The sequence below is a fragment of the Alistipes sp. 56_sp_Nov_56_25 genome (genome assembly GCF_001915285.1).
Classification (GTDB): domain Bacteria; phylum Bacteroidota; class Bacteroidia; order Bacteroidales; family Rikenellaceae; genus Alistipes; species Alistipes shahii.
The window spans coordinates 1-57,671 of record NZ_MNQF01000004.1 but is presented as its reverse complement, the minus strand read 5'-3'; the positions used below and the strand labels follow the sequence as shown (position 1 = coordinate 57,671).

Genomic DNA, 57,671 nt, shown 5'->3' with positions numbered 1-57,671 from the left:
ACCGCGTCAACTAATTCCGCAAACAACTTTTTACCCACACAAACGATAAATGAATAACAACACAATCAGCGTCGTTTTCGCCGACCCGTCGCACGCACATTACGCACCGCGTATTTGCGATCTGATCTACGAGTCGGCCCTGCAGCGGGGTACGGGCATCGCCAAGCGGTCGCCCGAATACATCGCCGCAAAAATGACCGGTGGCAAGGCCGTCGTGGCGCTGGACGGTGAAAAACTGGTCGGGTTCAGCTATATCGAGTGCTGGGGTCACGGCGACTTCGTCGCCACCTCGGGACTTATCGTCGATCCGGAGTACCGCCATATGGGACTCGCGGAACAGATCAAACGACGAACCTTCGAGCTGGCCCGACGACGATTCCCGTATGCCAAGTTATTCAGTATCACCACGTCGCTGCCGGTTATGAAGCTCAACTCGCGAATGGGCTACGTCCCCGTGACCTTCTCGGAACTGACCGAAGACGAGGAGTTCTGGCGCGGCTGCGAAGGCTGCTGCAACTACGACATCCTGCAACGCAACAACCGCCGCATGTGCCTCTGCACGGGCATGCTCTACGACCCGGCCAAGGAACCGCCCGCGAAACAGTCGCGGCTGGCCCCCTACCGGATGTTTTTCCGGAACAAAGTAAAAAAACTGTTCCACCTGAAATAACGGAAAATATCATTCGAGACAACCCGGTCGCGTCGCGACAAGTCCCCTCCGAGGAGGGGATTCAGGGGAAGGTCAGAATTGCAAACGACGCCGAAGGCGGCGACAACGACCGGAGGATTTGCACTCCGGCAGCATGAATAAAAAAACAAAAAAACAGAATATCATGGAAACCAAGAAGAAAGTGGTTCTGGCGTTCAGCGGCGGTCTGGACACCTCGTTTTGTGTAAAATACCTCTCCGAGGAGAAGGGTTACGACGTTTACACGGCAATCGCCAACACGGGCGGGTTCTCGAAACCCGAACTCGAAAAGATCGAGAAGCGCGCCATGGAGCTGGGCGCCACGGCACACGCGACGCTCGACATCGAGCAGGAGTACTACGAGAAAAGCATCCGCTACATGGTCTTCGGCAACATCCTGCGCAACGGGACCTACCCCATTTCGGTAAGTTCGGAGCGCATTTTCCAGGCCATCGCCATCATCGAATACGCCAAACAGATCGGCGCCGACGCCGTGGCCCACGGTTCGACCGGCGCGGGCAACGACCAGGTGCGCTTCGACCTGACGTTCCAGATCCTCGCCCCCGAGATCGAGATCATCACCCCAACGCGCGACATGACCCTGACGCGCGAATACGAGATCGACTACCTCCGCAAGCACGGCATCACGGCCGACTACAAGAAGATGGAGTACTCGATCAACAAGGGGCTGTGGGGAACCTCGATCGGCGGCAAGGAGACCCTCCACTCGGAGCAGACACTCCCCGAGGAGGCCTATCCGAGCCAGATCACGGCCGAGGGCGAGGAGCGGCTCAAACTCACCTTCGAGCAGGGCGAGCTGGCGGCGGTCAACGGCACGCCCTACACGGACAAGGTCGAGGCCATCCGCGCCGTGGAGGCCATCGGGGCGAAATATGGCATCGGCCGCGACATGCACATCGGCGACACGATCATCGGCATCAAGGGCCGCGTGGGCTTCGAGGCCGCCGCGCCGATGCTGATCATCGCCGCGCACAAGATGCTCGAAAAACACACGCTGACCAAATGGCAGACCTACTGGAAAGACCAGGTGGCGACGTGGTACGGCATGTTCCTCCACGAAGCGCAGTACCTCGAACCGGTGATGCGCGACATCGAGGCGATGCTCCTCTCCTCGCAGCGCAACGTGACGGGAACCGTGGAGCTGATCCTGCGGCCGCGCAACTATACGCTCGTGGGCGTCGACTCGACGTTCGACCTGATGAAGACCGACTTCGGCGAGTACGGCGAGGTCAACAAGGCGTGGACGGCCGACGACGTGAAGGGATTCACGAAGATCCTCGGCAACCAGATCAAGATTTTCTACAACGTCCAGAAACGCAACAAGAAATGATCCGGGTCGGCATCATCGGAGGCGCCGGGTACACCGCCGGCGAACTGATCCGCCTGCTGGTGAACCATCCGCAGGCGGAGATCGCCTTCGTCCACAGCACTTCGAACGCGGGCAACCGCCTCGCGCAGGTGCACGGAGGACTGGAGGGCGACACCGGCATGCGGTTCTGCGACGCGTACGACCTCGGGGCGATCGACGTGCTGTTCCTCTGCTCGGCCCACGGGCAGAGCCGGGTCTGGATGGAAGAGAACACGATCCCCGCAGGCGTGAAGATCATCGACCTGGCGCAGGATTTCCGCGACGAGTCGTGCGGATTCGTCTACGGGCTTCCGGAGCTGAACCGCGAACGCATCCGCCGGGCGGAGCGCGTGGCCAACCCGGGCTGTTTCGCCACGGCGATCCAGCTGGCGCTGCTGCCGCTGGCCGCCGCGGGGCTGTTGCAGGACGAGGCGCACGTGACGGCGGTGACGGGTTCGACGGGCGCAGGCGTAAAACCCTCGGCCACGACCCATTTCAGCTGGCGGTCGGACAACATTTCGGTTTACAAGGCCTTCACGCACCAGCATCTCCTGGAGATCGGGCGCAACCTGCGGCTGCTGGAGCCGTCGTTCGACCGCGAAGTGAACTTCGTGCCGATGCGCGGCGACTTCACGCGGGGCATCCTGGCGAGTGTCTACACGGCGTGTCCGCTCGACGGCGAAGCGGCATCGAAGCTCTACGCCGACTTCTACGCCCCCTCGGCATTCACCCGCGTCACGGAACGCGACGTGAACCTCAAGCAGGTGGTCAACACCAACAAGGCGTTGCTCCACACAGCCAAATACGGCGGGAAACTGCACGTCGTCTCGGTCATCGACAACCTGCTGAAAGGGGCGTCGGGACAGGCCGTGCAGAACATGAACCTGATGTTCGGGCTGGACGAAAAGGAGGGTTTGCGGCTGAAAGCCTCGGCATTTTAATCCGGACCGGTGTTATTCACGGCGTACCACCGTGGTTTACACTACCTTTTGGTGGCAACCGACGCACGCAGCACGAGCAGAGACCGCTTGCGGGCTATGCCGTGCCAGAAGGAGGAAAACGAGCGCAGCGAAGTTAAAAGCACCAAAACCGCTTCCAGAGGCGATGGCCGGATGCGCGTTTCCGATTCGGTTGCTGCGCCTCTTCTCACGCCGCCTCTGGCGGCGAATGAATCCGGCCCGATGCCGAGCCGTCAAACGAAGTCCCGGCTAAAAGCGCAGGCGTAAGACGCCTGTTTTATGAATGTTCGCGCAGCCCCCTAAAACCCGCCTTTTAGGCGGGCGCCCGGAGCCAGCGTTAGCCGGGACGGCATAGGCAGAGGCATCCGTCGGAGAGCTTTTGGTACTTTTTGCGGCCAAAAAGTACAAAGAATTTCGCGGTCAAAGACTGCGATTAAGACAATAAATGTAAATTTGTACATATGGAACTTTTCAACGTATATTCGTTATATCCGATCGAACCGGTGAGGGGCAAGGGCTGCTACGTCTACGACGCGGCGGGAACCGAGTACCTCGACCTTTACGGCGGCCATGCCGTGATCTCGATCGGGCATGCGCAGCCCGACTATGTGCGGGCCGTGCAGGAGCAGGTCACACGTCTCGGATTCTACTCCAACTCGGTCGAGAATTCGCTTCAGGTGAAGTTGGCGGAGAGACTGGGCCGCATCTCGGGTTACGACGACTACCGCCTTTTCCTCTGCAACTCGGGGGCCGAGGCCAACGAGAACGCCCTGAAACTGGCGTCGTTCCACACGGGCCGGTCGAAGGCGCTCGCCATCTCGAAGGCCTTCCACGGCCGCACGTCGGGAGCCGTCGCCGTGACGGACAATCCGGCGATCTCGTCGCCCTTCAACCGCACGCCGAACGTGGAGTTCACCCCCCTGAACGACATCGGGGCGATGCGCGCGAAGCTCGCCACGCGGGAGTTCGCGGCGGTGATCGTCGAGGGCATTCAGGGCGTTGCGGGCATCCACTGCCCGACGGACGAGTTCCTGCGCGCCGTGCGCGCCGCGGCGACCGAGACCGGGACGCAGCTGGTGCTCGACGAAATCCAGTCGGGATACGGCCGCACGGGCCGCTTCTTCGCCCACCAGGCCGCCGGCATCCGCCCCGACCTGATCACCACGGCCAAAGGCATGGCCAACGGATTCCCGATCGGCGGCGTGCTCATAGCGCCCCACTTCGAGGCGCGTCCGGGGCTGTTGGGAACCACCTTCGGCGGCAGTCACCTGGCCTGTGCGGCGGCCATCGCCGTGCTGGAGGTGATCGAGCGCGACGCTCTGGTGGAAAACGCCGCCGAGATCGGCGACTACCTTCTGGCCGAACTGCACAAGATCGGCGGACTGAAAGAGGTGCGCGGACGCGGCCTGATGATCGGCATAGAGATCGACGGATCGGGTCCGGAGCTGCGCAAGAAACTGCTTTTCGACAAGCACATCTTCACGGGCGGGGCGGGAGCTTCGACCGTCAGGCTGCTGCCGGCGCTGTGCTTGACAAAAGAGATGGCGGACCGCTTCCTCACGGCGTTCGACAAGGTGAAAGGTGAAAGGTGAAAAGTGAAAGGTGAAAAAGGCCGACTTTTGCTCCGGACCCCATAAAACAGGCGTTTTACGCCGGCAGGCCGCAGCTCCGCCCTGCGAAGGCCTGCTATTGCGCGTTGCTTCATAGCATTCCCCCGCGAGCTGCCGCCTGCCTAAAAGGCGGGGTTTAGAGGACGATCCAGAGACAGCCTTCCGAGATGGAAGCCAGATAATTTAACAAAAAACAAAAAAACGAATCCATGGATAAATTCACCTGCGTAGAAGACATCGGCGACCTTCGTCAGGCTGTCGCCGAAGCATTGGAGATCAAGCGCGACCGCTTCCAGTTCACGGGACTGGGGCGCAACAAGACCCTTTTGATGCTCTTCTTCAATTCAAGCCTCCGCACGCGGCTTTCGACCCAGAAGGCCGCCATGAACCTCGGCATGAACGTCATGGTCCTCGACGTCAACCAGGGGGCGTGGAAACTCGAAACCCAGCGGGGTGTGGTGATGGATGGCGACAAGGCCGAACACCTGCTCGAAGCCATTCCGGTCATGGGATCGTACTGCGACGTGATCGGCGTAAGATCGTTCGCACGGTTTCAGGACAAAGCCGAGGATTACGAGGAACGCGTGCTGGAGCAGTTCATCCGCCACTCGGGCCGTCCGGTCTTCTCGATGGAGGCCGCGACGCGCCACCCGTTGCAGAGTTTCGCCGACCTGATCACCATCGAGGAGCACAAGGCCGTGGAGCGTCCGAAGGTCGTGATGACCTGGGCGCCGCACCCCAACGCCCTGCCGCAGGCCGTGCCCAACTCGTTCGCCGAGTGGATGAACGCCGCGGACTACGATTTCGTCATCACCCACCCCGAAGGGTACGAACTGGACCCGAAGTTCGTGGGCGCGGCGCGCGTCGAATACGACCAGCGCAAGGCCCTCGAAGGCGCCGACTTCGTCTACGCCAAGAACTGGGCCGCCTATACGGACCCCAATTACGGCAAAGTGCTGTCGCGCGACCGCGCATGGACGGTCGATGCGGAGAAGATGGCGCTCACGAACAACGCCCGCTTCATGCACTGCCTGCCCGTAAGGCGCAACATGATCGTCACGGACGAGGTGATCGAATCGCCCCGTTCGCTGGTGATCCCCGAGGCCGCGAACCGCGAGATCGCGGCCCAGGTGGTACTCAAACGACTGCTGGAGGGTCTGAACTGATGGAACGGATCACAGTCGTAAAAATAGGCGGCAACGTCATCGACAACCCCGCGGCGATGAAACGCTTTCTGAAGGAGTTCGCCGCGCTGGAAGGCCCCAAAATACTCGTGCACGGAGGCGGGAAACTGGCCACGCGGCTGGCCGAGCGGCTGGAGCTGAAGGTGCAGATGGTCGACGGACGCCGCATCACCGACAAGGGAACGCTCGACGTGGTGACGATGGTTTACGCCGGGCTGATCAACAAGCAGGCGGTGGCCGGATTGCAGGCCGCAGGATGCAACGCCCTCGGGCTGTCGGGCGCCGACGGAAACGCCGTCACGGCCCGGCGCCGCAGCCCCCAGCCGGTCGACTACGGGTTCGTGGGCGACATCGAACGGGTGGACTCCGCGCTGCTGCGCAGGCTGCTCGAAGACGGCATGGCGCCCGTCTTCTCGGCCATCATGCACGACGGAAAAGGGACCCTGCTGAACTGCAACGCCGACAGCGTGGCTTCGGCCGTAGCGCTGGGCGCGGCGGAAATTGCCCCGACAGACCTGGTTTTCTGCTTCGAGAAAGCCGGGGTTCTGCGCAACCCGGACGACGACACGTCGCTGATCCACGAGATCACGGCCGCAACCTATCCGCCGCTCAAGGCCGACGGCGTCGTGAGCAAAGGGATGATCCCCAAGATCGAAAATGCCCTGAAAGCCGTCGAAAAAGGGGTGCGGAGCGTGACGATCCGAAGCTCCGAAAACCTGTCGAACGGAATCGGAACGGTGATCCGGAATTCATAATTCACAATTAGAATAGTTCGATGTCGTAATTGCCTGATCCATGCCCCGGATGCTGTCAACCGCCGTACTCGCCGCCTTCGGCGTCGTATTCAAATCTGACCCCACCCCGGCCCTCCCTCAAGGAGGGGGATGGCGTCGTTCCGAACCGCAGTCGATTGCAACACGAATGTAGCTAATTCTATTAAAATTAAAATTTGGACGCACACATCACAGAGGCCGTAGAACTCTTAAAACAGCTCATCGCGACGCCCTCCCGCTCGCGCGACGAGGCGCGCACGGCAGACCTGCTCCACGCATTCCTCGCCCAACGCGGAGCGGCGCCCGAACGGCTTGCGAACAATGTCTGGGCACGGGCCGAGGGGTTCGACCCCGCACGACCGACGCTGCTCCTGAATTCGCACCACGACACGGTACGCCCGGCGGCATCGTACACGCGGGACCCCTATGCGCCCACCGTCGAGGACGGAAAGCTTTACGGACTGGGAAGCAACGACGCAGGGGCTTCGGTGGTATGTCTGTTGGAGACTTTTCTCACGTTCCGCACACGTCCGCTGCCCTTCAACCTCGTGCTGGGAATCTCGGCCGAGGAGGAGTGCATGGGCGAAAACGGCATCCGCGCCCTGCTGCCCGCCCTGGGGAAAGTGGACATGGCGCTGGTGGGCGAACCGACGGGGATGCAGGCCGCAACAGGCGAACGGGGACTGGTCGTCCTGGACTGCACGGCGCACGGCCGGAGCGGCCACGCGGCGCGCGGCGAAGGGGTCAACGCCCTCTACATCGCGCTGGACGACATCGCGCGGCTGCGCTCTTTCCGCTTCGAACGGGAATCGGAACTGTTAGGACCCATCGGCATTGCGGTGACGCAGATCGAGGCGGGCACGCAGCACAACGTCGTGCCCGACACGTGCCGTTTCGTCGTGGACGTCCGCACGACGGACGCCTACTCGAACGAGGAGACGGTCGGGATTCTGCAGGCGGCCCTCCGCTCCGACGCCGTGCCGCGGTCGACGCGCATCCGCGCCGCGGCGGTCGGCGGGGAACATCCGCTGGTGAAGGCCGCAGTCGCCGCGGGACGCGAAACCTATGTTTCGCCGACCACTTCGGACCGCACGCTGATGCCCTTCCCGGCACTCAAGATGGGTCCCGGACAATCGTCGCGGTCGCACACGGCCGACGAATTCGTCCTCCTCGAGGAGATCGCGGAGGGAATCGCCGTTTATGAAAAGTACATCGGAAAATTAGCACAGGAATATGGCTGGAAAACTTTGGGATAAAGGCTACGAGCCGGACAAAATGATCGAGGAATACACCGTGGGCGACGACCGCGAACTGGACATGCGCCTGGCGCGCTACGACGTCGAAGGGTCGCTGGCGCATATCGCCATGCTCGAGACCATCGGACTGCTGACGGCGGAAGAACTCGAAAAACTCACCGCAGGGCTGAAAGAGATCGCCGCGGAGATCGAAGCCGGGCGTTTCGAGATCGAACCCGGCACGGAGGACGTTCATTCGCAGGTCGAGCTGATGCTCACCCGCCGGCTGGGCGATGCGGGCAAGAAAATACACTCGGGGCGTTCGCGCAACGATCAGGTCCTCGTGGACCTCAAACTGTTCCTGCGCGACGAACTGCGGCAGGTGGCCGACGCCGTGAAGAGGGTCTTCGGCCGGTTGCAGGAGCAGAGCGAAAAGTATAAGGAGGTGCTGATGCCGGGTTACACCCACCTTCAGATCGCCATGCCCTCGTCGTTCGGGCTGTGGTTCGGGGCCTATGCCGAGACGCTCGCGGACGACATGCGTCTGGTGGCCGCGGCGTGGCACATCGCCAACCAGAATCCGCTGGGATCGGCCGCCGGATACGGCTCGTCGTTCCCGCTCGACCGCACGATGACCACCCGTCTGATGGGCTTCGAGGAGCTGCACTACAACGTCGTGGCGGCGCAGATGAGCCGCGGCAAGAGCGAACGCGCCGCAGCGGCCGCCATCGCCGCCGTGGCCGCGACGATCGGCCGGCTGGCGATGGACGTATGTCTGTTTATGAGCCAGAATTTCGGGTTCGTGTCGCTGCCCGACGAGCTGACCACCGGGTCGAGCATCATGCCCCACAAGAAGAATCCCGACGTCTTCGAGATCATGCGCGGACGCTGCAACCGCCTGCAATCGGTTCCCAACGAGATCGCGCTGCTGACGACCAACCTCCCCGTGGGTTACCACCGCGACCTGCAACTGTTGAAGGACATCCTCTTCCCGGCGACGACGGAGATCAAACGCACGCTCGCGATGTGCGACTTCATGCTTGCGCACATCCGCGTCAACGAGCACATCCTCGACGACAAAAAATACGACTATCTGTTCACGGTGGAGGACGTCAACCGGATGGTGCTGGCGGGCACGCCCTTCCGCGAGGCCTACAAGCAGGTGGGCATGGCCGTCCAAAGGGGCGAATACACGCCCACACGCGAGGTGCGCCACACCCACGAAGGCAGCATCGGCAACCTCTGCACGGCCCAGATCCGCCGCAAGATGGAGCGCGTGATGCAGGAGTTCGAGTAGGCGCGGCGCGGGCGGACAACAGACGCGGCGGCGAGATGCAGGCGCGGTGCGGACAACAGGCGCGGTGCGGACAACAGGCGCGGACGGACAACAGGCGCGGCGGCGAAAAGCAGGCGCGGACAGGCAACAGACGCGGCGGCGAGATGCAGGCGCGGTGCGGGCAACAGGTGCGGTGCGGGCAACAGACGCGGATGTTTGGCCGTTCGGAATAATTGACTAACTTTGTCTGTAACCAACCCAAACCGACAAAGCAATGAATCTGAAACGCATGCTGTTGCTGCTGGCGTTGTCCGCAGCAATTTCGGCCGTAGCCGGACCGCAGAAAGTCAAGACCTCCGTTGAAAAAGTGACCCTGTTCATCGACGGGGCGCAGGTGACGCGCACCCGGCAGGTGGACCTCCCGGCCGGAAATTCGACGGTCGTATTCACCGGCCTGTCGCCCTATCTGGATGACAAGAGCATGCAGGTCAGCGCCAAAGGTCCATTCACGGTGACGGCCGTCAACCGGCTTTTCAACCACACCGACAGTCTCGAACGCTCGACCCGCCAAAAGACGCTCGAACAGACGCTCGAAGAGACGCAGCGGCAGCTGGACCGGCTGAAGGCCTCGCGCGAGGTCGTGGATGCGGAGAGCGAACTGCTGAAAACGAACTGCTCGGTCGCCAACCGGAACGTAGCCACCCCGCTGGCCGCCATCAGGGAGTTGAACGAGTACTATGCCGCACGGCTGGAAGCGCTGAAAAGCAAGGCGCTCTCCCTCGACGCGGAAGAGGAGAAAATCAACGAGCGCAGACGGCAGATTCTGGCCGAACTGGTGAATCTGGGCGGCAGACAGTCGGACCCGATGAGCGAAGTGGAGGTGCGGATCGAAGCCCCCGCGACCTGCAAGGCGTCGTTCACGCTGACCTACTACGTCCGCAACGCCGGCTGGTTCCCCTCGTACGACATCCGTTCGGGCGGGTTGTCGGAGCCGGTGGAGATCTCCTACAAGGCCAATATTTTCCAGAACACCGGAGAGGAGTGGAAGAACGTCGCCTTGACGCTCTCCTCGTCGAACCCCAATACCGGGAGCATCGCCCCGAAATTGCAGACCTGGCGGCTCGACTACGGTCTCGTCCCGCCCCGCTACAACCTCAACATGACGAGCAACACCGTGTCGGGAACAGTCCTCGACCATCAGCGCAAACCCCTGCCCGGAGCGACCGTCCTGATTCCCGGCACGACCATCGGCGCCGTCACCGACACCCGGGGCAGCTACTCGATCACCATTCCCAACGGTGCTTCCAGCCTGCAATTCAGCTACGTCGGCTACATACCCCGAACGGAGAGAATCACGGGCAACACGATGAACGTCGTGATGCAGGAGGATGCGACGAAGTTGGACGACGTGGTCGTCATGGGATACGGCGTCTCGAATCAACTGGCAGGCGCCGCACCGGGTGTCCGGATTCGCGGCACAGCGGCTTCGGACAGAAAGGTGGCGGAAGTCGATTTTGCAGACTTCGACGCCGAGAGCGCCGTGATGGAGGTGGAGCAGACGCAGAGCCAGCTGGGCTACGAGTTCGAAATCAGACAGCCCTACACCATCCCTTCAGACGGCAAGAGCGTCGCAGCCGAAATCGGGAGGTTCGACCTGCCGGCCGCCTATATCTACCAGAGCACGCCGAAGATCGACAAGGACGCCTTCCTCGTGGCGGAGGCCACCGGCTGGGAGAGACTCAACCTGTTGCAGGGCGAGGCGAACGTCTATTTCGAAAACACGTTCGTCGGCAAGAGCATCCTCGATCCCGGTCAGACGAGCGACACACTCCGCTTCTCGATGGGCCGCGACCGGAGCATCCGCATCGAACGCACCAAGGAGAACGACTATTCGTCGCGCCGCGCCATCGGTTCGAACCAGACACAGACCGTGGCGTGGAAGTTCTCCGTGCGCAACACACGCCCGGAACCCGTCGTGCTGACGCTCGCCGACCAGCTGCCCGTATCGCGCAACAGCGCCATCGCTGTATCGGCCGAGGAGTTGAGCGGAGGCCAGCTGGACAAGGAGAGCGGCATCGTCACCTGGAGACTGGAGCTGAAACCCGGCGAGCAGCGCGAACTGCGCCTGCGCTACGCCGTGAAATATCCCAAAGGACGCAGCCTGACAATCGAGTGACCCGAAGAGGGGAGGGAAACGAAAAAGGGAGGACTGCATCGTCCTCCCTTTTTTCGAAGCCGTAACTTCCGCCTATTTGATGCGCTCGTAGTACTCACGGGTGCGGGTGTCGACACGGATCTTGTCGCCCGTGTTGATGAACAGCGGCACACGGATCGTGGCGCCGTCCTTCGCCGTCGCGGAATTCACCGTCGCGGGTTTCAGCGAGTTGGTCGACGCCGTGTCGCCCTTGATGCCCGGCTCGGTGTAGATCACCTCCATATCGACGATCGGAGGAAGTTCGGCCGAAAGAACGGCCTCCTTCTCGGTGTGGAACATCACCTCGACGATCTGACCGTCGGTGATCAGGTCGTAGTTGTTGATCAGGTTCCGGTCGATGTTGATCTCCTCGAAAGTCTCGGTGTGCATGAAATGCGCTCCCAGATCATCCTCGTAGGTGAACTGATAAGGACGGCGCTCGACGCGCACCTGCTCGATCTTCTGGCTTACCGACGAGAAGGTGTTTTCCAGCACGCGGCCGTTTTCCAGATTCTTGAGTTTCGAACGGACGAAGGCAGGGCCTTTGCCCGGTTTGCAGTGCTGGAAATCGACCACAAGGAACGTCTTGCCGTCCATTTCGATACACATGCCGATCTTGATGTCAGCTGCTGTAATTGTCATAGGAATATGGTTTATAATTGTTGTTTTTTCGCGCCGCGAAGTTACGAAAAAAATCCGGAAATTCCTATTCCCGGGGCCACGGCCCGCTGCAAACGCCCGCAGAACGGCCTCAAAGCTCTATCGCCTTGCATTTGAGGCCCATCTGCCGGATCTTTTCCAGCGTACGGGGAAGTGCGTAACGCATGTTGCGGAAGGCCTTTTCGCTGTCGTGGAACACCACGATGGCGCCCGGCGCGAGGTGTTTCGTGACGTTCTTCAGGCAGGTGCGGGGCGACAGGCGGCGGTTGTAGTCGCGCGAGATGATGTCCCACATCACCAGTTTGTAACGCTGGCCCAGGAAACGCGCCTGCGCCGGGGTGATGCGCGCATAGGGCGGACGAAACAGTTCACTGTGGATCAGATCGTTGGCAAAATCGACATCCTCCGTATAGCGTTCGAGGCTCATGCCCCATCCCTTCTGGTGCGAATAGGTGTGGTTGCCCACCTTGTGCCCGGCGTCGAGAATGCGCTTGTAGAGGTCGGGATACATCTCGACGTTCTTGCCCAGCACGAAGAAGGTCGCTTTGGCATCGTACTTGTCCAGCGTCGAAAGAATCCACTCCGTGACGCCCGGCGTGGGACCGTCGTCGAAGGTCAGGAACACGCCGTCCTCGTCGTCGATCTCCCAGATCAGGTCCGGCATCAGGCGCCGGACTATTTTTGGCGGTTTCAAACGCATAACGCGGCAAAAATAGTGAAATTCCGCGCCATTTGGAAAAATATACGTATATTTGTGATAAAGACAACTCGAATCGACCGACTATGAAAACGCTTTTCCGGATAACGATCGCAGCGCTGATCGTCGCGACGGCAGCAGGCTGCGACGCCTTCAAGACCCTGAACAATTCGAAAAAAAGTGCACAGGGAAAACCCTACGAACTGATCGTGGTATGTCCCCAGGCGGAGTGGACGGGCGAGGTCGGAGATTCGCTGCGCGCGATTTTCACCGCCCCGGTGCCCTATCTGAACCAGATCGAGCCGATCTTCGACGTGTTGCGCGTCACCGAACGCGGCTTCACGGGCATGGTCGCCGATCATCGCAACATCCTCAAGATTCTGGTCGATCCGGAGCTGAAGGAGACCACGACCGCCGTGCAGTACGACGTGACGTCCGATCCGCAGATCGTGATGACGCTGCAAGGCCCCAGCGACGGAGCGCTGGTGAAATACCTCTCGGAAAACCGGGAGAACCTCGTCTATGCGCTCGAAAAGGCCGAACGCGACCGCGCCGTGAAGGCCAACGAGACCTATGGCAACCCCGGCATCGAGTCGGCCATTCTCAAAACGTTCGGCGTGGAGATGAAGGTTCCGAAGGGCTACACGCTGGCCGCACAGAAACCCGACTTCATCTGGGCGCGCAACGAATACCCGACCGCCAGTCAGGGATTCTTCATCTACTCCTACCCCTACGAAGGCAAGCAGTCGCTCACGGAAGAGGCGCTGGTAGCCGCACGCAACAAGTACGCGGCGCAGATTCCCGGCCCGTCGGAGGGTTCGTACATGATCACTTCGGACGCTTTCGCCCCCGACTACCGCCTGTTCCGCATGGAGGGACGCCTGTGGTGCGAACTCCGCGGATTCTGGGACGTGCACGGCGACTTCATGGGAGGCCCGTTCGTCAGCTATACGACCGTGGACACGGCCACCAACCGCGTCTTCACGCTCGACTGCTACGTCTACGCCCCCGATCTGAACAAACCCCGCAAGCGCAACTACATGCGGGGACTCGAACACCTGCTCTACTCGGTGCGTTTCCCCAGGCAGTAACCCCCGCTTCCGGCGCGCAACGCCCAACCGCGCGATGAGAAGAAACCGACGGATATGCAGCAGATACTGACATATGCCTTTCTTGTAATCTACACGGTCACGATCCTCGGCATCGTCCTGGTCATCATCACCGACAACCGGAACCCGCTGAAGACCCTGCCGTGGATCATCGTGCTGGTGTTCGCCCCGGTCGTGGGGCTGGTCTTCTACTTTTTCTTCGGACAGAACCTCTCCAAGCAGCGCATCATCTCGCGCCGCACGCGCAAACGCATCACCATGCAGCTCGAAGAGGCTCTCGACGACGGACGGCCCGACATCCCGGACGAGCACCTCCCGCTGGCCCGGCTGCTCGCCGCGACGATCCACTCCGTGCCGCTCTACGGCAGCCGCATCACGCCCTACACCGACGGCAAGTCGAAGATGGAGGCGCTGCTTGCGGAGATCGCCCGGGCGAAGCACCACATCCACATCCAGTATTACATCTTCTGCGACGACACGACGGGCTGCCGCCTGCGCGACGCGCTGGTCGCGAAAGCCCGGCAAGGGGTCGAGGTGCGCATCCTCTACGACGACGTGGGGTGCAGCGGCGTGAAAAAGTCCTTTTTCGAGGGGATGCGCCGCGAGGGAATCGAGGCGTTCGCGTTCCTGCACGTCAAGTTCCCGCTTTTCACCAGCAAGGTCAACTACCGCAACCACCGCAAAATAGCCGTCATCGACGGCTGCGTCGGCTTCATCGGCGGCATGAACATCGCCGACCGCTACGTCCGCGGCACGGAGTGGGGATCGTGGCGCGACACCCACTTCCGGATCGAGGGCAGCGGCGCGGCGGGGTTGCAGGCGTCGTTCCTGAGCGACTGGTCGGCGACCACGAAGCGGCACATCGCAGGCGCGGAGTACTACCCCGCGGCGGAACGCCATACGGACGACATCCTGCAGATCGTGCCGAGCGGACCGTTCGGCAAGTGGCGGGCACTGTTGCAGGCCGACAGTTACGCCGTCTCGAACGCCCGGAAGCGAATCTGGATACAGACCCCCTACTACCTCCCGTCCGACGTGCTGAACTCGGCCCTGCAAGTGGCGGCGCTGGCCGGCATCGACGTAAGGCTGATGCTCCCGGCGCGCTCCGACTCGAAGGTCGTGGACCTGGCGTCGCACTCCTATCTCGACGACATGATGAAGGCCGGGGTGAAGATTCTCTTCTACAAACCCGGCTTCCTACACTCCAAACTGCTGATCATCGACGACTCCCTGACCGTCATCGGCTCGGCGAACATGGATTTCCGCAGCTTCGAACACAATTTCGAGGTCAACGCCTTTGTCTACGACAGAGAGTTCACGGCCCGCATGGCTGGGGTATTCGAAGACGACGCCTCGCGCTGTCATGCCCTGACGCCCGGAGAATGGTTCAACCGCCCGCGGCCGCGCCGCTGGGCGGAGTCGCTGATGCGGGTGTTCTCGCCGCTGCTGTAATCCCGCCTAAAAGGCGGAGGGGGGGGTGATTTTAGACCGGCAAGTTTTGTGCATCGTAAGACGCGGGGCGGACGGGTAGTACCGACGTACGTCCCGTTCGCCCCGCGTGAGGGATGTGCGGAAATTGCCGCATAAAATCGAACCCTAAATGTCGACGATGCCGTTGCGGATGGCATAGACCACCAGCGACGCGGTGTTCTTGCAGCCGGTTTTTTCGAGGATGTTGGCGCGGTGCTTGTCGACCGTGCGCTTCGAGATGAAAAGTTCGTCGGCGATCTCCTGATTCGACAGCCCCCGGCAGACGGCCACCAGGATTTCACGTTCGCGCGACGACAGCTGTTCGTCCGCGGCGTCTTCCCGCGTGCGCATGCGTCCCGTGAGCGACGAAAGCAGCTGCGGCGAAAAATAGCTGCCGCCCGCCGCCACCGTCTCGACAGCCTCGATCACGTCGCCGATGTCGGAATCCTTCAGCAAAAAGCCCCGCGCTCCGGCTTCGACCATGCGCGAATAGTAACTCTCCTCGCCGAACATCGAGAGCGTGATGATTTTGAGATCGGGACGCTGCGCCAGCGCCCGCTCGGTCGTCTGCGCCCCGTCCAGCCCCGGCATGGCGAAATCCATGAACACGACATCGGCGGCGACGCCGCCGAGCATCGCCAGAAACTCCTCGCCGCTGGCCGCCTCGCCGACCACGCGGCACGCCGCACAGCGTTCGAGCAGCCCCCGCAGGCCGTTGCGGAAAAGCGAATGGTCGTCGACCAGGATGATCTTGTACGGTTCCATTATCGGCGACGGCGTTTGCGGTTGTGGTTGCGGTTCAGCGGCGCAGGCTCCTCCTGCGTATTGACGCGGATGGCGGCGCGCATGCCCTTGCCCTTGGCCGAGGCGATGTCGAACGTGCCGCCCAGCGAGTTGATGCGCGACGCGATGTTCGAAAGCCCCATGCCGCAGTCCATCATCGCCTGCGGATTGAACCCGCGGCCGTTGTCGGTATAGTCGAGCGTCAGCTCCGAGCCGTTCTGCGACAGCGAAAGGTTGATCGCCGAGCAGGCGGCGTGCTTGAGCGAGTTGTTGATCAGTTCGCAGATCACGCGGTAGAGAATCACCTCGATGTCGGTGTCGTAACGTTCCGAACGGAGGTTCGTCGTGAAACGGATCTTCACGTCGTGCATCGCAGCGCTCTTGTCGATGAAGTTCTGCACGCCCCGCGCCAGCCCGAAGTCGTTGAGCACGTGGGGCGAAAGGTTATTCGAAATCTCGCGCAGCGAGCGGATCGCCTCGTCGATCACATAGGTCGTATTGTCGATGATCTCGCGCTGCTCGGCGTCGTGCTCCTCACGCGCGAGGGCCGTAAGCGACATTTTGGCCGAAGAGAGCAGCGGCCCGAGACCGTCGTGCAGCTCCTTCGAGAAACGCGACCGGGCCTTCTCCTCGGTGCGGAGCACGGCCGTGAGGATACGCTTGTTGAGCAGCGACCGCTGACGGTTCAGACGGTTGATGTATTTGAACAGCTTGTGGGCGTACATCACGCCGATCGACAGGCAGACCGAAATCACGATCCCCAGATAACCGAACCACCAGCGGGGAATGACCTCGAAGCCCGATACGAGAAGCAGCTGGATGAGGCGTTCGACCGACAGCAGCGAAAAGCCCACGATGAAAAGAATCCACACCGAATTGTATTTGGTGGTGCGCACCAACCGCAGGGCATAGCCCGTGGCGACGCATTGGATGACGATGGCTATGACTAACAGGATCTTGATCAGCATAGGCGGACATTTTTTGACAAAAATAATTAAAAATTAAGAATTAAGCATTAAAAATGCCGCCTTCGGACTGCTCTCCGCCGATTTTCCGGTCCGGCGCCCCTCTCCGGTCACTTCAAGACCTTCGTCAGATTCTTCAGCTGGCGGTAATCCGTCAGATCGACCTGCACGGGAACCACCGCCACGTACTTGTTGGCCAGCGCCCATTCGTCGGTGTCGGTGGCTTCAGGCTCGCCGTTGACGAATTCGCCCGTGAGCCAGAAATACTCCCGGCCCCGGGGGTCTTCGTGGCGGTAGAACTCTTCGCGCCAGAAACCGCGGTTCTGGCGGCAGAGTTTCATTCCCTTGAGTTCCCCGACGCTGCCGACCGGAACGTTCACGTTCAGGCACAGCGGCAGTTCGACCTCCGCGGCGAAGATGTCGCCGACGATCCGCCGGCCGTAGACCACCGCAGCGGCGAAATCGGCGTCGGCCCCGTGGTCGTCGAGCGACAGCCCGACAGCCGGACAGCCGTAGAAGCTGCCTTCGATGGCGGCGCCCATCGTCCCGGAGTAGAGGACGTTGACGGCCGAGTTGGAGCCGTGGTTCACGCCCGAGATCACCATGTCCACGCGCTCGTCGCGCAGCAGGTAGTCGAAGGCCATTTTGACGCAGTCAACCGGCGTTCCCGAAAACGCGTAAACCGCGACGCCCTCCTCCTCGCGGATGCGGCGCAGGTAAAGCGGATTGTACATCGTGATGGCCTGGCTCATGCCGCTCTGCGTCGTCTCGGGAGCCACGACCACCACGCGGCCGAAGGCCCGGGCGACCTCTATGGCGGCCTCCATGCCTTTCGAATCGTATCCGTCGTCGTTGGTTACGAGTATCAGTCTTTCATTCATCTTTCAAATCGTTTTCCCGCAAAGATACGAATAATATCGCGCTTTTTTCATGCAATAGTTGCACCGTTCGGAAAATTCTTCCTATATTTGCAGTCCCTTTCGGGCGTATATCAACCTCTTCCATTGGGCGCTACGGCAGATGCGGACGGGTACGGCGGGCGGAAAGCGAATGCTTCAGACGCAGCCAAACCAATTCGCGGGATTACAGGCAAAGGACCTGTATGGTAGCCCCGGCGCAGCGGGAATGTCGAATGCGAAACACAAAAATTGTTGCAACAATGAACAAAGACGCAATCATCAAGCTCGTCAACGAGCAGATGTGGCCCAAGACGGACGCCGACGTGCCGTCGTTCAAGGCCGGTGACACGATCACCGTCTCCTACAAGATCGTCGAGGGAAACAAGGAGCGCGTGCAGAGCTTCCGCGGTGTGGTTATCCAGATCAAAGGCTCGGGCAAGACCAAGATGTTCACGATCCGCAAGATTTCGAACGGCGTGGGCGTGGAGCGTATCTTCCCCCTCTACTCGCCTCACATCGACAAGATCGAGGTCAACAAGATCGGTGTCGTACGCCGCGCACGCATCTACTACCTGCGCGACCTGACCGGCAAGAAGGCCCGCATCAAGGAGAAGCGCATGACCCGCACGGAGAAGAAATAATCCCGCGGTCGGAAAGAGAAAACAGGATGTCTGAAAAGGCATCCTGTTTTTTTGCATCCGAAAGAAGCGCGGAACCGACCGGAGACGTCAGAGAACGATGCCGCCGGTCTTTTCAGCGCATCGTATTCAGCCTGGAGCCGGGCCAAAGCCGCCTCGTTGCAGCGTTCGACCAGACCGTGCAGGGCTGCGACCTCCTCCGGAGCGAGTCCCAGGCTGGCGACGATTTCGGGCGTCAGCCGGGATGGTTCTGTAAGGGGCAGAACGAAAACTCCAAAAGGGATAAAAGAGATGAAACGATTGTAAAGTAGATAGTTAGGATAGAACGGCCAAATTTTAGCTGCGTAATTTACCGTAATTTCAGTGCAGGAATTTCAAGGCGAAACGCCCCAATTCAATGCGTAACCGCAATATTCAGTGGTAATTCACCACAAAGACGAGCCCGCACGACCATTTAAACGTGGTTTGTGCGGGCTTTATAGTATAATGACCGATCTGTCCCCTATTTGAGCGAGTTCAGACGCAGCGACGCCTTGATAAAAGCAAGCGCCCGGATGCGGTTGATGTGTATCTCCATCGGTTTGTGGTGCTCGTTATAGCTGACCAGCACGATGTGATCAGGTATATCGGATTTTTGCAGGTATTTCACCGAAACGTACTCGTCTCCGTCAATGTCGAACGAAATCAGATACATTTCACCCCATATAATGCTGTGCATGATGTCATGTACCTGCTTGTAAAACACGATGTCTCCGCTTTTCAGCAGCGGGTACATCGAATCCCCTACGATACGCAGTCCTCCGTCGCATTTGGGGATCAGTGTCGTCTCCATGACCCGACGATCGACTGGCTGTATTGGTCTGCAAACAGCGGAACAAGACCAGCGACGGCCTCCATGTCATATATAGGTATCTGCTGGCGGTCAATCAAACGATCGGTTCGCAACTTGAAAACCTTATCTACGGTAACATCGGTGACATTCTTCTCGAAAGTTTTTTCACCTTTCGGGTATTCGGGATTTGACCGGGATTTTTGGAGTTTTGGTAAGCAAAATTTCTCCTTCTCCAGTCAACAGCCAAATAGGATTTACATCGTTATAATATGAGAGAAATCTCAATAGATTTTCTTCGGAGATACCATTAGGTATCTGCTGACGATCAATCAGGCGATCGGTTCGCAGTTTGAAAACCTTATCTACAGCAACATCGGCGACATTCTTCTCGAAACTCTCTTCGCCTGTCGGGTATTCAGTAAAAGGTGACGTTTTTTGGAGTTTTGGTAAGCAAAATTTCTCCCCGACCTGTTAGCAACCAATCTGCATTCAACGAATGCTATCTACGCCTTTCGGGTATTCTGTATTTGATAAGGAATTTTGGTAAGTAAAATTTCTCCTTAAAGCATGGCGTTTTTGGGAGTTTTCGTTTGCCATGCTCTTTGCTATGTTTTGAAAACATGGCGTTTTTCGGAGTTTTGGTATTGTTTTTTGGTGATTCGATAGTCTGTATTTGTAGGCGCTTTTTGGAGTTTTCGTTTGCCTACATTTAGGCCTACAATTTTGCCTACGTTTAAATTGTAGGCGTTTTTTGGAGTTTTGGTATTGATTTTTTGCTGGCTGATATTCTGTATTTGACCACGTTTTTCGGAATTTTCGTTTGTGGTCAAAATAGTGGCCCTTTTCATTGACCACGTTTTCCGGAGTTTTGGAATAGAAAATAATACCGCCCGCCGAAATGATCGACGGGCGGCAACTGTTCGGGTTTCGCAGTCTTCAGGGAACAGGTCAGGACACCTTTCTAACCCGGTGCTGCGCGGGTGTTCTGCGTGCCCTGCGGGGGTTCTTCATCCTCTCGGCCTTTCGCGCTTCCATATCCGCCCTGCGTTCGGCTTTTAACCGCTTGATATAAGCGCTATAATCAGGGTCCCGGCGCAACCAGGACAGATATGTGATATATCCGACATGAAACATATCATAAATATAATTGTTCCATACCCACCGATGATTCCGATCCTGCCGCCCCGGTTCATAGTGCGCTTTTGTCACCTCTACGGCCTGTTTTATCTTTTCGAGGTAGTTCTTATTGTTGTATGCCATAATACACGAAATTTAGCGGGTTTAAAGGCCCTTTAAACGGATGCGCTGACAATCGCGCCGATGCCCTTGCCGCGGATCGGTAATGCTACGAACCGTTTGTCGAAACCTACGATCGTCACACGCTCTTTGGGGTCGTTCTCCGTGGCGTACATGTGAATATCTCCGTCGGCTTTCATCACCTCCTTTGCGTAGAACGCGAACGAGGCGAACCTGTCTCCCTCGGCCGCTGCCGCTCCGAATGCGACCTTTTTCAGCACGCCGTCCATCATGCGGTACGTCGGCATGCGCGAGAAAGCGTAACAGCCGAACCCGGCGAATTTCAGCGGCTCGCCGTCTTTGATGCTCGTCAGATCCTTGAAGAGTTTGAGGTCTTCGAGCAGCAGGTCGGAAACGTGCTTCGGATGCAACACGAGATAACGTTCATCGAGCGGTACGTCCACATCGTCGAAACGCTCTTTCAGCGCGAGGATGTCCGCAAACCGCAACCGCTTGCGGCCCGTGATGCTTTCGCCCGTCGTGATAATTACGGGAGTGTTTTCGGTATCTTCCGCCGGGGCATAAGCGTGCGCGGCTTTCGTCGCCACACTTGCCCGGAGCGTCGAACGGTGCTGGCCGATAACGCTTTCGAGTTTGTCGTAGCTGTACTCCAGCGCTTCGGGGCGGCGGACGATGGTGTTTTCGGTCTCGAACTTGTCGAGCCGGATTTCGTTGTCCTCGTCATCACGCCCGATCACCGAGATAGGATAGGTCGTATTATTGACCAAAACCTTCGGGTCGATACCCGCCGACGCGATGTGCAGGCGGTTGTGATCCACGAACTGCGAATAGTCCGTCGCCTTTTGCAGGAAACTGTCGTCGGGGTAGAAACCCTCTTTTACCTGGTCTATCCAGACCTCTCTGTTTAATGCCATAAATATTGTATTTGTAATTGATTGTTCGTTACTTGTTTTTACGTTCGCGGGCAAGCAACCGCTCGTATTGGTCGGGATGTTGTGCCAGATACTCGGGGTTATGTTTGCGGTAATAGGCCAGGTTATGATACGGTTCCTGTTCTTCCCCGTATTCTTTCTCCCGCAGGCGGGCGTATAACTCCGGATCATCGCTCAATGCCTGCGGATCGTATTTGCGGTATTCTTTCAGTCCCCAGTTGGCCCGGTTGGTCATGTCGTTGCGGTTCGGGCCGAAGAAAGCCGCAAACGACACCTTTTCGGGCATGACTTCGAGGACCTCCTTCAGAGCCTTGACACCCAACTGTTTGCCGATATGCTCGAATACACACGGTCAGGCATACCGAATTTACCGAGGTTGACGGCTTGTTTCAACTCTTTGTCTATATCCACCGCCGCGGCCTGCTCCTTGTCCTGCATGAACTTGCGGAATGCCGATTTGTCGGTCCGTGCCATGTGTTTCAGGAGCATGAGCTGCGACGATTCGACATACCCCAGCCGCAGGGCCTTTTCCGTGTCGGGTTCCGCCGGGCCTGCATTACCGGATAGGGCTGTTACGGTTTCTATGATCTCCCCATCCGTCGCTGTTGCAGGCAGTTTCAGCACCTCGATCAGTTGCGTACGCAGGTCTTTGTCCCCGTCTGCCGATTCTTTAAGGCTCAATACGATAAGCCCCCTTTTGTCGAACAGTTTGACGGCGTTCCGATTGGACGGGATATCGACGATCGACACCTCGGTCAGTTCGCAGTCCGTTACGGTGTCTACGCCGTCGATCCTCTCGTAATTGAGAACAGACAGGCCGATAGACGCCGAGCGCAGAAAGCCGCCGTCTACACGCTCTTTAACCTCTTTTCCGAGCGGGTTATTTTCGTCGAATACGGCGTCGGCAATCAATTGCGAACCCTCGGTCCGGATGTTGTCCCAGCGGCCTATAACGCCTTTTTCCCGTGCGTGCATGTAGAGCATCACGGGATTCTTTTTAAAACGTTCCGTGCGGATGCCCTTTGTCTGAATAACAAAGCCGTCCGCATTGACGCTTTCGTCGGAGATGATAAATGTGTATGTCATGTAAAAGTATTTGGATAGCACAAATATCCTTCATATATGCGCCATGGCAAAAAATTGTTTATAACCTATATACAAATTATTTTCAACCCTTGGCAATCCGATTTTTTGATAAACTTTGTATTTTATTCCGTCTCTTTTACTATATTTGCATATCCTAAATCTTATAAGTCATGCCTTTTGCAAAAACAAATCACAGAATTATAGCCACTTATGGTGTGGGTAGTGGAAACGCCCCAGCGCTTTCTTATAAGAGCGTAGGACACCTTAGAGTGGCTTTTTTTCATTTCCTAAATCTTATAAGCTATGTTTACCTATCAACGAGATGCCGCACAAGTTGCGCAGTTTGCTAATCAGTACAATTTCGACGAACTGGTCGCATGTCTAACCGACTACCTCGATCCGAAAGCGGCCGCTAAACATTTAAAACTGATTTATTTCACACTTACAGAGTATATTTTGAGCGACACTGAAAATATGGGCCGTTCGGATGTCGCGGAAGCTATGGTTACTCTGCGGTGGTTGCACGAAGCGATAGAAACAATGACAAATGGCGATGACCGTGCTATTAAAATTGTTCCTTACCATATTCCCGTTGTAAAATGGTGTGACTAACCCCAATTTATTGCAAGTATAACGAACTTGCAATGACATTCCAAACAAAGACCCTTTAAACCGAGTTTAAAGGGTCTTTTATTTTTGCCACTTTTTTGTCGATATTTCAAGGCTGAACTTTGAAATTTCCTGTTTTTGGACTGGAATTTTCGAAATGCCCGATATAGTTCCGCCCCACCGTGATGAACGGAGCGGAAAGCGTTCCGGCGCTTTTGACCGCAAAGATGCCGGCTGGCGCTCGAACGAGTGCGGCGCGGACGGGCAGTACCGGAGTACGTCCCATTCGCGCCGCACGAGAGCAAGAGCAAAAACGCCCTCTAAAATCGGGAATTAATCCTCTACGGGAATATCCTTGTTGACATTCTTCGAACCTACGAGCGCATAGAAGAGCATGTAGGCCAGACCGGCGATGATCACCCAGTAGCTCGACAGGTAGTTGGAGATGTCGGCCACATAGCCCTGGATCAGCGGAAGGATACCGCCGCCGCAAACCATCACCATGAAGATACCCGAGCCCATGGAGGTGTATTTGCCGAGTCCCTCGACGGCGAGGTTGAAGATGCCGCCCCACATCACCGACGTGCAGAGACCGCACAGCGTGAGGAACATGACGCCGATGGGAACCTCGATCATGGCGAAGCCCGTACCCGTGAACACCGGCATGCGGCCCATCGTGTCGATCGGAGCGAAGATGCCCAGCAGCACGAAGACCAGCGCCACGACGGAAACCGCCGTCAGCTGCGCCTTACTCGAGACCTTGCCGCCGATGACGCCGCCGATCAGACGGCCGCACATCATCAGGAACCAGTAAGTGCCCACGAGCGAACCGGCCGCAGCAGCAGCCATTCCGATACCGGGGGTCGCCGCGTCGGGCGTGGAGGTCAGGAACAGGTTCATAAAGTTGGGAATGCCCACCTCGACACCTACATAGATAAAGATAGCCACCGTACCCAGCACGAAGTGACGGAACGACATGGCGCTGTGCTTGTCCTTCTTCTCGCTCTTGGCGTCCTGGATCGCGAAGGGTTCGGGAATGCGGACCGCCGCCAGCACGAAGAACACCACGGCGAAGATGCCCATGGCGATCCACAGCGCGGGAGCCGCGTCGCTGATCGTCGCATTGGCCGCGTTACCCATCAGGTAACCCACGAGGATCGGAACGATGGTCGCCGAAATCGAGTTGAGCGAGCCGCCGAACTGGATCAGCTGGTTACCCTTCTTGCCGCCGCCGCCCAGCGTGTTGAGCATCGGGTTCACGACCGTGTTCAGCATACACATCGAGAAGCCCGAAACGAAAGCGCCGATCAGATAGACCGGGAAGCTGCCCGCAATGCCCGAAAGGTACTGGATGCCCACGCCGACGAAACCGACGGCCACGGCGGCAAGCGCCGTCTTCTTATAGCCGATGCGCTTGAGCATCATGCCCGCCGGAATGCCCATCACGGCATAGGCGATGAAGTTGGCGAAGTTGCCCAGCTGGGACATCCAGTTCGCCACGGCGAACTGATTCTTCACGATGACGCCCAGCGGATTCGAAAGTCCCGTCACGAAGGAGATCATTGCAAAGAGCAAGAACATCATGACGATGGGCAAGGTGTAATTTTTCTTTTGTTCCATAAAATCTATCAATGTTTAGGTTAATAAGTTTCGGGGGGGGGTCATCGGTCCCGTTCGGCGATGTAGGCGCAGAGGTTGACCAGCGCCGAACGGTATTCGGAATCGGGATAGTCGGAGAGCATCTCCACGGCGCGGGCGATGTAGCCCTGCATCACCTCGGCGGCGAAAGAGAGGCCGCCCTCGTTCTCGACCGTGGAGCGCAGGTACTCGACCTCCTCGTCGCTCTCGTGACAGCGGGAGAGCCGTTCGAGCAGCTCCCTGCGGCGGGAATCCGAAGCGCGGTCGAGCACAGACAGCAGCGGCAGGGTGATTTTCCCTTCGCGCAGGTCGTTGTTGGCGGGTTTGCCCGTGTGGGCCGTCGGGGTATAGTCGAGAATGTCGTCCTGAATCTGGAAGGCCATGCCCACGGCTTCGCCGAAACGCCGCATCGTGGCCACCCGGTCGCGCGTGGCGCCCACGGCCAGCGCCCCGGCCGACGCGCTGACGCCCAGAAGGCTCGCGGTTTTCTTATAGATGATGTCAAGATAGGCCTGGCGGGTCATCGTGCTGTTGGCGGCGCACTCGTCCTGCAGGACCTCGCCCTCGCACAGCGCGGCCATCGACCCGCAGACGTGCGTAACGAGGTCGAACTGCCCGCTCTGCAAGCCTATGTTCATGTTTTTGGCAAGGATGTAATCACCCAGGATCACGGCTTTGTGCGACTGCCAGCGGGCGTTGGCCGAAGGCTTGCCGCGGCGCATGTCGGCCTCGTCGATCACGTCGTCGTGGATCAGCGACGCGACGTGGATCATTTCGACCAGCATGGCGGCCAGACAGGCCCTGCGGCCCGCGGCAGCCCCTTTTACCGGGGCGTTCATCGCCGCCGAAAGCATGACGAGCATGGGACGGATGCCTTTGCCGCGCGCCGAAAGGGCGTAACGCAGCATATCGGAGAGCAGCTCCCCCTCGGCCGTGAACTGGCGGTCTACGAATTCGTCGAGGGCCTCCAGTTCCGCAGTCACGGGTTTGCGGATGTCATCGAGTGTAATCATATCCGCAAAGATAATGTTTTTTTGAAATAAGTAGCGCGATTTTGAAAGTTAATCGTCGTTAGAACGCGTTTTGGCGAAGGGTAGGTCTTTCACCTTGTTTCACTTTGTGCCGAATTTTTAACCCTAATTTTAACCCTTGTTGTTTTTGAAGAGCTTTTTTGGAATGTCTTTGCCGGTCTGATTTCTTCCGGTGAATTTCTTGTTAAAATGGTTTGTTGCCGAATCTCGGTTGGATGACGATTGGAGGACGTTGTAAAATTTTTCGAGAATTTTTACCGAAAGAACTCTTTGTCAATCAGCATTTTGAACCTAAATTAGTCCTTGCGGGAAAAATTTCCTCGATTTTTTTCGGGGCCTACTTAATACTCACCAGTATTGTAGGGAAAGATTGTAAACTAATATCGAATTATATGAAAAAAACGATTAGACCTATTCTGCGTGATGACCTTTCGAGGAAAGGTTTGGAAAAACGTATCGACCTGCGTGTATATCTCGACGGCCGCCAAACGAAATTTGCGACTCCCTATTCGATTGCCCCGGCTTGCTGGGATAAGAAATCCGGACGTGTTGTCGGAAACTGCCCCGAAAAAAGCGTAATTAACAGCTATCTGAACGGGAAGGAAACCGAATACGAACGCTATCTGTTCCAGTGCGAGATGTTGGGTGAAACCGTGGACCTGGAGCGAATCCGGGAAATCCTTACTGGAAAGTCGAGGACGGCTCCGAGTGAAAAGACGAACGCCACCCTCGATGAAATCTTCGATGCTTATGTAGATAAACTGCGGACGGATAACCGCTGCGAGCGAACGATTATAGGTATATTGGACCTTAAAAAGGATATGGCGAAATTTTCGAAACGGAGTAAGAAACGGACGATCGACCAGCTCGATATTCTCTTTATTCAGGAGTATAAAAAGTATTTGCGGACGGTCCGCCGGAATGCGGATAATACGATTAATACGAAATTGAACCGCCTGCGTTCGGTGGTGAAATGGGCCGGACGGCTGGGCTATCCGATCGACGATCCGTTCGGGAAGGGATTGAAATTCCTAAACCGCTCGAAACCCCGGACAGTTTTTCTGACGAAGGATGAATACGACGCGTTCCTGCAAAAGGCCCTGCCGGATAAAGGCGATCCGGCGATGAAACTGACACGAGAACTGTTTATTTTCAGTTGTGAAACGGGCTTGCGGTTCAGCGACGTATTGGACCTGAAGTGGACGCACTTGAAAAATATTAAAGGCGTGACCTATATCTCTAAGGTTCAATGCAAGACGAAAGAACTGGTTGAAATTCCGGTGACGTTGAAATGGGCGAAGGTCCTGCTTGCCAAGTACCGGAACGTGTCTACGGGCGAGCATGTTTTTCCGCGTCTATCGAATGGTTGTATAAACCGGAAACTGAAAATGTTGGCTGAGAAAGCCGGAATCGGGAAACGCCTCTCGTTCCACGTCGGTCGGCATACCTTCGCTTCCCACTTGGCGAACGCGGGCACCCCGCTCTATATGGTAGCGAAACTTTTGGGGGATAAAAGCCTCGATATGGTACACCGGGTCTATACGAATACCGAACGAACGGAGCTGATCGAAGCGATGAAAAAACTGGGTGCCTGATAAAAAACGAGAGCTTCCGCCGAGTTTTGGCGGAAGCCGTTTTTATCTTTGTGAAAAACCTTTGAACGATGAATGCCTTGACGAATAACACCGCGACCTTGTTTCGCCGTTATCTGTGGCTCTTGGACGTGATTTACTCCGCGGGCCGTATCACCCTGGATGAAATCCGCGTCCGTTGGCAGCGGAACGAGATGTCGGGCGGCGAGGAACTGCCCCGAAAGACCTTTGAGAACCACCGGAAAGCCGTTGAAGAGTTGTTCGACGTGAATATCGCCTGCGACCGCCGTACGAACGAATACTACGTCGAATGCGGCGACGACCTGGTGCGCGACGATCTGCGACGCTGGCTGTTGGAAACCTTCGCCGTGAACGACCTCTTGGTAAATAGTAAACGCCTGCGCCGACGGATCGCGTTGGAGCCGATCCCTTCGGGCTACGCCTATCTGACTACCGTCCTCCGGGCGATGGAGGAGAACCGATGCTTGGAGATCGTCTACCGCCATACCTACGATGAAAAACGCGAGAAGCGTTACGAAGTCGAGCCTTACGGATTGAAGGCGTTCCGGAGGCGCTGGTACTTGATCGCCAATAGCGTGGAAATGGGTGGAATTTACGCGTTCGCCCTTGACCGGGTACGTGGTATGACCCCGACGGCGAAAGCGGCTGAAATCCCCTCGGATTTCGATTGTGCCGAATTCTATGCCGACGCCTTCGGAATTATCCGTGAACGGGACCGGAAGGCCGAACGAGTCGAAATCCGCGTCTTGGGGAAGCAGGCGAACTACGTCCGGGCCCTGCCCCTGCACCCTACCCAGCGTGAAACCGAGCGGACCGCGGAATATTCGGTGTTCGAATACCGGTTGGCTCCGACCTACGATTTCCGGATGGAACTGCTCTCGAACGGCGCGGACGTGGAGGTGTTGCGCCCCGCATGGTTCCGGGAAGAGGTGAAAAATGTGGTTACTAAAATGATGGATAGATATGAGTGAAAAAATTATTGTAAAATTAAGACGCGATAATATATCTGTTAGTTCGTGTAAGGAAGGAGTGTATCTAACTTTTGATGCGGAAAATGCTCGTCCTATTATCTGTAAATATTCGGAGGTAATAACGATTTTTACGCCTAACCAAATTTATGATGTTGAAGATATAATGCTGATGTTAGGCCCCGTGTTACATTCATTTTTAGAGAAAGCTAAAATATCTACGGGACTACTCCATTGGGAGAGTGCTAATCCGTTTGTTAAGTTGCGTTCTCGTGCTGTAAAAGACTATGTTCTAATATTAAACGAGATACGAAAAATTGCCATTGAAGATGATTTGAAAGCGATTGTAATTTCTCTTGATGATAGGGCTTTCCCAGATTTTCTTTTGAAAAAGGGGGAAGATGAAAAATTCTATTTAGAGGTGATGAAAATAGCGAAAGACTTGAATCTAATAATTTTTGTATTATGGTATACGTTTCCTGAGAACGAATGCGATTGGGGAGATAAATTAATATGGATTGAGACACCCATAGGATGCTATAAAACTGAAACGGCCGATTTTTTTGATTGACGATGAATGAATTTTGAAGGGGCTTCGATTTAGGTCGAAGCCTTTTTTGTTGGAAATCCGCGAAATCTTTGTACTTTTGTCTATGACATATTGATAGACGCGAAAGCGTAAGTTTATTCTCTACGGCGAATCTGGAAAATTCTGATGAATACGGGAATAAGCGTTGTTATTCCTATGTCCTTGAAAAAGGGCGTGGGCTGATGCTTATTTTAGTATTCGGGCTATTCCAGAGCCTGCCGTATAGAATAAGCCTTCAGCGCCACGCTTTCTTTATTTGCCTCTTTGACGGTTGAAAAATAATCTGCCCTTGCGCCGGGGGTTGGCGGAAGCGACTGATAATTTTGCCGTAAAGAGTTTTTAACCGAAATAACGGGATATGGAAAAGAGTGGACTTTCGACGAGGGACCGAATGTGCTCCGTGGCGGGTGGTATGGCCGGCCTGCTTGTAGACCGTGAAATTCCGTCGCGGCTGATTCCCTTCCGCGGGGAATTTCCCCTGCTGGATATGATTGAGGCGAGACGGTTTCGGGAGGCGATCCGCTCGACGATGTGGATTGAAGACCTGCCCCCGAAATTCCTGTATGCCGCCGCCGAAGGGAGCCGGATAGCGAGATTGGAGCGGGAATTTCGACACTATCTGTCGAGAAACGGATTAAAGAGCGGCGATTTTGAAAAGTTGGAGGACGCCGAAAAATCGAAATGGTTGCGGTGGTGGATGGAGGCCGATTCCGTCAGCGCCGACGATTTTGTCGTTAAAAAATACCGGGATGAAGCCACCCCGGCCTCGAAATCCCTCGGCGACCCGGCGATGCCGGTTGCTGAAAAGCGGGAAATCTATGACGACCTTGTCGCCCGACGGGCTTATTGGGACGATCTGTGTTTCGAGTTCGGACGGGTTAGCTGGGAGAAAAAGTTGCTGAACCTCGCCTTGTATATCCATTATGGCGGGGATTTGGAGGTTGTTTTGGCCCGCTATAAAGAGAACCACCCCGACTATGCCGACCGGATTCCCCACTCGTTGGCGTACTATATCAGCTACCTGCGGACGGGTGAGGCGACCTCCGTGTTGCATTATTTTCTGTTGGAAAGGGTCTGCCTCTCCGAAGGTCAGCTAACGGCCCTGCTTACTGCCGAACTCCGCGAACGGCTGGAAGAGGTGTTTTGCTGGGACGGCGGGACGAATAGCGCGTGGACGATCGGGATCGACTACCGGGGCGAAGAAAAAATGGATGAAATTATCACCACCCTCGATATTGAAAGAGGGCGAGAATATCTTATCTTTGGGAACCTAACTATTAAACCTTTTATTATGGAAACGAAGGAAACCTTGTTAAAAGAAAACCCGTGGCGGGTATTAGCCGAAAAAATCGAGAAGAACGGCTATATGCGATTGGAAAAGTTGAATGCGTATGCCGATGACATCCCGTTTATCGAAGAATTTAATGAGCGAACGAAAAACGAGCCCGAGTATCAGTTGCATACCGAAATATTGCCTTATCCGTTTATCGGCGATGTTCTTGATGCGCGGGTCGTACTGTTAATGTCAAACCCGGGTTATAAGGTGTCGTCGAATATCGAAGCTCATGAAAAGATGAGCGATGAAGAAAAACGCTTCGTCATTCGGGCGCAGACCCAAGCGATGCTACTCGAAGATCGTGCGATTTTTTATTCCGGTCCGGAATATAAGCCGTTTAATGACGAGCAGGATTGGTATTGGGCGAAGAAAACGCGGATAATTCGGGAAGCTGTTCCCGGAGCTGAAACGAAGATAGCGGCGGTTCAGCTAATGGCTTATCATTCCAGGAAATATAAGCCATTTCCGGCGAAAATGGGCTTGCTTCCTTCTCAGGAGTATACGAAACGGCTGGTAAAATATCTGATTGATAAAAATGTTATATTCGTATATGCCCGAAGTAAGGCCCAGTGGCTTGATTTTGTTCCGGAATTGGAGAATGCCACCTGCGTTGAACTGAGTAGTATCCGGAATGCGTGTCTGTCTGAAAAGAATTGTAAAGACGGCGGATTCGAAAAAATTAAAGCCGCGTTAACTGAATAAAATTTGTTTGTGTAGGTTATGTAGACCGCCCCTGACCGGGGCGGTTTTTTGTGTTCTGTAAGTCGGCAAAAATGATCTTTTGACCCTCTTTTGGGGTTGTTTTGAAGCTGTTTTAATGTTAATTAATTGATATATAAATAATTATCTAAAAAAGACCTTCGTATTATCCACCATTATATATTAGGAAATAAAGGGCGAGAAATCGCCCGCTAATTCTGATATAAAGCTATAAATAATTTAAGAATTAAAACGGAGTGTGAGATTATCGTATCTCCGAAGATGCTCCAAACGCTGATTAAAGTGGGGATAGCCCAGAATCGGGATTGGATTATTAATTATCTTACGAAGGCTCTCCTCGGAGCGGAGTTGCTGACTGCGAAAGAGGTTGAAAACTCGATGAAGGTCAGCCGCTCGACGCTCTATCGTTGGGAGAAAAAGGGTTTGATTACGCCTATGCGCTACGGACGTTCTAAGAGATATTGTAAAGACGAACTTTTGAAATTGAAAAAATATGGTCGATAATATTACTTTGAAATGTTGCGATAAGGAAGTCTATCATCACCTATGCTATGGAACCTTCGTTGAAGAATCGAATTGGATAAGCGGCAAACCGTATGACAGATTACTGTTGAATAACGGGAAAAGCGGTACTGACCGCGAGAATCTAAAAATCGAATTTGAGAGGGATTCGATGACGATTTCCGGTAGTATTCGGAAGTGGTACTACGGCGCGTCTTCGTTGGATGATCTGACTAAAACGGATTTGGAGAAGGCTTGGCGAAAGGTGGCCGCGTGGCTTGGTATTTCGTTCGATACGCTGCGAACCTTTGAAATTTCCGAAATCGAAATAGGGCTGAACGTTCCGATTAATATGACATGTACTGAAATGGTACACCGAATCTGGGGATTCACATCGAAACGCTATAAATTGAAGGAATCGAGTTCTGAATGCCGGGAATTCGTTTTGGCATGCCATACTGTTAAAATTTGTAATGGGATCGACGAAATAAATGGAAACGTTCTGATACGACGTAATATCCTGCGGGTTGCGTTTTTGTCGGGTGACGGACGGCGGAGCGTTCTCGACCGATTGAAGGCCGGGACGCTCGGTGAATTATTCGACGGGTATTATATACGGGCTGTAAATTATTTTTGGCGGAGTTGCCGAGAGTTTCTTTTTGATACGCTCGGTCGGCGACCGTCGTTCCGACTTAAACGGGGGAACTTGAAAGAATTGACCGATTTTATCTTGATGCTGGGATTGGCGAGCCTATCCCATACCGAATTGGAAGGCTATGCAGGGCTGTTGTCGAAAGAGGCTCAACGTGATTTTAGAAAGTGGCTGCGAATACACTACGAGCGAGAGAAAGAATATTCATGCCCCGACTATCAGTTTGAATTTTACGAGGCTGTAAAATGGCGTTTGATAGAATTAATTAGAAAGAATAACCTGCAAACGAGTGATTGAATATTCACGAAAAAATGAATCTATAAGAAAATATTATGAAAAATTTAAGCCTTGTAATGGGCCCAGAATTTACTGGGCTTTCGCGAGATTAACGGGGTCGATTTGGGGCCGTTTTAGGGTCGTAGCGGCGTGAGGGGAATATTGGGGATGTTATTTGCGTATCTTTGTAAAAATGAAAAACGTCTGCTTATGGTAGATAATTTAACGATAATGTTGGAAAAGTTTTCGGGAAATTTCGAGAACTGCGAAATCGTGAAAGTGTTCGAGAATATTGGTATTTACCGACTGAAAGGCCTCTCCCGTATCGCGCCTCACCCACTCCGGCTGATCTACATAAGGAGGACCGGAAGGCTTTATATTGTAAATAGCCTCCGTAAATGGTACTGCGGAAGAACCTCGTTGCTCGATCTGACCTCCGAAGCCCTTGTCCATGCCTTGAAGAGGTTGGCGGCCGATCTGAATATCTCCTACGAGGAATTGGGCCGGGGCCGTGTTACCCAGGTAGAGGTCGGACTGAACCTGCGGACGCGAATCCCGTGCCGTCGGCTGATCCGCCTGATGGCAGGTTATAAGATCCGTTCGAGAAATGCCTTTAAGGATGAAACCGTCTATTTCGGTGACCGGAGCTATAAGAAAGTTATGATCTATGATAAAACGGCCGAGATCGTCGCTAAAACGCCGCTGCGGAACCGGGCCCGACAGGGTGAGGTCTTCGATATTCTCGCCCGTCATGGCTACTATTTTCCCCGCTACGAATTTAAGTTAGCCGACCGGCAGGCCCTCGCGCTGAATAGGCTCGATATTCACTCCGTGGCCGACCTTGTAGCCAGCTACGGCGATCTCTATCTGTTCCTCGCCCGGGAAGCCCGGAATTTCGTGCTGTTCGAACGGATCGAAATAACGGATGAAATGACCCCGAAAGAACGCGAGATCGCCGAGGGACTGAACGAATACGGATATACCGAATATCTTGCGAAGCGGCGGGCGGCTTGTAGCTCCGCCACGCGTAAAGGCTTGAAGTCGGCCCGCTGTAAAGTACGGAGGGAATTGGTAAGCGTTATTGACCGATACGACGCCGGGAACTACGGAAGCCGTCAATTTCGGATAGACCTCGGGCGGAACCTCGTAAGAATAAGTAAGCGTGACCCGGCGCTGAACCTCCCCCAAACCCTCCGGGAACTGTTTATAGGGCGGTCGCGGCGGCCTCTTTGATAATAATAAGGGGAATAAGTAATCTATGTAATAGCTATAATGCTCTGATAGGATAAAGGGGAATATAGTAACGTGAAACTGCGTGAACGGTGTATCTGCGCCTCTTGATGATCTCGTCCTTGTCTAATAGGAGAACCTTCGAATATTATTTCGAGCCGCGCCCCGTCAGGCTCCTCGACGTTCTATAATACGCGCCCTCGGCCAGCGTTTCCGGCGTTCTCCGCCGTGCTGTTGTAGATGCCGATTTCTACGCGCCTGCTGCCTCGAAGGAGTATTTACCCGTCCGAAGGAAACGCCTCTTGAAAATCGCTGTTTTCGGTCTTGTAGGCGAAGCTCCTAATTATTAGCGCTCGGAGGTCTTAGACGGGGTTTTGTATTGGCGAAATACCTAAATACGAAAGTATATTATTTCGAGCCGCGGCGCGGTGTGTTGTTGGAGATTGACCGTTATCTGCCAGCCTGCCTATGCCTACGTTTGGCGCGACGTTGCGGCGTAAAAACGGGAAACTCTTGGAGAGGTCGATTTTAGGTCTTGTAAGCCTCCGGCGAACTACTTGTCCGGTCGAATATGGAAACGCTTGGAGATCGTCCCTTTTGTCGTTGTATGAACGGGCTGTCGCTGACGTGGAGGAACGACGGGTGCTAAAAAGGGTGTTGCTCTATTGGAATTGATGGCTGTAATAGCGAGTTCTCCGTTGGCGCGTTTGTTACGGCGGTGTACTATTGAAGCCTACCCAGCGATCCGGTCGAATAGCGGGTATAATAGTGCACTATTGAAGATGTGATTTATTATTTACTATTCGTGTATTGAAATGATTGTTAGAGAGTTTGGATTGTTGAAAATAACCGGGTTTTAACCCTGATTTTAACCCTCGTAATTTTTGCGCTCTCGTAAACGACTTAAAGTGAGGTCGTAAATCGCTTCCGATTATATTAGCAAAGATAGTCATTTTTCGCAATGAAGACACGGACTGTCAATGTTTTTTCGTACCTTTGGCAATCGGTTAAGACACGCTGGAATGGATTTTTCGAACACTATAAGATCAAAACTGCTGCCGGCTCTGGCGGCCTTCGCACTCTTTTTCGTGGTGAGCGCCGCCTATTTCGCCCCGCAGTTCCGGGGCGAAGCGCTGCCCCAGCACGACGTCATCCAATACGAAGGCATGGCCAAGGATATCAGCGACATGCGCGCCGCGACGGGCGAAGACCCGCAGTGGACGGGCGGCATGTTCGGCGGCATGCCGGCCTACCTGATCAACGTGGCCTATCCGGCCCAGCTGGTGAAGCGGACCGTCGGACAGGTGGTGAAGATCATCGACACGCCCGCCGGATTCCTGTTTTTCGCCATGGTCTCGATGTGGCTCATGCTGCTGATCGTCGGGATCAACCCGTGGGTGGGCATCGTCGCGGCGCTGGCCTACGGGCTTTCGACCTACTTCCTGCTGATCATCGGCGCGGGGCACGTCACGAAAATGTGGGCGCTGGTCTACGCTCCGCTGATGATGAGCGGCGCGTGGATGACCCTGCGGGGTAACGTCTGGTGCGGCGCGGCGCTCACGGGGCTTGCGGCGTCGCTCGAAATCGGCGCCAACCACCCGCAGATCACCTATTATTTCCTCGTGGCGATGGCCGCATTCTGGATCAGCGAAGGAATCCTTTCTTTCAGGGAGGGACGCCTGCGCGATTTTTCCCTGCGCACCGCGGCGCTCGTCGCGGCGGGCATCCTGGCCGTAGGATCGAATTTCTCACCCCTGTGGTACACGGCCCGCCACTCGAAGGAGACCATCCGCGGCGGATCGGAGCTTGCCGCGACGGCCGAAACCTCGAAAAACGGCCTCGCACTCGACTATGCGACGGCGTGGAGCTACGGCAAGGCCGAGACCCTCAACCTGCTCGTACCCGACTTCATGGGCCGCGAATCGGGCACGACCTTCCCGGCCGACGGACAGACGGCGGCCGTGCTGAACGACTACGGTCTGCGCGGCGCGGCGCAGCAGCTCTCGGCCTACTGGGGCACGCAGCCCTACACGGGCGGCCCGACCTATCTGGGCGCCGCGGCGGTGTTCCTCGCCGCGCTGGGCATCGCGCTGGCCCGGGGGCGCAACAAATGGTGGATCATCGCCGCATGCGTCGTGATGATTCTGCTGGCCTGGGGCCGCAACCTGATGGGATTCACCGAATTCGCGTTCAAATACCTGCCCGGATACAATAAATTCCGCACCGTCTCGATGACGCTCGTCGTCGTGCAATGGGCCGTGCCGCTGCTGGGGGCATTGGCCCTGATGCGGCTCTGGAAGGGGGAGATTCCCCGCGAACGGCTGCTGCGCGCGCTGGCATGGGCTGCGGGAATCACCGGGGGAGCGTGCCTGCTGCTGGCCGTCGCCGGAGGTTCGCTCTTCGACTTCGGACGCGCCGAAAGCGCGGACTATATGACCGATACGTTCCGTCACATCTTCGAAAGCAACAACATGCGGTCGTACATCGACCGCGGAATGGACATCGAATGGGCCGAAGCGACGGCCGACGCGATGGCCGCCGACCGCGCGGCGATGATGCGGGCCGACGCATGGCGTTCGCTCGTGATGATCCTGCTGGCGGCGGGCGGCGTGGCGCTGTTCGCCCTGCGCCGGATCAACCGATACGTACTGACGGGCCTGCTCGCGGGCGTGATGCTGCTGGACCTCGTGCCGGTCGACCTGCGGTTCCTCTCGTCGGAGAATTTCGTCTCGCCGCGCCGCAACCAGGTGACGGCCTCGGCGGCCGACAAGGCGATCATGCAGGACAAGGACCCGGGCTACCGGGTGCTGAACCTCACGGTCAGCCCCTTCAACGACGCCACGACCTCCTATTTCCACCGCTCGGTGGGCGGTTACCACGGGGCGAAGCTGGCCCGCTACCAGGATCTGATCGACCGTTACCTTTCCAACGCCGACGACGGAGTGCTCGACATGCTCAACACGCGCTACCTGATCGTTCCGGGCAAGGAGGGGCAGCCCGAAGCGCAGCGCCGCACGACGGCCTTCGGAGCGGCGTGGTTCGTCGACAGCGTCATCTACGCCCCCTCGGCGCAGGCGGAAATCGACCTGCTGGGCAAGACGGACCTCCGCACGACAGCGGTGGTGTCGGGGCAGAATCCGGCGAAGAGCGCATCGCGGCCCATGCCCCTCGGCATCTACGCCTCCGCCCGGATCGAGCTCACGGAGTACCGCCCGAACTACCTCAAATACGAATACACGCTCCCCGAAGAGGCGGTGGCGGTGTTCTCGGAGATTTTTTACGACCAGGGCTGGAAGGCCTATGTCGACGGCGAGGAAAGCCCCTACTTCCGGGCCGACTACGTCCTGCGGGCGATGACGCTGCCCGCCGGCACGCACACCGTCGAATGGCGGTTCCGCGCACCGGGCTGGACGGCCGTCGAAGGCGTGACGCTCGCGGCGTCGCTCGCGATCCTGCTGGGAGCCGTCGCGGCGCTGGCCTATTGTTTTAGAAAAAGAACGGAAAAAGAGAAATAAAAAGGGCGACCCGCGCAAACCCGTTTATCGTCAGCGTGCGTAAAATTTCGGGTTTCGCGCAGGGGTTGCGGATCGGACACAGCCGGCCTATTTCCGATTCGCGGCACCAAGGGAAGCCCGAAATTTGCCATTATCACGACAAACGCCATGAAAGACGATAAAAGACTGAAGCGAAAGGTCCGCAACTCCTACATCGTGTCGACGGTGAGCATCACGCTCGTGCTGTTCCTGCTGGGATCGGTGGGTTACCTGATGGTCGCGGCGCTGAAGGTCGCCGACACGCTCCAGGAGAGCATCGCCGTCACCGTGGAGTTGAAGAACGGGCTTTCGGAGGCGCAGAAAGAGACCATCAGCAAACGCCTGACCGCCGAGGAGATGGTCGCGACGATCGCCTACTCCGCCAAGGAGGAGAAAGCCGAGGAGGAGGAGTTCCGCAAGATGTTCGGCAGTTCGTTCGAGGAGATCCTGCCGGAGAACCCGCTGCTGGATTCGTTCGAACTCACGCTCACGTCGGCATCCTCCGACAAGGAGCTGCTCGACTCGTTCATCGCCGCCGCCGGACGCATCGAAGGCGTCGACCGCGTGTCGTACCCGGCGCTGATGGCCGAGCGGCTGCACGCCACGGTGAACAAGATACGCCTCGTGCTGCTGCTCTTCGGCGGCGCGCTGCTGGTCATTTCGCTGATCCTGCTGAGCAACACCATCCGGCTGGCGATCTTTTCGAAACGCTACCTGATCAACACGATGAAGCTGGTCGGGGCCACCAAGTGGTTCATCATGCGGCCCTTTCTCGGAAGCAGCCTCACGCAGGGAATCCTGGCCGGCACGGCCGCCTCGGCCTTGTTCGGTCTGGCCGTCTACGGACTGAACGAGGCGGTCCCCGAACTGATGACCATTGCCGAAGCCGGCAAAATCGCCATCATCCTCGGCTCGATGATTGCGGGCGGCATCATCATCTCGGGGCTTTTCACCTTTGCGGCCCTCAACAAATTCATCAACATGAAGTCGAACAAGATATACCTTTATTAAATGAAAAACGAACAGAAGAACGCGCAGGACCCCGTACCGGAAAATCCCCGCATGCCCCTTACGCGGCGCAACTACGTCCTGCTGGCGATCGGTTTCGCGGTCGTCCTCTTGGGCTTCGTCCTGATGGCCGGCGGAGGCAGCGACTCGCCCGACGAATTCAACTACGCGATGTTCTCGTGGAGGCGCATCACGCTGGCCCCGATCCTCGTGATCGGCGGTTTCGTCATCGAGATCTATGCGATCATGCGACGTTACAAGTAATTCCCGGCCCGTTGCGGAACGCCGTCCCGGCGGGGAGACCCGCCCGGCAACGGCCGGCGGACCGGAACAGCCGACAACTCAAGACCCTTTCTAAAAAATAAATGGACACACTGCAAGCTATCCTGCTCGGCATCGTGCAGGGCATCACCGAATTCCTGCCCGTTTCAAGCAGCGGTCATCTCCAGATCGCCAAGGAGGTGCTGGGCGTACAACTCGAAGAAAATCTCACGTTCGACGTGGCGCTCCACGCCGCCACGGTGTTGAGCACGATCGTCGTGCTGTGGAGCGAAGTCTGGCGCCTCCTGAAAGGACTGTTCTCGCGCCGGTTCAACGAAGAGCAGGCCTACGTACTGAAACTCGTCCTCTCGATGATCCCCATCGGCATCGTCGGGTTCCTGCTCAAGGACCGGATCAACGACCTGCTCAACGCACCCTACATCCTCGCCGTCGTGGGCGCGATGCTCCTCGTGACGGCCGCGCTGCTGGCCTTCGCCTACTACGCCAAGCCGCGGCAGAAGGAGACGATCTCCTACCGCGACGCCCTGATCATCGGACTGGCGCAGGCATGCGCCGCCATGCCGGGACTTTCGCGGTCGGGTTCGACCATCGCCACAGGCCTGCTGCTGGGCAACAAGAAAGCCGCCGTGGCGCAGTTCTCGTTCCTGATGGTGCTGGCTCCGATCCTGGGCGAAACCCTGCTCCAGGCGACAAGCGGCGATCTGACCGCCGGTATCGCCGCAGGGCCGCTCATCGCCGGATTCCTCGCATCGTTCATCACGGGATGTCTGGCCTGCAAATTCATGATCGAGGTCGTGAAGCGGGGCAAACTCATCTGGTTCGCCGTCTACTGCACCGTTGCGGGACTGGTGTCGATCACAAGCTATTTCTGCTGATGAAAGAAGCACTGGACCTCCGCGGCATCAATTTCGAGGACGGATACATCGCCGTCGTGGACAAGCCCCTGCGCTGGACCTCGACCGACGTGGTGCGCAAAATCAAATTCGCGCTCCGCAGGCTGGGTTACCGCAAAATCAAGGTCGGACACGCCGGGACGCTCGACCCGCTGGCCACGGGCATCCTGCTGGTCTGCATCGGCCGCGCCACCAAACTCGTCGACGCCCTGCAAGCCGAGGAGAAGGAGTATGTGGCCGACGTGATGCTGGGCGCCACGACCCCGAGCCACGATCTGGAACACGAGATAGACCGGACCTACCCGTGGGAGCACATCACGCGGGAAGCGGTCGCCGAAGCCCTCGCCTCGCTCACCGGCGAGCGGCTCCAAACCCCGCCCGTCTACTCGGCCAAGAAGATCGACGGCACACGGGCCTACGAACTGGCCCGCGCCGGCGAGGAGGTCGCCGTACGCCAGGCGCTGATCAACATTTACGAAATGGAGATCGTGGAATACGACCTGCCGCGGGTGCGTATCCGCGTGCGTTGCAGCAAGGGAACCTACATCCGCTCGCTGGCCCACGAGATCGGACAGGCGCTCCGCAGCGGGGCGCACCTCACCTCGCTGCGCCGCACGCGCAGCGGCGGCTTCACGCTCGAAAAATCCTATGAGCTGGACGAATTTCTTGAAAATCTGCAAAAACTTGAAACAAAATAGACTTTTTTGCGTATAAAAAATAATCTGTCTTTGTTTTCCGGAACCTTTCCGGCAGGCGGGGCAGAGGCAAAACCGCGTTTCAGGCCCCGCCGAACGCAGAAAATGTCGAACCACATTACGTAAAAAAGAGCGTTCATCTATGAAATTATCGCAGTACGGGTATGACTTTTCACCCGAAATGCTGGCCAAATACCCGGCCGACAATCGCGACGAGTCGCGTCTGATGGTCATCAACCGCGCCAAAGGCACTATCGAGCACCGTATCTTCAAGGACATCATCGAGTATTTCGACGAAAAGGACCTGTTCGTCTTCAACGACACGAAGGTTTTCCCGGCACGCCTCTACGGCAACAAGGAGAAGACCGGCGCCGAAATCGAAATCTTCCTGCTGCGGGAACTCAACCGCGAACTGCGGCTGTGGGACGTGCTGGTGGACCCCGCGCGCAAAATCCGTATCGGCAACAAACTCTACTTCGGCGACGACGACCTGCTGGTGGCCGAGGTGATCGACAACACCACCTCGCGCGGCCGCACGCTGCGCTTCCTGTTCGACGGCTCCTACGAGGAGTTCAAGCATGCGCTCTTCGCGCTGGGCGAAACGCCTCTGCCGAAGTGGGTACGCGAGAAGGTCGAACCCGAGGACGCCGAGCGTTACCAGACCATCTTCGCCGAGAAGGAGGGCGCCGTGGCTGCCCCGACGGCCGGCATGCACTTCTCGAAACACCTGATGAAGCGCATGGAGATCAAGGGCATCGACAAGACGTTCGTGACGCTGCACGTCGGGCTGGGAAACTTCCGCACGGTGGACGTCGAGGACCTCTCGAAGCACAAGATGGACTCCGAGCAGTTCTTCGTCGAGGAGGCCGCCGCCGAAGCGGTCAACGCGGCCAAACGGCAGGAGCGCAAGGTCGTGGCGATCGGCACGACGGTGATGCGCACGATCGAAACCGCCGTATCGACCAACGGCATGATCAAACCCATGGAAGGCTGGACCAACAAGTTCATTTTCGCCCCCTACGAATTCACCGTGGCCGACGCCATGGTGACCAACCTCCATCTGCCCTACTCGACCCAGCTGATGATGGTGGCGGCTTTCGGCGGTTACGAAACCGTGATGAACGCCTACAAGGTAGCCAAGGAAGAGGGGTATCGTTTCGGCACTTACGGAGACGCGATGCTCATTCTTTAATTTTTTTTCACTACCTTTGCAGATATAAACCCTCAAAACCATGGCAAGCAAGATTCTGTACGTGTGTCAGGAGATCACCCCCTATCTTCCAGAAACGGAGGGTTCCCGGCTTTGCCGTGCGCTGACGCAGGCAATGCAGGAACGCGGGAACGAGATCCGCACCTTCATGCCCCGCTACGGCTGCATCAACGAGCGCAGGCACCAGCTGCATGAGGTTATCCGGCTGTCGGGCATGAACCTCATCATCGACGACAACGACCACCAGCTGATTATCAAGGTGGCGTCGATACCCGCGGCGCGCGTACAGATTTATTTCATCGACAACGACGACTACTTCTCGCGCAAGGCGGTGCTGACCGACGGCGCGGACAACTACTTTCAGGACAACGACGAACGGGCCATCTTTTTCGCCCGCGGCGTACTGGAAACGGTCAAGAAACTGCGCTGGACCCCGACGGTGGTGCACTGCCACGGCTGGTTCACGGCCGTGGTTCCCGTTTACCTGAAACGGATCTTCGCCGACGACCCGATCTTCCGCGACGTCAAGGTCGTGGTGTCGCTCTACGGCGACGGCTTCTCCGGGGAACTCGATCCCGGATTCGGCGCCAAGATCGCCGGCGAAGGCGTCAAGGACAAAAATCTTGCGATTCTCGACACTCCGTCATACGAAAACCTCTGCCGCTTCGTTATGGAATATGCCGACGGAGTGGTTGCGGCATCCCCGGATGTCGACCCGAAAGTATTGGACATGGCCCGCGCGAGCGGAAAGCCGATGCTCGAATACCAGTCGCCCGAGGCAGAGGACTTTTTCGATAATTACAACCGATTCTATGAAGCGATTCAATAACTTCCGCCGCATGCTGCTCCCCGTTGCAGCGCTGGCTGCCGCGATAGGACTGACCCTCGGGGGCTGTACCAAGGTGGACGATACGCTGGGCGGAAACCTCATCCCCGACAACCAGCAGATGAGGGCGGGATACGTTCAGCTCCCCCGGGCCGACGAACTGAACCCGAAGAAATACGTCGAAACACGCCTGTTCCAGACCGATTCGATCGTCAGTTCGAACATCACCTACGGCTACATGGGTTCGATGCTCAACGACACGCTGGGGCACCGTTCCGCGGGATTCCTTTCGCAGATGGTCAACTATTACAAGGTCGATTCAGGCTATTTCGGCTACATGCCGATCTTCGACTCGGCGCAGATCTTGCTCAAGGTGACCAGCTTCGGCCGCGACTCGGTGACCGAGCAATCCTTCGCGGTCTACGAGGTCGTCAGCAACAAATACCTCACCGAGAAACCCATAGCGCCCAACAAATCGCAGCGCGACTCGACCTTCTACCTCAATTTCGACCCCGTGGCGGAAGGCGTCTACAACCCCGACGAGCCGCTCTTCACCTTCACGCTCGGCGGCGAGGGCAAATACCCCTCGACCACGTCGGCCGTGACGTTGGAGCCGACCGAAGCGGGTAAAAAATACATCCGCCGCCTGATGCTTCAGGAGGGCGAGTATGCCGGCGACTACTCGATTTACAGCGCCGACAGCCTGAAATACTGGGTCGAGGCGTTCAAGGGACTTTACATCGCCCCGAACCCCGAGAAGCCGCTCACCGAGTACGGCAAGGGAACGATCTTCGCCACGGAACTGACCTATTCGGGCCTGTCGGTCTACGGACGTAACCGCGTGAAGGACGACCCCTCGCTGATCAAGGACACGATCGGCATGGTCTACTACTTCTACAAAGACGGCGCGGAATTCGGCAGCGTCTCGGTAAACAACGTCAAGCACGACTACGAGGAGGCCACGATCGCCCGAAGGATAAACATAGAGGAAGCCCGCGAGACGGCCGAGAACCGGCCCGAAAATCCCCTCGTCTATGTCGAGGGCATGGGCGGCGTGGTGACCGAGATGACCTTCAGCCCGGAGTTCTTCGCGGAGCTGGAGGCGGAGATCGCCAAGGGAAATGTCGACGGCAAGAATTTCAAAACACTCGCGTTCAGCCAGGTACGCATGTCGATCTACTTCAACGACAGCGACTACGAGTGGGAGAAGATCGCGGACGGAACGGCCGGCGACATCCTGCGCATGACCGACCAGATGAACGCATACCCGGCGCGGCTGGGCATGTACACCAATTACAAGACGCTGACGCCGATTTCGGACTACGCCTACATCTACGAGCAGAACTACGGTTCTTCGGTAACGCTCGCCTACAACGGCAAGATCAACCGCAGCCGCGGCTGCTACGTAATGGACATCACGGGCTACATGCAGCAGCTCTGGAACAGTTACATGGAAGCCAAGGCAGATGCGGGCGGCGAGGTTGCGAACATCGACTGGGACAAAGTCAAGAACCGCTCGGTATACATCGGACCCGAAGCGTACGGCCTCTACACGACCTCGTTCGGCGTGTTGCAGGGCATGCCGACACAGGCCGGGACTGCCGAACCGAACAACGCCCCGATCCGTTTCAGTATGGCGTACAACCTAATCAAGTAAACAACAGATAACCCCTTTTGCGGAACCTAAGTGTAATGCTTAGGTTTTCGCTTTTCTGAAAAAGCCATCAAAACAGCAATGCAGGAAAATTTAGTAATCGTAGAGTCCCCCGCCAAGGCCAAGACCATCGAGAAGTTTCTCGGCAAGGACTTTATCGTAAAATCGAGCTTCGGACACATCCGCGACCTTGCGAAGAAGGATCTCGGCATCAATATCGGAGAAGGCTACAAGCCCGTATACGAAATCCCCGGCGACAAGAAGAAAGTGGTCGACGAACTCACGAAACTGGCCAAGTCGAAGACCGTCTGGCTCGCCTCCGATGAGGACCGCGAAGGAGAAGCCATCGCATGGCACCTGACCGAAGTGTTGGGTCTCCCCGTCGACCGGACCAAGCGCATCGTCTTCCACGAAATCACCAAGCGGGCGATTCTGGAAGCCATCGAGAAGCCGCGCACGGTCAATATGGACCTGGTCAACGCCCAGCAGGCACGCCGCATCCTCGACCGGCTGGTCGGCTTCGAGCTGTCGCCGGTGCTGTGGAAGAAGGTACGTCCGGCGCTGTCGGCAGGCCGCGTGCAGTCGGTCGCCGTGCGCCTGATCGTGGAGCGCGAACGCGAGATCATCGCCTTCCGCTCGGCAGCCTATTTCCGTGTCGTGGCCCAGTTCTACGCCGCCGGAGACCCGGAGAAGACGCTCTTCAAGGCCGAACTTTCGTCGCGTTTCGAAACCGAGGCGCAGGCCGAAACCTTCCTGCAAAGCTGCATCGGCGCCACATTCACGGTGGCCAAGGCCGAGGAGAAACCCGCACAGCGCTACCCCGCGCCGCCGTTCACCACCTCGACGCTCCAGCAGGAGGCGGGCCGCAAGCTGGGCATGTCCGTATCGCAGACGATGTCCGTCGCGCAGCACCTCTACGAGCAGGGTCTGATCACCTACATGCGTACCGACTCGGTGAACCTCTCGCAGCAGGCGCTGGCCCAGTGCAAGGAGGAGATCACGAAACTCTACGGCGAGAAATATTCGCGCTGGTTCAACTACAAGACCAAGACCAAAGGTGCGCAGGAGGCCCACGAGGCCATCCGCCCGTCGTACATCGAGCGTCAGGAGATCGAGGGCACGCCCGCCGAGAAGAAGCTCTACGACCTGATCTGGAAGCGCACGGTCGCCTCGCAGATGGTCTGCGCCGAATTGGACCGCACGACCATCACCATCGACATGTCGGGCAGTTCGAACCAGTTCGTCGCACAGGGCGAGGTGGTCCGTTTCGACGGCTTCCTGCGCCTCTACTCCGAATCCACGGACGACGACCAGGCTGCCGAGAGCGGCGAGGGGCTGTTGCCGAAACTCACGGCCGGCGACCGGGTCCTCCCGTCGCAGATCACCGCCACGGAGCGCTTCACCTCGGCTCCGGCGCGCTATAACGAGGCCTCGCTCGTCAAACGCCTCGAAGAGCTGGGCATCGGCCGTCCTTCGACCTACGCCCCGACGATCACCACGATCATCAACCGCGGCTACGTCGTCAAACAGAACAGGGACGGGCAGAAGCGCAACTACGCACAGCTGACGCTCACGGGCGAAAAGATCGCCTCGAAGACCCTCTCGGAAAACTACGGCAAAGAGAAAAACCGACTTTCGCCGACCGACATCGGCATGGTGGTCAACGATTACCTGGAGGAGCAGTTCGGCCCGATCATCGACTACAACTTCACGGCCAGCGTAGAGAAGGAGTTCGACCGCATCGCCGAGGGCGACATCACCTGGGACAAGATGATCGACGAGTTCTACGGTCCCTTCCACAAGATGGTCGATTCGGCCATCACGACGCAGACCGCCAAGACGCGCGAAGTGCGCATTCTGGGCAACGATCCCAAGACGGGGCACATCGTGAAGGCGCGCATCGGCCGTTACGGCCCGATGGTCGAGATCGAAGGGAACGAAGGCGAGAAGGGACGCTTCGCGTCGCTCAAAAAGGGCCAGCTGATCGAGTCGATCACGCTCGAAGAGGCGCTGGAGCTTTTCGCCCTGCCCCGCGACCTGGGACAGCTGGACGGCGAGGAGCTGATGGTCGGCATCGGCAAGTACGGACCCTACGTGCGCTACGGAAAGTCGTTCGCGTCGCTGGCAAAGACCGACGACCCCTACACGATCGGCTACGACCGCGCCGTTGAGATCGTCCGCGCACACCAGGCGGCCGCGGCCGCGGCCAACACGCCGCTGAAGAGTTTCCCCGAAGATGCCGACATGCTCGTCAAGAACGGCCGCTACGGACCCTACATCGCCTACAAGGGCAAAAACTACCGCCTGCCGAAGGGAGCGAAGCCCGAGGAACTCACCCTCGACGACTGTCTGAAGATCGTCGCAGGATCGAAAAAGTAACCGCCCCGGACAAGAGGGGAAGGGTCTGGCCGCGAAACGGAAAACCGTACCGGGACTGCGAAACGACCCGCAAGAAAGCAAACACCGAAAACCGAACGATTGATGAAAAAACCGATTCTCGCCGCACTTGCGCTCTGCTACGCACTCGGAGCCGCGGCACAAACGCCCGACACGGCCGCCCCGGAAGGCTACCGTTTCACCGACGTCAAAATCCTGCCCGTCACCCCGGTCAAGGACCAGAGCCGCAGCGGAACCTGCTGGTGTTACTCGACCCTCTCGTTCCTCGAAAGCGAAATCCTCCGCGCCGGAGGTCCCGAACTGGACCTTTCGGAGATGTGGATCGTGCGCAACATCTACTTCGAAAAGGCCGTGAAATACGTCCGCCTGCACGGCTCGCTGAACCTCGCCGTCGGCGGACAGGCCCACGACGTGCTGCACGGCATCGAGGCGTACGGCATCGTCCCCGAGGAGGTCTATCCGGGACTGAACTACGGCTACGACAAACCCAATTTCGATGAGATCGACGCCGTGATCAAGGCCTACGCCGACGCGGTGATCAAGGCCGGCGGGAAGCGCAGCGACAGCCGCCTCACGACGGCCTGGCAGGCCGGGCTGAACGGCATCCTCGACGCTTATTTCGGCCCGATGCCCGGGAAGTTCACCTACCGGGGCAGGGAGTACACCCCGGCGTCGTTCGCCGCGTCGCTGCCGATCGACCTCGGCGACTACATCGAGTTCACCTCGTTCACCCACCACCCCTTCTACACGGAGTTCGCCATGGAGGTCCCCGACAACTGGAACTGGGACAAGGTATGGAACGTGCCCCTGGACGAGTTCATGCAGATCATCGACAACTCGCTGGAGAAGGGTTACACGATCTCCTGGGGAACCGACGTGAGCGAGAAGGGGTTCAGCCGCACCAAAGGTCTGGGCATCGTCCCTGAAGCCGACCTCGAAGGCATGCAGGGAACCGAAGCCGAGAAGTGGGGCAAACTCACCCAGAAGGAGAAGGACGAGGCGCTCTACAAGTTCGACAAACCCGGCAGGGAGCGCACCGTCACGCAGGAGCTTCGCCAGAAAGGCTACGACAACTACGAGACCACCGACGACCACGGCATGCAGATCGTGGGCACGGCCACCGACCAGAACGGAACGCCCTACTACAAGGTCAAGAACTCGTGGAACACGACAGGTCCCTACGACGGCTACTGGTATTTCTCGCGCCCGTTCGTCGCCTACAAGACGATGACCGTGCTGGTCAACAAAAACGCCGTTCCGAAGGCGATTCTCAAGAAAATCGGCGTCAAATAGACCGACGATCCCCGCAACGACAAAACAGCCCGGCTCCTGAGAGTGTGGGATTAAAGTGATGTAACGACTTGATTTATCGGGTCGTTACATTTTTGTATAGGGATAATAGGTAACGAAAAGGCAACGGTTTATTTTCAGCTTCTTGCGCTCAAATACCGCATTTCAAATAACCTACTGCAAGATACGAAAAATTTTTGGAATTGGCAAATCAAACAATGCATCGAAAACATTCTAAGATTCACCTCTTTATGATTTAAGTTCAAAAGCAAGAAGAAAGGGCCTCACGTAAAGTATAGGTTCTTGCGAATTTATGCCTCTTCCAGAACCTTCAATATATATGCCACGTTAATTTTGTCAAATACCAGTTAAGTCGGTATTTTTTCGTATATTGGATAATAATTATTTGGGCTGTTTATGAAACGATTTATTTATGTTTGCGCCTTTTTTCTATGCTTGTGTTCATGTTCCGAGAGCAAATACATAGCCGAAGAACTAGAACGCACGCAGGAAATAATTAACGATTACCCAGACAGTGCGTTACACTCCTTGCAAGCTATCGTCCCCGGCAGTATTCGCAAAAAATCGACTAAAGCACATTATGGGCTGCTTTATTCGCTGGCGTTGGATAAAACAGGACAAACCATAGATACCGATTCGATGCTCCGTCCTGCAGTAAACTATTTCATGCGCAAAGGCACGAACCGACAAAAGTTCCTTTCTTGGTATTGTCTGGGGCGCATGGAATACAGCACAAATAATTATCAGAAAGCAACCGAATCATATCTTAAAGCGTTGGAGTATCGGGATATAATAGATGATCCTTACCTAATCGGAGTATGTAACTTCGTGTTAGGAGAATTGAATTTGAAGCAGAATAATTATCAAAGGGCTTTGTTTTATTATCAAGAAGCCTACGAAAACTATCAGGCTGCAAATAAAACCAAACACCAAGTCAGCGCTAAAATTGCCATTGCCGCTGTTTACTACATGGAGAACGAAGACGACAACGCGCTCCGGGATTATCGAGAAGCATTGAATCTATCCGAACAATTCGGGTATAAGGATTTTCAGGTGTACTGCCTGCGTTGTTTAATCGGGATTCTTTCGAACAAAGGCGTAACCAACGAAACCAACGATTATGTAGGCCGTTTTCTCCAGTTGTCGGATGATTTATCGCCGAATGATTGCTGTGTTTTGGGGGAATATTATTTGCGTATCAATAAACCGGACAGCGCCGAATATTATTTGAACGCAGCGATTTCAGCCAATATTGGAGGGCCGCGCGAAAACGATGCGGCAGCTAAAATTCTCCTTGCCGAAGCCTATACGCTAAATGAGGATTACCGAGCGGCCTGCTATATGCAGAAGGAGTGTCTTGCTTTATGTGATTCGATACATTTAAGCTATATGAATAATTCTGCGGCTGAAACCGAACTGCGATATAAAGACGAACGCTTGGAATTTGAACGCTATCGCTCCAGTGTAAGACAAAATGTAATTTATATTATCGCTTTGGTTTCAGTCATAGCGATCTGCGGCATTATTTATATCTTCTACCGCAGAAATAAGATGCAGAAACAAAGAATCGAGGAATATCTGACGCTGATTGAAGAACTAAATAAGACCAAATTGCAAATACCCGATGCCGCAAAAATTAGTGAACTGCTTAATACGCGCTTTCAAGTCCTGAAAGAACTTGCAAAAACCTATTACGAGTTTGAAAATTCCCCGGCTCTTACCAAGAAAGTCAAAGGCATTTTATCCGAAAAGATTTTGGATAAAACGATAATATCGGATTTAGAGAATACCCTAAATCAACAATACGATAATGTGATTTCTAATTTCAAGTCCGAATATCCGAAAATCAAGCCATGTTTCGTGGAATTGCTATGCCTGCTCTATGCCGGATTTTCACCGCAACAGATAAGCGTTATTACCAATGAAACGCTAAAAACAATATACATGCGGAAGTTCCATTTGAAAAAGAAAATAATAGCTTCGCATATTACAACCAAAGATGTGATTCTCAATATTATTTCGTAAATATCAGATAATCAATATTTTTGCCAGCAAAACTTGTTGACAATAAAGATTTGCTGGTAATTTGCTGATTTAGAGCATATTAGAGCAAGGCCCGAAAACTGAAAAATTTTCGGGCTTTTTGATGTGTATAATAGCCTGTATTTCAGGCAGGAATTCTCCTTGTTTGAAAAATTTTTAGCGGCCCTTATTTTTTGGGTTTCGGGGACATTTGCTCTAATTTTGAAATACACAAATATCTCACTCTAAATCGAATAAACTTATGAAAAAATTATCTTTTGCAATGTTCGTAATTGTAGGTTTGTTCATGCTGTTTTCCGGCATCCATTCAGTATATGGTGGCGGCAAGCAGCAAGCAAAAGAAGCGGTTATCGTCAAGCAGGTAAAAGTCGGCGGCGGCCCCGTTTGTCTATCAGAAAACACACCGCTTGTATTCTATGATCGTTCGATGGATATAATAGAGGTCATTTTTACATCGGGCACAGAGAGTAAAACGGGACTGTTGGTAATTTCCGGCAACTATGGTCAGGTTACAGAACAGTTCGACCTTTTCAACGGGAAAAGCATCATTCCGATCCCCGAACTGGAACCGGGATTTTACACGATCGAACTGTCGATAGACAAAAATATTTTTGCAGGTGATTTATTCATCGAATAACACAATGTAAGACAAAGAAAGGGAGGACAGAAGTAGCTACTAGTCGTATTGTCAGACTGCTAATCCACCATATTCCAAACTCTCTAGTGCAAGTCTTTATTACACACACAAAAATTCACTACTAACTTAAACTTCAAGGCCATGAAAAAAGTATTAGCATTAATTGTATTGTGTTTCATCGCATTTAATAGCCATGCACAATTAAGATATCAGAATGGTTATTTGGTTTATAACGCTATGGAGCGTTATAACGGATATATGACTAATTGGGAGGGTTGGGCACATTGTTGGAAATTCGGCGATCGGATGATAAAATTCGACCTCGGCCCCGCAGATTCGCGCGTTTCCAGCAACTCCGACAAACTCGTACTCTACGATACGGAGAATGGCGGTTTCATCGACCTGTACGCCCGTAACGTCTATACGAACTCCGATGCCGCTTCGAAAACTAATATCCAGTCGTTAGGTAACGCAATGGCAACCCTTGCGCAACTGCGTCCCGTATCGTTTGAATGGGCCGATAAGGCGCATTATTTCAAGACCAGCCGACGTTCGACGGGTATTTCCAATCCCAAAGAAATGGGATTCATTGCCCAAGAGATCGAGCAGGTACTTCCCGACATCGTGGCCGTGGATTGCGAGGGCCACCGCGTCGTAAATTACAGCGCATTGATTCCTCTGCTTACCAAGTCGATTCAGGAGCTTAACAGCCAGATCGAAACTCTGAAAGCAGAAATCGAAGCGCTCAAATCCGGAAAATAATTAAACGCCAATTATTATGAAAAGAATACTGAATATAATCGGTATTTTCTTTCTGTCGATAATAGTATTCACCAGTTGCCAGAAGTCGCCGGAAGAACTGAACGAGGGTTCTCCGCAAACGAGGGCCGCGGGTGTAACTGGAACCTATTATTGGTATAACGGAGAGAAAATTTACCTGACCCCGAAAAATGATAAACAGTTCATCCTTTTTAAAACATCGGATGCCAATAGTTTATCATCGCTCTTTACAGCGTCCGCACCGGGCACAAGCAAGGCGGAAACTTCTATGCAGAAAGTTGTTCTTTCATCTCATTTGGAGCCAATCGACGAAAACAACTCTTTGCCTGCGGAGGATTATAGTTGGGCTACGATTTCCACAAATGATTTAAACGCAGCGAAATCATCAGCTATAATTTATTCTGCCCCCTATTTCACGTTACCCGACGGAAAAGAAGCGGGATTGAGCCATCTATTTTATGTAAAAGTGAAATCTATAAAAGATTTGCGTACTCTCCAACAGTTCGCCGAAGAAAACAAAGTGACGATACTCGGCAGAAACGGATATATGCGTGACTGGTACACGCTTTCCTGCACCAATGAATCCGCAGGCAATGCGTTGGACATGGCTAACATATTTTATGAAACCGGGCTTTTCGAGGCTTGTCAGCCGGATTTGATGTGTGACGATGACTTATATGCCGTGGTAAACGATCCGCTTTACAGTTCGCAGTGGCATTTGAAAAACACGGCGACCGCTGGAGTAGACATTAACTTCGAAAACGCGCGGGCAGAAAGTTTAGGATCTGAAAACATTATTGTCGCTGTTGTCGATCATGGAATACAGTTAGATCACCCCGATTTGAATGTCCACACAATCAGCTACGACAGTGAAACCGGAACTCGTCCGAGCAAGGTTTATGGCACTCATGGGACTAATTGTTCTGGATTTATCAGTGCTAAAACCAATAATGGAATCGGCATCGCTTCAATAGCTCCTAACTGCAAACTGATGTCTATAAGTAATACGCTTATGGGAAATCCCGACAGTCGGCAGAAAAGGGCCGATGCAATCAATTTTGCCTGCAATAATGGCGCTGCCGTTATTTCGAATTCATGGGGTTCTTCGGTCAAATACCAAGTCATTGACGATGCTATTTCCAATGCGTTGAGAAACGGACGTTCGGGAAAGGGGTGCGTCGTTGTGTTTGCATCAGGCAATGATTATCAATCGACCGTTGGTTATCCGGCAAATTGTAATCCCGAAGTTATAGCGGTGGGTGCAATCAGCAGCAGCGGTATGCGGGCATCGTTCAGCAATTATGGTTCTGCTCTGGATGTTGTTGCACCGGGTGAGGATGTTATTACAACCACCACTAATAGCGGTTATTCATCCGCCATTAGCGGGACTTCGTTTGCTTGTCCGCTTGTCGCAGGGGTTGCCGCATTGGTTCTTTCCGTAAATCCGGATTTGACGCAAAAGCAGGTTGCGGATATTATCGAAAGTACGGCTAAAAAGTGTGGCAACTATTCCTATACGACCCAATCGGGCCACACCAACGGAACTTGGAACAACCAAATGGGCTATGGTTTGGTAGATGCTTACGCCGCTGTTATAAAGGCAAAAAACACAGGTTCTACCGTCTATTTCAACGACAAGACGGTAACAACCGATACTGTTATTTCGGGTGATGAGATTTCCGCGACGAACGTAACCGTTAAGAATAATGCCAAGCTGACGTTTACCAACGCCAAGAGCATTATTATCACACAACCTTTTACCGTCGAACTCACTTCGTCATTAGAACTTTCCTTACAGTAATTTTTACCGATAAGGCGGAGAATCGGATTCTCCGCCTTTGTTTTTTCAAATTTCCACCATGCAAACACGCCATCAGGATCGTTCCGCCTACTTTGAAGAAACAGCAACTTCCTGCCGGAACTATTATCTCCCTTACATTGAACAGCACACATCCTTGAAATTCGGCCGTAACTGCCGGGTAATGGAGGTCGGTTGCGGCTTTGGCGGCATTCTTTCCATTTTTGCGGCAAAGGGGGCCACGGTAACAGGAATAGATATTCATAAACCGTCAATCGAAACCGCAAAGACACTTTTCGCCGAAAGGGGGTTGAAAGGGACGTTTATCTGTTCGGACATTTTCGATTACAGCGACACACAACCTTACGACCTGATTATCCTGCACGATGCGTTGGAGCATATTCCCGAAAAAGAGCGGTTGATGTTGCATTTAAAATCCTTTTTGAAAGCTGACGGCCTTTTGTATCTGGGATTCCCCGCATGGCAAATGCCGTTCGGGGGACATCAGCAAATGGCGAAGAACCGGATTATCGCCAATTGTCCTTACATCCACCTGTTGCCCCGATCTCTTTTCCGTTTCGTGTTCAGGGCATGCGGCGAAAAGGAAAGTACTGTGAAATGTTTTTTTGAAATTCGGGATACGCGCATCACTATCGAGGGTTTCCATAAATTAGTAACGGCAACGGGATTACGTATAGTGAATCAGCGGCTATATTTCATAAACCCGAATTATCAAGTGAAATTCGGATTGAAACCGCGCATACTATCTCCAGTTATCGGGAAAATACCTTATGTGAGAAATTTTTTCACGACGACCTGCTACTATCTGCTGGCAAAGCAGGAGGAGGCTAATTAATCTCCAGATCGAGCGATATTTTCGCTTCGCTCGGAACAAACGGAACCAACTGCGCTACACGCCATTTCGGGGCTTCGGTGGTGTCGTTCAGCAGAAAAGTTACGGAATATATATATTGAGCATCCGCCTTTACAAAGTTTTTTTTGACGCTTTCGATTCCGTTTGTGGCCTGTCCTGCAACCAAAAGGAGCGTGTTCTTTTCGAAGTCTATATCTTCGGGCAATTTGTCGTTGGGAAATATAAAATCCGCCAGTTCCGCTTGGCTGCGAATCACGATCAGTTGATTGGCGGGCGTTTCAGCCCAGTTCCAAAGAGGATTCAGCGTATAATCGGCGCAGGACAAAGTAGTAGCGTTTCCCTGCGTATTATCATCTGGGGTATCAGTCTTTGTTTGATTCATCTCCACGGACGTACAACCCGTCACGGTAAACAGAGCCATTGCGATAAGACAAATGATCTTTTTCATAGCTTTGGTTTTTCAGTTTGACGATCAAATAGCGTTCCCGATTTTTATTTCGGCACAGCATCCTTGCGCATATCGTCTGAAATATAAGGTATTCATTTACAAAGATAAGAATTTTGGATAAGAAACAAACTATTTAAATAAAAAGCCGGACTTTATGGCTCCTGTTTGACATTATTATAGCGACTTCCACATAACGAAAACAACTGCGTCAATCAATCCTCTTCCTTTCGAAGGATTCGACATTGACATTGAAAATACGCCCTTCATATCTGATGCTCGACATCATATATCCCGTAATGTGAGGCATGCCGTGATTAAAATGAATGATGCAACCCTGTGAACATATCATATAATTTTTAATACATCTATATCCCTTACTTATGTGATCTCCGTTTTTTTCGCCGTTGTATCAGCCGTTGCTGTTCTTCATAAGCCCGCGTGTCGGCCAAATCCAATACCGTATCGACAATGCCAGAAATAGGATTGGCGGCATGGTTTTGCTCTTCGTGTTTCTGTTCCGCTTGTCGTTCTGCAACCTGCCGCACCTCTTTCGGAGCCGGATACAATTCGTTGAAGACATTCGCCGAAAACTCTTTGCCCAATACCGACCCGTTGGCAACGATACCTTTGTTATGGTCAATGAAAGTCACGCCATAGATTCTGCCGACCGGGTTGATGCGAAAGATCGCGTCGATGTTCTCCGCTTTGAGCAACTGCCGAAACTCGTCCCGTGTATTGTTCGGACTCATAGCATCTTTGACCGTTTGCCGCAGCTGGTCGAGTGTGCCTTCTTTTTTCAGTTTTATTTTCGAGTTTTCATAATACCTTTGAAGGGCTTTATAACCTACATCTTTCCCTATTTTGCTCGATTTGAACGGCGTGCCGATTCCATATCCGTCGTCGGTCAGGGCACCGTAGATAATCCCCGCATAATTTCTGCCGTCGATAGTTCCCGTACGTTCTTCGACCGAAATATTGAAGCGTTCCAGCAGCGTGCGAAACTCTCCGTAGGACGAGCATTTGTAATTTCGCAGGCACGACCGGACGACGGACGAGATCCGTTGCTTGACATTCCCCTCGGGATAATTCACTTTCCGCAGGCCCTCCCTGTCCGTCAGTTCCTGCCCCTTGACACTCGGCTGCAGGCCGTATTTACACTCCAGATCACGCAATATCTCCATCGAACGTCGGGCCTCGAAATCATGCGGGAGTTTGCGGCCCTGCTCATCGACGCGCAGCGACACGATATGGAGATGCTCTCTGGAAATGTCCTTGTGCTTGAAAACGATATAAGGCTGTTCGCCGTAACCCATGCGTTCCATGTACGGCGATTTTCCGGAGCTGTTCGTCTGTCAGCCTGTCCTCCGGTGAAGGGTTCAGCGAGGCATGGAAAACCGTGTTCGTAGTCCTGCGGTTGGCTTCGAGGTACGGCATGAAGCTCTCCATGCAGACGTCAATATCAAGGCGTCCGCATTTATCGTATGGTTCGAGCATCTTCTGCCAAAGCAGCACCTCGGCTTCATCCTTATCCACTTTCTCCTTATTGTAGTATAACGCTCCACCGGGCGAGGAGCCCGATCTTATATTCGCAACCATTCCTTAGCCTGTTTTGTGAGGTTCAGAATCTCGATGCTCAGGGCCTTCAACTCGCGGGTTCGCTGCTCCAGCATAGCGATCTGATGCGGGATAGCAACGTTAGAAAAGTGCGCGTTGATGGCTTTTACAATCTGGTTATAGTTGTTCCCGAGCTTTTGAAATTGGAAATAAAAGTCATTCAGACGGGCAATAAACTGCACTTTCGAAGGGTCGCGTTTAACGACAACGAACTCCTCGCCGAAGATGCGTTTTACGATAAATCGGCTGCGGTTATGCTCCAATCCCGCCTTACAAAGCATCTGCTTAAAGCGGATATTCTCTTCCGTGGTGAGTTTGAAATTATACCTGTGGATTCTGGGATCTGTCGTTGTCGGGCGTCCGATCCTCTTTTTTGTGGTTGTCATCAGTCTGGTAGTTTAAGTGGCGTGACTCGGGAACGCCACCCGGCCTCGCAGAGCGAGCACCTTTCGTATGCCGAAAAACTTTTCGGCATACAAAGGTACAGCTCGCTGTTTCTTTGCAGAAACAAAAATCCGCGCCGGAGAATTTCTATCGAAAGTTTGAAAACTCCTCCGTTACGGCTTCCGGGGACGGGTCGGTTCCCGGTGCAATATTACAACCGTCCGGGCGCAAAAAAAAGCCATCGGTGCGGACTGGAGCGGTCGTGAGCGGACATCGGAACCGAGGTATTTCAGTCGGTTGTATCTTGCAGCATGAAAGGTCGGTTTTCTTATTCCGGTCATTATCCCGATATAAACCGCATGAAACGGAAAACGGTATTTTGAATGGTTTAAAACATAAAACCGGACATACACGCTTTACGACAGTATAGCTAACAATCAATCTCAAAAACGTTGCACCATGGATTCATTGAAAGAAACAGACAAACCTGCACCCAATCCTTCTAAACATCCCCGTATCGAAGTCGACGAGGAGCTGATGCGTCAGATGATCGCCGGACAGGCCCCTTTGGATTCGAAAGTCGTCCGCAGGATTCCCGAACCGGAAGAGGAAGATACGGACACTCCTGAGGGAAACACATCGGAAACGGTATCCGGAGTATCGGCACCGACTGCTGAAAAAACAGACGTCGGCACCCAAACGACTCCCGTAAAGGAGTCTTCCGGATTCCGGCGTAAAAAGATCGCGCTGCCGGATTTCGAACGCACGTTCTTCGCGTCGGTGGATTGCCGTAACCGCTCGGCGATCTATGTCAGTACCCGAACCAAGCACAAAGTGTCGGAAATACTCCACCTGTTGGGTGATGACACGACAAGGCTTACGGCTTTGGCCGACAATATGCTGCGCTTCGTAATCGCAATTTACAGCGACGAGCTGAATTATCTCCACGAAAAAAAGAACAACAGACGACCGTTTTGAACAGGCAATGCAATGACCGGTTACTTCGGGCTTCTGATATGCGTGCTGCGGAGCAGCCGCCCGTTGGGTAGCGTCCGGGGCGCAGAAAGTCGCCTATTCCGACGGTAGCGGCCAGCAAAATGCCGGAGATGGAAATCCGCAAGGCTCGCCTTTCGGGCGATTCGCATGGCCTTGCGGATTTTCAGCTCCGGTGTTTAATTCCCTGCCGGCGGAAATAGGGAATATTAGATATACGATATTCCGGGATAACGCCGGGTTATTGAGCAATCTTGAAGACGCTGTCGAGTTTTTCGCTCAACGCCGCCATATCCTGCCCGATTTTGTCATTGGTAATTTGGGCGTAGATTTGGGTCGTGGTGATATGTTTATGTCCCAGCATCTTGCTGACCGTTTCCAGAGGTACGCCCTGCGTAAGCGTGACCGTTGTGGCAAAGGTATGCCGCGCCATGTGGATCGTCGGGTTGAACGACAGACCAGCATGTCTGGCAACATGACGTAACGACATGTTCAGTGTTTTATAAGTGCCT

The 57,671-nt window shown here is 55.0% G+C and carries 53 protein-coding genes and 1 pseudogene (1 of these 54 running past the window's edge); 37 read left to right on the top strand and 17 right to left on the bottom strand.

Features of this window, described 5'->3' with window-relative positions; translation table 11 throughout:
• The 10 genes from BHV64_RS03070 to BHV64_RS03025 all read left to right on the top strand — a co-directional run.
• Positions 1 to 14, top strand: the final stretch of a protein-coding gene (locus BHV64_RS03070; RefSeq protein ID WP_118406806.1) for a RelA/SpoT family protein. 2,188 nt of this gene lie to the left of the window's left edge; only the last 14 of its 2,202 coding nucleotides appear in the window; its start codon lies off the left edge, out of view; it ends in the stop codon at positions 12 to 14.
• Between the two features lie 35 nt (positions 15 to 49).
• Positions 50 to 670 carry a GNAT family N-acetyltransferase gene (locus BHV64_RS03065; RefSeq protein WP_147619462.1) on the top strand — a complete coding sequence of 207 codons (621 nt, stop codon included), beginning with the start codon at positions 50 to 52 and terminating at the stop codon, positions 668 to 670.
• Positions 671 to 833: 163 nt separating this feature from the next.
• The gene (gene argG, locus BHV64_RS03060) at positions 834 to 2,039 is read left to right on the top strand and encodes an argininosuccinate synthase (protein ID WP_015547034.1); all 1,206 of its coding nucleotides are present in this window, start codon (positions 834 to 836) and stop codon (positions 2,037 to 2,039) included.
• Positions 2,036 to 2,998 (top strand): N-acetyl-gamma-glutamyl-phosphate reductase, encoded by a 963-nt coding sequence (gene argC / locus BHV64_RS03055; protein ID WP_288115552.1) that lies wholly within the window; start codon positions 2,036 to 2,038, stop codon positions 2,996 to 2,998. Before argG ends, argC begins: the two co-directional genes overlap by 4 nt.
• Positions 2,999 to 3,477: 479 nt before the next feature.
• A complete protein-coding gene (locus BHV64_RS03050) occupies positions 3,478 to 4,608 on the top strand; it encodes an aspartate aminotransferase family protein (RefSeq protein ID WP_217727570.1) in 1,131 nt (376 codons plus the stop codon).
• A 227-nt stretch (positions 4,609 to 4,835) separates the two neighbouring features.
• Positions 4,836 to 5,792, top strand: coding sequence for an N-acetylornithine carbamoyltransferase (locus BHV64_RS03045; protein WP_015547031.1), 957 nt, complete (start codon positions 4,836 to 4,838; stop codon positions 5,790 to 5,792).
• Positions 5,792 to 6,565 carry an acetylglutamate kinase gene (argB, locus tag BHV64_RS03040; protein WP_217727571.1) on the top strand — a complete coding sequence of 258 codons (774 nt, stop codon included), beginning with the start codon at positions 5,792 to 5,794 and terminating at the stop codon, positions 6,563 to 6,565. The genes BHV64_RS03045 and argB overlap by 1 nt, the downstream gene beginning before the upstream one ends.
• Positions 6,566 to 6,759: 194 nt before the next feature.
• Positions 6,760 to 7,839 carry a M20 family metallo-hydrolase gene (locus BHV64_RS03035; protein WP_217727572.1) on the top strand — a complete coding sequence of 360 codons (1,080 nt, stop codon included), beginning with the start codon at positions 6,760 to 6,762 and terminating at the stop codon, positions 7,837 to 7,839.
• On the top strand, positions 7,817 to 9,115 hold the full coding sequence (argH, locus tag BHV64_RS03030; RefSeq protein ID WP_288115551.1) for an argininosuccinate lyase: 1,299 nt from the start codon (positions 7,817 to 7,819) through the stop codon (positions 9,113 to 9,115). The genes BHV64_RS03035 and argH overlap by 23 nt, the downstream gene beginning before the upstream one ends.
• Before the next feature lie 253 nt (positions 9,116 to 9,368).
• The gene (locus BHV64_RS03025; protein WP_288115550.1) at positions 9,369 to 11,270 is read left to right on the top strand and encodes a DUF4139 domain-containing protein; all 1,902 of its coding nucleotides are present in this window, start codon (positions 9,369 to 9,371) and stop codon (positions 11,268 to 11,270) included.
• Between the two features lie 72 nt (positions 11,271 to 11,342).
• On the opposite strand, the gene efp is transcribed toward BHV64_RS03025, so the two are convergent.
• On the bottom strand, positions 11,343 to 11,930 hold the full coding sequence (gene efp, locus BHV64_RS03020) for an elongation factor P (protein WP_019152099.1): 588 nt from the start codon (positions 11,928 to 11,930) through the stop codon (positions 11,343 to 11,345).
• A gap of 109 nt (positions 11,931 to 12,039) precedes the next feature.
• Positions 12,040 to 12,612 carry a polysaccharide deacetylase family protein gene (locus BHV64_RS03015; RefSeq protein WP_015547026.1) on the bottom strand — a complete coding sequence of 191 codons (573 nt, stop codon included), beginning with the start codon at positions 12,610 to 12,612 and terminating at the stop codon, positions 12,040 to 12,042.
• A gap of 119 nt (positions 12,613 to 12,731) precedes the next feature.
• Between BHV64_RS03015 and BHV64_RS03010 the strand changes: the two genes are divergently transcribed.
• On the top strand, positions 12,732 to 13,736 hold the full coding sequence (locus BHV64_RS03010) for a DUF4837 family protein (protein WP_147619474.1): 1,005 nt from the start codon (positions 12,732 to 12,734) through the stop codon (positions 13,734 to 13,736).
• Positions 13,737 to 13,790: 54 nt separating this feature from the next.
• Complete coding sequence (gene cls / locus BHV64_RS03005; RefSeq protein ID WP_118406808.1) at positions 13,791 to 15,206, top strand: cardiolipin synthase; 1,416 nt, start codon at positions 13,791 to 13,793, stop codon at positions 15,204 to 15,206.
• A gap of 144 nt (positions 15,207 to 15,350) precedes the next feature.
• On the opposite strand, the gene BHV64_RS03000 is transcribed toward cls, so the two are convergent.
• The 3 genes from BHV64_RS03000 to surE form a co-directional block, all read right to left on the bottom strand.
• Positions 15,351 to 15,989: a response regulator gene (locus BHV64_RS03000; protein ID WP_288115549.1), complete on the bottom strand. Its 639-nt coding sequence runs from the start codon at positions 15,987 to 15,989 to the stop codon at positions 15,351 to 15,353.
• Entirely contained in the window at positions 15,989 to 16,975 is a 987-nt protein-coding gene (locus BHV64_RS02995) for a sensor histidine kinase (RefSeq protein WP_147619480.1), read from the bottom strand. The genes BHV64_RS03000 and BHV64_RS02995 overlap by 1 nt, the downstream gene beginning before the upstream one ends.
• 107 nt (positions 16,976 to 17,082) lie before the next feature.
• Positions 17,083 to 17,853, bottom strand: a complete 771-nt coding sequence (surE, locus tag BHV64_RS02990) for a 5'/3'-nucleotidase SurE (RefSeq protein WP_044054297.1) — start codon at positions 17,851 to 17,853, stop codon at positions 17,083 to 17,085.
• Between the two features lie 278 nt (positions 17,854 to 18,131).
• On the opposite strand from surE, the gene rplS reads away from it, so the two are divergent.
• Positions 18,132 to 18,512 (top strand): 50S ribosomal protein L19, encoded by a 381-nt coding sequence (gene rplS, locus BHV64_RS02985; RefSeq protein ID WP_015547020.1) that lies wholly within the window; start codon positions 18,132 to 18,134, stop codon positions 18,510 to 18,512.
• Positions 18,513 to 19,011: 499 nt separating this feature from the next.
• Here the strand turns inward: rplS and BHV64_RS02980 are convergent, their stop codons facing one another.
• The 6 genes from BHV64_RS02980 to BHV64_RS02955 all read right to left on the bottom strand — a co-directional run bounded on the left by BHV64_RS02980 (position 19,012) and on the right by BHV64_RS02955 (position 22,616).
• Positions 19,012 to 19,341, bottom strand: a complete 330-nt coding sequence (locus BHV64_RS02980) for a S24 family peptidase (RefSeq protein WP_015547018.1) — start codon at positions 19,339 to 19,341, stop codon at positions 19,012 to 19,014.
• 605 nt (positions 19,342 to 19,946) lie between these two features.
• Complete coding sequence (locus tag BHV64_RS02975) at positions 19,947 to 20,189, bottom strand: hypothetical protein (protein WP_044054295.1); 243 nt, start codon at positions 20,187 to 20,189, stop codon at positions 19,947 to 19,949.
• Positions 20,190 to 20,289: 100 nt separating this feature from the next.
• Entirely contained in the window at positions 20,290 to 20,601 is a 312-nt protein-coding gene (locus tag BHV64_RS02970; RefSeq protein WP_015547017.1) for a hypothetical protein, read from the bottom strand.
• A 32-nt stretch (positions 20,602 to 20,633) separates the two neighbouring features.
• Positions 20,634 to 21,512, bottom strand: coding sequence for a hypothetical protein (locus BHV64_RS02965; protein WP_015547016.1), 879 nt, complete (start codon positions 21,510 to 21,512; stop codon positions 20,634 to 20,636).
• 28 nt (positions 21,513 to 21,540) lie between these two features.
• Positions 21,541 to 21,852 (bottom strand): hypothetical protein, encoded by a 312-nt coding sequence (locus tag BHV64_RS02960; protein ID WP_022062665.1) that lies wholly within the window; start codon positions 21,850 to 21,852, stop codon positions 21,541 to 21,543.
• Positions 21,834 to 22,616, bottom strand: coding sequence for an HK97 family phage prohead protease (locus tag BHV64_RS02955; RefSeq protein WP_022062664.1), 783 nt, complete (start codon positions 22,614 to 22,616; stop codon positions 21,834 to 21,836). Before BHV64_RS02955 ends, BHV64_RS02960 begins: the two co-directional genes overlap by 19 nt.
• Before the next feature lie 303 nt (positions 22,617 to 22,919).
• Between BHV64_RS02955 and BHV64_RS02950 the strand changes: the two genes are divergently transcribed.
• Positions 22,920 to 23,228: a hypothetical protein gene (locus BHV64_RS02950; RefSeq protein ID WP_022062663.1), complete on the top strand. Its 309-nt coding sequence runs from the start codon at positions 22,920 to 22,922 to the stop codon at positions 23,226 to 23,228.
• 330 nt (positions 23,229 to 23,558) lie between these two features.
• Here BHV64_RS02950 and BHV64_RS02945 read toward each other — a convergent pair whose 3' ends face one another.
• Both BHV64_RS02945 and BHV64_RS02940 read right to left on the bottom strand, forming a co-directional pair.
• The gene (locus BHV64_RS02945; RefSeq protein ID WP_015547013.1) at positions 23,559 to 24,845 is read right to left on the bottom strand and encodes an MFS transporter; all 1,287 of its coding nucleotides are present in this window, start codon (positions 24,843 to 24,845) and stop codon (positions 23,559 to 23,561) included.
• A gap of 41 nt (positions 24,846 to 24,886) precedes the next feature.
• On the bottom strand, positions 24,887 to 25,876 hold the full coding sequence (locus BHV64_RS02940; RefSeq protein ID WP_015547012.1) for a polyprenyl synthetase family protein: 990 nt from the start codon (positions 25,874 to 25,876) through the stop codon (positions 24,887 to 24,889).
• A gap of 410 nt (positions 25,877 to 26,286) precedes the next feature.
• Between BHV64_RS02940 and BHV64_RS02935 the strand changes: the two genes are divergently transcribed.
• The 22 genes from BHV64_RS02935 to BHV64_RS02830 all read left to right on the top strand — a co-directional run bounded on the left by BHV64_RS02935 (position 26,287) and on the right by BHV64_RS02830 (position 53,702).
• The gene (locus tag BHV64_RS02935) at positions 26,287 to 27,489 is read left to right on the top strand and encodes a tyrosine-type recombinase/integrase (protein WP_217727576.1); all 1,203 of its coding nucleotides are present in this window, start codon (positions 26,287 to 26,289) and stop codon (positions 27,487 to 27,489) included.
• 68 nt (positions 27,490 to 27,557) lie between these two features.
• Positions 27,558 to 28,478 carry a helix-turn-helix transcriptional regulator gene (locus BHV64_RS02930; protein ID WP_217727577.1) on the top strand — a complete coding sequence of 307 codons (921 nt, stop codon included), beginning with the start codon at positions 27,558 to 27,560 and terminating at the stop codon, positions 28,476 to 28,478.
• Positions 28,471 to 29,046: a hypothetical protein gene (locus BHV64_RS02925; protein ID WP_022062129.1), complete on the top strand. Its 576-nt coding sequence runs from the start codon at positions 28,471 to 28,473 to the stop codon at positions 29,044 to 29,046. The genes BHV64_RS02930 and BHV64_RS02925 overlap by 8 nt, the downstream gene beginning before the upstream one ends.
• A 376-nt stretch (positions 29,047 to 29,422) precedes the next feature.
• Complete coding sequence (locus BHV64_RS02920; RefSeq protein WP_217727578.1) at positions 29,423 to 31,102, top strand: hypothetical protein; 1,680 nt, start codon at positions 29,423 to 29,425, stop codon at positions 31,100 to 31,102.
• Positions 31,103 to 31,381: 279 nt separating this feature from the next.
• Complete coding sequence (locus BHV64_RS02915; protein ID WP_217727579.1) at positions 31,382 to 31,624, top strand: helix-turn-helix domain-containing protein; 243 nt, start codon at positions 31,382 to 31,384, stop codon at positions 31,622 to 31,624.
• A complete protein-coding gene (locus tag BHV64_RS02910; protein ID WP_217727580.1) occupies positions 31,614 to 32,570 on the top strand; it encodes a hypothetical protein in 957 nt (318 codons plus the stop codon). The genes BHV64_RS02915 and BHV64_RS02910 overlap by 11 nt, the downstream gene beginning before the upstream one ends.
• A gap of 189 nt (positions 32,571 to 32,759) precedes the next feature.
• Positions 32,760 to 33,782 (top strand): hypothetical protein, encoded by a 1,023-nt coding sequence (locus BHV64_RS02905; RefSeq protein WP_288115548.1) that lies wholly within the window; start codon positions 32,760 to 32,762, stop codon positions 33,780 to 33,782.
• A gap of 1,019 nt (positions 33,783 to 34,801) precedes the next feature.
• Positions 34,802 to 37,294 (top strand): YfhO family protein, encoded by a 2,493-nt coding sequence (locus BHV64_RS02900; RefSeq protein WP_138265790.1) that lies wholly within the window; start codon positions 34,802 to 34,804, stop codon positions 37,292 to 37,294.
• 147 nt (positions 37,295 to 37,441) lie between these two features.
• A complete protein-coding gene (locus tag BHV64_RS02895; protein WP_015547010.1) occupies positions 37,442 to 38,323 on the top strand; it encodes a cell division protein FtsX in 882 nt (293 codons plus the stop codon).
• Complete coding sequence (locus tag BHV64_RS02890; protein WP_022062660.1) at positions 38,324 to 38,584, top strand: DUF3098 domain-containing protein; 261 nt, start codon at positions 38,324 to 38,326, stop codon at positions 38,582 to 38,584.
• A 101-nt stretch (positions 38,585 to 38,685) separates the two neighbouring features.
• Positions 38,686 to 39,477 (top strand): undecaprenyl-diphosphate phosphatase, encoded by a 792-nt coding sequence (locus BHV64_RS02885; RefSeq protein ID WP_015547008.1) that lies wholly within the window; start codon positions 38,686 to 38,688, stop codon positions 39,475 to 39,477.
• Positions 39,477 to 40,193, top strand: coding sequence for a tRNA pseudouridine(55) synthase TruB (gene truB / locus BHV64_RS02880; RefSeq protein WP_015547007.1), 717 nt, complete (start codon positions 39,477 to 39,479; stop codon positions 40,191 to 40,193). The genes BHV64_RS02885 and truB overlap by 1 nt, the downstream gene beginning before the upstream one ends.
• A 139-nt stretch (positions 40,194 to 40,332) precedes the next feature.
• Positions 40,333 to 41,382 carry a tRNA preQ1(34) S-adenosylmethionine ribosyltransferase-isomerase QueA gene (queA, locus tag BHV64_RS02875; RefSeq protein ID WP_022062659.1) on the top strand — a complete coding sequence of 350 codons (1,050 nt, stop codon included), beginning with the start codon at positions 40,333 to 40,335 and terminating at the stop codon, positions 41,380 to 41,382.
• 40 nt (positions 41,383 to 41,422) lie between these two features.
• Complete coding sequence (locus tag BHV64_RS02870) at positions 41,423 to 42,229, top strand: glycogen/starch synthase (protein ID WP_015547005.1); 807 nt, start codon at positions 41,423 to 41,425, stop codon at positions 42,227 to 42,229.
• On the top strand, positions 42,213 to 43,883 hold the full coding sequence (locus BHV64_RS02865; RefSeq protein WP_288115547.1) for a DUF4270 family protein: 1,671 nt from the start codon (positions 42,213 to 42,215) through the stop codon (positions 43,881 to 43,883). Before BHV64_RS02870 ends, BHV64_RS02865 begins: the two co-directional genes overlap by 17 nt.
• A 78-nt stretch (positions 43,884 to 43,961) precedes the next feature.
• Positions 43,962 to 46,259 carry a type I DNA topoisomerase gene (gene topA, locus BHV64_RS02860; RefSeq protein WP_138265788.1) on the top strand — a complete coding sequence of 766 codons (2,298 nt, stop codon included), beginning with the start codon at positions 43,962 to 43,964 and terminating at the stop codon, positions 46,257 to 46,259.
• A 102-nt stretch (positions 46,260 to 46,361) separates the two neighbouring features.
• Positions 46,362 to 47,570: an aminopeptidase C gene (locus BHV64_RS02855; protein WP_022061682.1), complete on the top strand. Its 1,209-nt coding sequence runs from the start codon at positions 46,362 to 46,364 to the stop codon at positions 47,568 to 47,570.
• A 414-nt stretch (positions 47,571 to 47,984) separates the two neighbouring features.
• Positions 47,985 to 49,613, top strand: coding sequence for a tetratricopeptide repeat protein (locus tag BHV64_RS02850; protein ID WP_019150834.1), 1,629 nt, complete (start codon positions 47,985 to 47,987; stop codon positions 49,611 to 49,613).
• A 259-nt stretch (positions 49,614 to 49,872) separates the two neighbouring features.
• On the top strand, positions 49,873 to 50,268 hold the full coding sequence (locus BHV64_RS02845; protein WP_178846880.1) for a hypothetical protein: 396 nt from the start codon (positions 49,873 to 49,875) through the stop codon (positions 50,266 to 50,268).
• Between the two features lie 141 nt (positions 50,269 to 50,409).
• Positions 50,410 to 51,030 carry a tail fiber domain-containing protein gene (locus tag BHV64_RS02840; protein ID WP_227901104.1) on the top strand — a complete coding sequence of 207 codons (621 nt, stop codon included), beginning with the start codon at positions 50,410 to 50,412 and terminating at the stop codon, positions 51,028 to 51,030.
• Positions 51,031 to 51,046: 16 nt separating this feature from the next.
• Complete coding sequence (locus BHV64_RS02835) at positions 51,047 to 52,849, top strand: S8 family peptidase (RefSeq protein ID WP_018695190.1); 1,803 nt, start codon at positions 51,047 to 51,049, stop codon at positions 52,847 to 52,849.
• A 58-nt stretch (positions 52,850 to 52,907) separates the two neighbouring features.
• A complete protein-coding gene (locus BHV64_RS02830; protein ID WP_019150831.1) occupies positions 52,908 to 53,702 on the top strand; it encodes a class I SAM-dependent methyltransferase in 795 nt (264 codons plus the stop codon).
• Here the strand turns inward: BHV64_RS02830 and BHV64_RS02825 are convergent.
• From BHV64_RS02825 to BHV64_RS02815, 3 genes and pseudogenes are all read right to left on the bottom strand, one after another.
• Positions 53,695 to 54,168: a hypothetical protein gene (locus BHV64_RS02825; protein WP_018695192.1), complete on the bottom strand. Its 474-nt coding sequence runs from the start codon at positions 54,166 to 54,168 to the stop codon at positions 53,695 to 53,697. The two genes, BHV64_RS02830 and BHV64_RS02825, sit on opposite strands and share 8 nt — an antisense overlap.
• Positions 54,169 to 54,542: 374 nt before the next feature.
• Positions 54,543 to 55,602, bottom strand: a pseudogene (gene mobB / locus BHV64_RS02820) (conjugal transfer protein MobB).
• 146 nt (positions 55,603 to 55,748) lie between these two features.
• Positions 55,749 to 56,168, bottom strand: coding sequence for a mobilization protein (locus BHV64_RS02815; RefSeq protein ID WP_018695194.1), 420 nt, complete (start codon positions 56,166 to 56,168; stop codon positions 55,749 to 55,751).
• Between the two features lie 457 nt (positions 56,169 to 56,625).
• Between BHV64_RS02815 and BHV64_RS02810 the strand changes: the two genes are divergently transcribed.
• Entirely contained in the window at positions 56,626 to 57,144 is a 519-nt protein-coding gene (locus BHV64_RS02810; protein WP_018695195.1) for a DUF3408 domain-containing protein, read from the top strand.
• 256 nt (positions 57,145 to 57,400) lie between these two features.
• Here BHV64_RS02810 and BHV64_RS02805 read toward each other — a convergent pair.
• The coding region (locus BHV64_RS02805; protein WP_288115545.1) for a tyrosine-type recombinase/integrase at positions 57,401 to 57,671 on the bottom strand (271 nt) is incomplete at its 5' end.

Bases quoted from the DNA above. Each gene is read 5' to 3' on its own strand.
- BHV64_RS03065 (WP_147619462.1), top strand. From the start codon at position 50: ATGAATAACAACACAATCAGCGTCGTTTTCGCCGACCCGTCGCACGCA.
- argG (WP_015547034.1), top strand. From the start codon at position 834: ATGGAAACCAAGAAGAAAGTGGTTCTGGCGTTCAGCGGCGGTCTGGAC.
- argC (WP_288115552.1), top strand. From the start codon at position 2,036: ATGATCCGGGTCGGCATCATCGGAGGCGCCGGGTACACCGCCGGCGAA.
- BHV64_RS03050 (WP_217727570.1), top strand. From the start codon at position 3,478: ATGGAACTTTTCAACGTATATTCGTTATATCCGATCGAACCGGTGAGG.
- BHV64_RS03045 (WP_015547031.1), top strand. From the start codon at position 4,836: ATGGATAAATTCACCTGCGTAGAAGACATCGGCGACCTTCGTCAGGCT.
- argB (WP_217727571.1), top strand. From the start codon at position 5,792: ATGGAACGGATCACAGTCGTAAAAATAGGCGGCAACGTCATCGACAAC.
- argH (WP_288115551.1), top strand. From the start codon at position 7,817: ATGGCTGGAAAACTTTGGGATAAAGGCTACGAGCCGGACAAAATGATC.
- BHV64_RS03025 (WP_288115550.1), top strand. From the start codon at position 9,369: ATGAATCTGAAACGCATGCTGTTGCTGCTGGCGTTGTCCGCAGCAATT.
- efp (WP_019152099.1), bottom strand. From the start codon at position 11,930: ATGACAATTACAGCAGCTGACATCAAGATCGGCATGTGTATCGAAATG.
- BHV64_RS03015 (WP_015547026.1), bottom strand. From the start codon at position 12,612: ATGCCGGACCTGATCTGGGAGATCGACGACGAGGACGGCGTGTTCCTG.
- BHV64_RS03010 (WP_147619474.1), top strand. From the start codon at position 12,732: ATGAAAACGCTTTTCCGGATAACGATCGCAGCGCTGATCGTCGCGACG.
- cls (WP_118406808.1), top strand. From the start codon at position 13,791: ATGCAGCAGATACTGACATATGCCTTTCTTGTAATCTACACGGTCACG.
- BHV64_RS03000 (WP_288115549.1), bottom strand. From the start codon at position 15,989: ATGGAACCGTACAAGATCATCCTGGTCGACGACCATTCGCTTTTCCGC.
- BHV64_RS02995 (WP_147619480.1), bottom strand. From the start codon at position 16,975: ATGCTGATCAAGATCCTGTTAGTCATAGCCATCGTCATCCAATGCGTC.
- surE (WP_044054297.1), bottom strand. From the start codon at position 17,853: ATGAATGAAAGACTGATACTCGTAACCAACGACGACGGATACGATTCG.
- rplS (WP_015547020.1), top strand. From the start codon at position 18,132: ATGAACAAAGACGCAATCATCAAGCTCGTCAACGAGCAGATGTGGCCC.
- BHV64_RS02980 (WP_015547018.1), bottom strand. From the start codon at position 19,341: ATGGAGACGACACTGATCCCCAAATGCGACGGAGGACTGCGTATCGTA.
- BHV64_RS02975 (WP_044054295.1), bottom strand. From the start codon at position 20,189: ATGAAAAGGGCCACTATTTTGACCACAAACGAAAATTCCGAAAAACGT.
- BHV64_RS02970 (WP_015547017.1), bottom strand. From the start codon at position 20,601: ATGGCATACAACAATAAGAACTACCTCGAAAAGATAAAACAGGCCGTA.
- BHV64_RS02965 (WP_015547016.1), bottom strand. From the start codon at position 21,512: ATGGCATTAAACAGAGAGGTCTGGATAGACCAGGTAAAAGAGGGTTTC.
- BHV64_RS02955 (WP_022062664.1), bottom strand. From the start codon at position 22,616: ATGACATACACATTTATCATCTCCGACGAAAGCGTCAATGCGGACGGC.
- BHV64_RS02950 (WP_022062663.1), top strand. From the start codon at position 22,920: ATGTTTACCTATCAACGAGATGCCGCACAAGTTGCGCAGTTTGCTAAT.
- BHV64_RS02945 (WP_015547013.1), bottom strand. From the start codon at position 24,845: ATGGAACAAAAGAAAAATTACACCTTGCCCATCGTCATGATGTTCTTG.
- BHV64_RS02940 (WP_015547012.1), bottom strand. From the start codon at position 25,876: ATGATTACACTCGATGACATCCGCAAACCCGTGACTGCGGAACTGGAG.
- BHV64_RS02935 (WP_217727576.1), top strand. From the start codon at position 26,287: ATGAAAAAAACGATTAGACCTATTCTGCGTGATGACCTTTCGAGGAAA.
- BHV64_RS02930 (WP_217727577.1), top strand. From the start codon at position 27,558: ATGAATGCCTTGACGAATAACACCGCGACCTTGTTTCGCCGTTATCTG.
- BHV64_RS02925 (WP_022062129.1), top strand. From the start codon at position 28,471: ATGAGTGAAAAAATTATTGTAAAATTAAGACGCGATAATATATCTGTT.
- BHV64_RS02920 (WP_217727578.1), top strand. From the start codon at position 29,423: ATGGAAAAGAGTGGACTTTCGACGAGGGACCGAATGTGCTCCGTGGCG.
- BHV64_RS02915 (WP_217727579.1), top strand. From the start codon at position 31,382: ATGCTCCAAACGCTGATTAAAGTGGGGATAGCCCAGAATCGGGATTGG.
- BHV64_RS02910 (WP_217727580.1), top strand. From the start codon at position 31,614: ATGGTCGATAATATTACTTTGAAATGTTGCGATAAGGAAGTCTATCAT.
- BHV64_RS02905 (WP_288115548.1), top strand. From the start codon at position 32,760: ATGGTAGATAATTTAACGATAATGTTGGAAAAGTTTTCGGGAAATTTC.
- BHV64_RS02900 (WP_138265790.1), top strand. From the start codon at position 34,802: ATGGATTTTTCGAACACTATAAGATCAAAACTGCTGCCGGCTCTGGCG.
- BHV64_RS02895 (WP_015547010.1), top strand. From the start codon at position 37,442: ATGAAAGACGATAAAAGACTGAAGCGAAAGGTCCGCAACTCCTACATC.
- BHV64_RS02890 (WP_022062660.1), top strand. From the start codon at position 38,324: ATGAAAAACGAACAGAAGAACGCGCAGGACCCCGTACCGGAAAATCCC.
- BHV64_RS02885 (WP_015547008.1), top strand. From the start codon at position 38,686: ATGGACACACTGCAAGCTATCCTGCTCGGCATCGTGCAGGGCATCACC.
- truB (WP_015547007.1), top strand. From the start codon at position 39,477: ATGAAAGAAGCACTGGACCTCCGCGGCATCAATTTCGAGGACGGATAC.
- queA (WP_022062659.1), top strand. From the start codon at position 40,333: ATGAAATTATCGCAGTACGGGTATGACTTTTCACCCGAAATGCTGGCC.
- BHV64_RS02870 (WP_015547005.1), top strand. From the start codon at position 41,423: ATGGCAAGCAAGATTCTGTACGTGTGTCAGGAGATCACCCCCTATCTT.
- BHV64_RS02865 (WP_288115547.1), top strand. From the start codon at position 42,213: ATGAAGCGATTCAATAACTTCCGCCGCATGCTGCTCCCCGTTGCAGCG.
- topA (WP_138265788.1), top strand. From the start codon at position 43,962: ATGCAGGAAAATTTAGTAATCGTAGAGTCCCCCGCCAAGGCCAAGACC.
- BHV64_RS02855 (WP_022061682.1), top strand. From the start codon at position 46,362: ATGAAAAAACCGATTCTCGCCGCACTTGCGCTCTGCTACGCACTCGGA.
- BHV64_RS02850 (WP_019150834.1), top strand. From the start codon at position 47,985: ATGAAACGATTTATTTATGTTTGCGCCTTTTTTCTATGCTTGTGTTCA.
- BHV64_RS02845 (WP_178846880.1), top strand. From the start codon at position 49,873: ATGAAAAAATTATCTTTTGCAATGTTCGTAATTGTAGGTTTGTTCATG.
- BHV64_RS02840 (WP_227901104.1), top strand. From the start codon at position 50,410: ATGAAAAAAGTATTAGCATTAATTGTATTGTGTTTCATCGCATTTAAT.
- BHV64_RS02835 (WP_018695190.1), top strand. From the start codon at position 51,047: ATGAAAAGAATACTGAATATAATCGGTATTTTCTTTCTGTCGATAATA.
- BHV64_RS02830 (WP_019150831.1), top strand. From the start codon at position 52,908: ATGCAAACACGCCATCAGGATCGTTCCGCCTACTTTGAAGAAACAGCA.
- BHV64_RS02825 (WP_018695192.1), bottom strand. From the start codon at position 54,168: ATGAAAAAGATCATTTGTCTTATCGCAATGGCTCTGTTTACCGTGACG.
- BHV64_RS02815 (WP_018695194.1), bottom strand. From the start codon at position 56,168: ATGACAACCACAAAAAAGAGGATCGGACGCCCGACAACGACAGATCCC.
- BHV64_RS02810 (WP_018695195.1), top strand. From the start codon at position 56,626: ATGGATTCATTGAAAGAAACAGACAAACCTGCACCCAATCCTTCTAAA.